This window comes from Rickettsiella endosymbiont of Litargus connexus, from assembly GCF_964277335.1.
GTDB lineage: Bacteria > Pseudomonadota > Gammaproteobacteria > Diplorickettsiales > Diplorickettsiaceae > Aquirickettsiella > Aquirickettsiella isopodorum.
Genome location: NZ_OZ195516.1, coordinates 634,386 through 692,056, shown reverse-complemented (window position 1 = coordinate 692,056; position 57,671 = coordinate 634,386). Strand labels below are relative to the sequence as shown.

Below are 57,671 nucleotides of genomic sequence, written 5' to 3'. Positions count from 1 at the left end.
TCTTTACAGCGTGCAACCGGATGTTGGTAATGAGCATCTTGCCATAAACTCGCACCCGGTAAAAAACTATAATAAATAGTATTACGAACTAATTGTTTTAAGATAAAATAAGAAAAATGATAATTGACTACTGCTAACTTAAATTGCTCGGTCAGATTGGTTCTTAATACACCTTCATCATCTGTCGATAAAGCGATGGGCACGTGATACTGTCGATAAAGTAGGATCGGATGCTGTTGACCACTCACGTTTAATATTGCTGCATTACTACTGAGATTGATTTCGACTAATATCTGCTTTCTAGCCATTTCTTGAAGTAATTGTACCGGATGATCTTCATAGCGAATATCCACACCATGACCAATACGATTAGCGTGAGCTACCTCTAAGGCTTCACGAATATGAAAACGTAACCCACTCATCGGAACCAAACCAGGAACCAACTCACCGGCGTGTAAACTAATTTTTACACGGGGATATAAACGATGCAAAAAACCCACCATTCGCATCTGCAAGCGATAATCGCGCATCGATAGCTTTCCATCTTCAGCTTGTACTAAATTAATGCCTACGACACGGGGATCGCGACTCGCTAATTCAAAGCCCGTTAACAACTGTGCAAAAACCTGTGTAGGCGGCTGCTCGCGTAACACTTGATATAAATAACGCAATTTAAAATTTGGACACAACTGCTTTCCAGGTCCATTGAAAAATGCTTGTAAGTGCTTTTGGTAATAATCGAATTGCTTGGAAATATTTAACCCGATAGGAATAACACTACTTTTTAAAAGTTTTTCACGCAAGTGGTTTAAATTATCGTCCCAAGCGAATTGACTTCCTAATAATCCGGAGTTGTTGTCATCTGGCATAATCATCAATTCCAGATACAATAAATTTTCCCGACACGCTCTTTCTACTGCTTCATGCAGCATTTCAGCTCGATGCTTAACTAAAATAGGTAAATATTTTTCAAACGTTGCAAAAAAATGATCATGCCCCGATTCTTTACCTGGTTGAAAATTCCTCATCGACCATGCATCAATAATTTGATTATATAAAATAAAGGATTTTTGCACTTGTGCAATGCGATAAGGGTGTGAACAACTGAGATCTTTTTTTACAGCAAAACTTGTGGCATTGACACATAGATCATCTCGGCTGGCATAGCGCAACATATTTTCCGCCATACTAACACCGCCAAGATGATTATGCAGATCCCCTCCTTTTGGCATAGCGTGCAAAAAAGCGCTTAATTTTTTCGGTTGGTTTTGTATCGAATTAAAATAGGCAGCAGTTGCTTGCTCAGCATCCGTTTCCGCCTTAGCGAGATTACTGCTAAATAGCAACAGGAAAAGAATACATGCGCGCATCATTAAAAACATCCTCTTGAAAAATTAACGTCTATCGGTTGACGGACTGGCCACGCTGTGCTTGCTTAAATAACGTAAAAAAATTAGTAGTCGTTTGTTCGGCAATTTTATCTAAAGAACAATCCCGCAATTGTGCTAAACATTCGGCAACATAACGCACATAGGCGGGCTGATTCGGTTTACCACGAAATGGATGAGGTGCTAGATAAGGGGAATCCGTTTCAATTAACACACGTTCCAAGGGTACTTTTTGCGCGATAGCTTTTAACTCAGCCGCATTTTTAAACGTTAAAATACCAGAAAAAGAAATATAAAAATTTTCTTTAATGGCACTCTTGGCCATGCTTAAATCTTCTGTAAAACAATGAAGTACACCACCCACCTGTTGTGCACCCTCTTCTCTTAAGATGTTTAATGTCTCTTCACGCGCCTGTCGAGTATGTACAATCAGTGGTTTATTCACCGCAATGGCGGCACGAATATGCTGACGAAAACGTTGTTGTTGACATTCTTTTTGTGTATTTTCGCGATAATAATCCAGACCCGTCTCGCCTATCGCCACAACCAAGGGATGCTGTGCGAGCTTAATTAATTCATCCAACGTGGCTTCTTCCCCGACTTGTTCGGTGGGATGGACACCCACTGATGCAGAAACCTCTTTAAACTGTTCAGCAATCGCTAACACTGCTGGAAAATTAGCTAAGTCAATACACACACACAGAAAATGTAATACGCCTTGTTCTCTAGCAAAATCCAGGCAAGCATTGAGATCTTTTTTAAAATAATCGAGATCCAACCGATCCAGATGGCAATGTGAGTCAACTAACATGATTTACCTTGTAAAGCCCAACGAGAAAACAGATCTTCTAACATTAAGGAGAGATTCAGCGTAATTTTAGTTGTGTGCGCCTGTAATGCCATGACACTATCAAAATATTGCAACAAAAAATTCGTCGACAAACACGCCGCTAAATGCGTTAGCGCGTCTTCTATGGCCGTATATCCACTCAGTAACTGGCATTTTAGCAATTCGCTGACGACATTTAACAACGTAGATAATAATTGCTGTGCATCCGTTTTTACATAACGTGCGGCACATTGGATCGGATCCATGCCTTGATTTAATAACTGTGCTAATGCCGCCACTAAATCAGTATAAAATAAATAATAATTCTGCTGTGCATACGTCATTGCAAGCAACGGTGCGCCCGCGGATAAATGGTAAAGTTTATCGACCGGTGCGGACGCTGGAAGTTGCTGCGCTAACCAAACCATCGCTAGCGATTTTTCTGGAGGGAGAAAACGAATCACCTGGCAACGACTTCGAATAGTCGGTAACAAGCGTTCAACTTTTTCTGTCAGTAAAATAAATAATGAACGCTCACTGGGTTCTTCTAAATTTTTCAATAAGGCTTGACTGGCGGCCAATAGCAAACTATCTGCCGGGTTAATCACAATAATTTTATAAGTGGCTTGGCTGGTATGATTTAGTTTTTCAATGACATCACGTACTTGATCAATGTTAATCCCTCGCTTCGATTTCTCTGTAGCAAGCAAACACAGATCTGGATGTGTACCCGCAGCCACTAGTACGCAATCACGACAATGCTGACAAGCAAACTGTATACTCTTCGCACTTGGATTTTTACATAATAAGGTTTTAGCAAAATTTGCTGCAAATAAAGTTTTACCTAAACCCGTTTGTCCTACCAGTAACAAGGCATGGGGTAAACGGTTCTCTTGATGACAGCGATACAGTTGCTGCCATTGTTTGGTTTGCCATGGCAAAGGCGCTGAGTAATTATTCATCAGACTTTATCCATAACGTTAATAATTGATCCAAAACCTTTTTTATTTGTTTTTGCACATCCTTTAATGAACGACTCGCATCAATGATATGATAACAATCCGGCATTTGTTTGGCCCGTTCTAGGTAGCTGGCACGTGCACGGGTAAAGAAATCTTGCTTCTCCGCTTCGATACGGTCTGCGGTTTTTCGATGATGCGTGCGCCTTAAAGCAATATCGACCGGTGCATCGAGTAACAAAACGGTATCCATTTTTAAATCTTGTTGCACCCATAACTGCAAACTACGAATAAAAGCTAAATCTAACCCTCTGCCACCACCCTGATAGGCGTAGCTGGTTTCGGTGAAGCGATCACAAAGCACACAATCACCGCGCTGCAAGGCCGGTTTAATCACATAATGAATATGCTGTGCGCGCGCCGCAAAAAATAATAATAGCTCGGTTTCAGGAATAATGGTCTCTGGTGAAAAATCAGATTGCAACACTAAAGCCCGTATCGCTTCGGCTACTTCTGTGCCACCCGGTTCACGTGTCACAGTAAGCGAGATACCCGCTTTCCGTAAATACTTGGCGACAAACTTAAGTTGTGTTGATTTTCCTACTCCTTCTATCCCTTCTAAGCTAATAAAGCGTGCTCGAGTGATTTGCATAACCCTTCCACATAAATATTTCAGCAATTATACGCATAATAGTAAAGGTTTCGCGATATGAATCCTTAATTTATTTTTCGATACTTGTTTGGGCTAAATAGGTCATGCTATTTTTTCATGCGAAAATTACTTGAAGAAACTATCAAAAATTTTACTGAAAAAATATTTCGATCGCTTAAACTTACCCCATCGATAGCTAGGTTGCTTTCTAAGTAAAAGTTATTTTAGTAAAGTCGCTAAACTGACTATATAACATTAGACATGTTATTATAAAAAAATAGAAATCCATGGAAGAAATAGGCAATTGCACTATAAAGGAGGTTTATGCAAAGTCAATTAAGCGACACTGTTGCAGAAAAAAAGAATAATCTTTTATACCAGATGTTATCTGATTTAATTATAGAAAAAGAAGGAGCAAAGCTACTCAATAAAAATCTTTTAATGCAATTGTTAATACTAAAAATCTACCAACCCAGTAAATTTAAAGAAATAAAGGGGGGTTACTCCAATAATACTTACTATTACGCAGAGGAAAATCTCGTTTTACGTTTTCCAAAAGCGTATAATCCATTATTTCCTGAGCTATCGATAGAAGTACAAAATCTTATTCAAGCTAAATTGCTAAATTTAACCCCCTTAAAAACGATTGCTTATTATTCAAAATATAGCTTACTGGTCACAGAATTCATTCCTAGCTATCAGTCCTTTTCAGCCGCTGATTTTAAAAATCCCTGTAAATTAATCTCTCTAGCGCATTTAGTTAAAAAATTACACTATTCACAAGTAAAGTTTAAAAAAAATTCTGAAACCGCAATTTCTTTTATCGACGAATCCTCTCAATGTTTTCAAAATATTCAACCTATCTTAAATAAAAAAGATTATCAAATATTGAAAAAATTATTAGGTATTAGAAGCTTTCTTACTCGATTAAAATGTTTAAAGGTGCCTTCACACGGTGATTTACATCATTTTAATGTGATTGAAATGAATGGGCGCTTGCAATTGATTGATTGGGAACTCTCTAGCATGGAAGATCCGGCTTACGATATTTCGAGATTATTCTGCGTGACTGGCCTTAACACAAAGCAAAAAGAGATATTTTTGGAAACCTATAAAAATTCTTATAATATCATCTTATCCGAATTAGACGTCAAAAATTTAATTAAACGTATATTTCTTCATGAGTCCTTAAATTATTTTTCTATCGTTATTTGGGCAAGATACGCGATGCCTTTTTTTTACAAAGATAAACAAATCTTACTAAAAGAAACTATCAAGAACTATAAGGAAAAAGAAACGCTCATCCGTTATTAAACCTACTCACTGCAAAAAAGAGTTTTACTTAGTTTACCGTCAAGTAAAAACATTAAACTTTACCTTATAAATCATTCAATTTACAAAAAAATGAACGCATGGATTTACTTAAATACCAAAAACTTTGACAAGATCTCCTTTTCTTCACATAAGGATAGCGTTGATCGAGCTGATAAAGTTGTACCGCCATATTATGTTCGGCTAAATGTGCAGAAAACTGATGTGACCCATCACCTTTTGCAACAAAATATAAATTCTGGCTGTGATCCGGATGTAAAGCAGCCACTAGCGAAGCATAACTAGGACTCGCAATCGGTGTGGGCGGCAAACCTTTGCGCGTATAGGTATTATAGGGAGTATCTTTACGTAAATTTTCAATGGTTAACTTACCGGTATAATGCACACCTAAACCATAAATAACACTCGCATCGATCTGTAAAGGGATACCCGCTTGCAAACGACGCACAATCACACCCGCAATCATCGGCCGCTCTTTAGCGATTGCCGTTTCTTTTTCCACTAAAGAAGCGACAATCAGCGCTTGATAAGCTGTTTTATAGGGTAAATTAGCAGCACGATCCTTCCAAGCAGCCTGTAGTTTTTTTTCTAGCAATCGATAAGACCATTTTAATAAATCACTATCCTTGGCACCCGCACTAAAATAATAGGTTGCCGGATAAAATAAACCTTCAGGATTCTGCGCCGGTAAACCCAAATTAGCTAAGACTTGTTCTGAAGACACGTGCTTGAGTTGATGTTTAACAGTCGATAAATTATTTAATGCACTGATTAATTGTTGAAATGTCCAGCCTTCTACTATCGTAAAACGATGGAAAATGGCTTTTCCAGCTAACATTTGATCCAATAATTGACCCGGCGTAGTACCGGGATCAAATTGGTACTCACCCGTTTTTAGTTTATTAGTCGCCCCTTTAACATAGGCTAATAACAAGAAAAAACGCGGATGTGACATATAACCTTGATTTTGTAAGTCCGTGAGTAAATGATGTACCGAGGCACCGGGTTTAAATACGATGTGTATTGTTTGCGTAGGATTTAAAGAGGATTCTAAAAACCGGTAATAATGCACAACAAAATAAGTAGATAAAAAAAAGACTAACAGAATGATTAATGCAACCAGCGTCAATCTTTTAGGCATAGGCGTTACAATCGAGCAAAAAGCAATGAAGCATTCGTTCCACCAAATCCAAACGAGTTAGAGAGCGCATAATCCATTTTTAATTCTTGTGGTACATTGGGAACAAAATTTAAATCGATATAATCATCATCGGGAATATTGAGTTCAGGTGGATTCCCGGGATTATCTAAATTAATCGTTGGTGGCACTTTTTGTTCTTTCAGTGCTAGAATAGTAAAAATTGCTTCAACTGCGCCCGCAGCGCCTAGTAAATGGCCGGTCATCGATTTAGTCGAACTAATCGCCATCTTTTTAGCATAATCACCAAATACGCGACGTATCGCTCTTAATTCTAAATAATCACCTTGCAATGTGGAAGTCGCATGCGCATTGATATAAGCCACTTTTTCTTTATCGATATTGGCGTCATGCAAAGTATTTAACATCGCCGTCATGGCTCCCTGCCCGTCTGGTGCTGGGCTGGTCATATGATAAGCATCAGCACTCATACCAAAACCCACTAATTCGGCATAGATAGGTGCATTACGTTGTTTAGCACGTTCATATTCTTCTAAGACTAAAATACCCGCACCGTCACCTAACACAAAGCCATCACGGGCTTTATCCCATGGGCGACTTGCAGCTTGTGGATCTTTATTACGATTAGATAAGGCGCGACAAGCAGAAAATCCACCCAAGCCTAAAGGAGTCGTCGCCATTTCCGAGCCACCTACCACCATGACATCCGCATCCCCATACAGAATAGTTCGTGCACCTAAACCAATATTGTGCGTACCCGTAGTACACGCAGTAACCACGGCAATGTTTGGCCCACGTAATCCATAACGAATCGAAATTTGGCCCGCTAGCATATTGGTAATAGCACCGGGTATAAAAAAGGGAGATATTTTGCGCGGACCTCCTTGTTCTAATTTACTGTTGTTTTCTTCAATGAAAGGTAATCCACCGATACCAGAGCCTACTGCTACACCAATACGATCCGCATTTTTTTCAGTGATTTCTAGTTTTGAGTCCGCCATTGCTTCTATCGCAGCCGCTAAACCATATTGGATAAATAAATCCATTTTTCGGCCATCTTTCGCCGAAATACCATAATTTTCAGCTTGAAAAGATCGCACGCTAGCAGAAATTTGACAAGGGAAAGCGGAAACATCAAATGCGGTAATTGTAGAAACTCCACTTTTACCTGCCAATATTGCTTCCCAAGTAGTTTTGGTATTAAGACCTAACGGTGTCATCATCCCAACACCGGTTACCACTATACGTCGCTTTTTCTTCACGTTACCGCCCCCTTCAAATGAACTGGCTTATATTCTGGTGCTGCTTACTGCTGCTTATTGTTTTATATGGAGTTTATTCTTCAGTTTCTTCTGAGCTTTCTGTTTCGACTTTATGTTGTTTGATGTAATCGACTGCTTGTTGAATGGTACGGATTTTTTCAGCTTCTTCATCTGGGATTTCGGTATCGAACTCTTCTTCCAATGCCATCACTAATTCGACGGTGTCTAAGGAATCAGCACCCAAATCATCCACAAAAGAAGCTTCCATAGTGGCCTCTTCTTCTTTTATTTCAAGTTGATCAACCACTACCTTCTTTACACGCTCTTCAATTGTACTCACTGAGAATCTCCCCTATTTAGTATAAATAAAACCTGTCGCTTAGTTTATTCAATTATTGAGTGAACGCAAGTCACTTTACTTAAATTAAGCAATTAAGTTTAGCCGCTTACAAACTAAACTTATGTTGGAACCCTATTCTGATCAATTCATATACATTCCACCATTAACATGTAAAGTGTTTCCAGTCACATAATCGGCCCAATCAGAAGCTAAAAATACACACGCATGAGCGATATCCTGAACTGCGCCTAATCGTTTGACTGGAATTTTTTCCAGCAATGAGGTGCGTTGATTTTCATTTAATTGACGAGTCATATCCGTTTCTATAAATCCTGGCGCGACAACATTGACAGTAATATGGCGCGTTGCAACTTCTTGAGCCAATGCTTTGGTAAATCCAATTAACCCTGCTTTTGCCGCCGCATAATTAGCTTGACCGGGATTTCCTGTACAACCTACTATAGAAGCAATATTAATAATACGTCCATATTTCGCTTTCAGCATCGGTTTTAAACACGCTTGTGTTAACTTAAAAACAGCACTTAAATTAGTATCTATCACGGCATTCCATTCATCGACTTTCATACGCAGTAACAGATTATCACGGGTAATGCCCGCATTATTCACTAATATATTAGGTAAGCCAAATGCGTGTAATTCGGTCATTAAATTTTTTATCGACACTTCATCGTTTAAATTGAGTACTAAACCTTTTCCTTTTAAGCCTTGCTCATGGAATGCATGGGAAATTTTTTCAGCTCCGGCAGCGGTAGTGGCGGTCCCTGCAACCAGTGCGCCTTGTTGCGCCAACCCTACTGCAATTGCAGCACCAATACCGCGGCTGGCACCCGTCACCAAGGCTATTTTACTCTTTAATAACATAAACCTTCCTTAACCAATTAAGGCTTCTTGTAGTATTTCCGGATCTTGTATCGAGAGTGTCGGTATCGATGTCATACGTTTATTCAAACCCGCTAACACTTTACCTGGACCACATTCAATAAATTCTTCGATCCCGTGTTTTTCAAGCGATTGTATTATTTCTACCCAACGCACAGGGTTATATAATTGTTTGATTAAGGCTTTTTTTATCAGTATCGGATCGTGTTCAATACTTGCATCAACATTATTGACGACAGGGATATGGGGAACAGAAATATGAATGGTTTGCAACGTTTCAGCCAAATGTTCAGCCGCGGGTTTCATTAAAGCACAATGCGAAGGGACGCTGACTGGAATACGTTTCGCAAGTTTAGCACCGGCTTGTTTAGCCTGTTCCAACAATCGATCGATCGCAGCCGCATCCCCTGCTACCACCGTTTGACCGATGGAATTATAATTAGCCGGCGCTAAGACTTGACCTTCAGCTAATGAGTCGCATAAAACCTGCAATTTACCATTATCTAAACCGACAATAGCTGCCATCGCACCCGCACCCGGTGGGATTGCTGCTTGCATTAAACGCCCACGTTCGGCTACCAGACGTACAGCGATCAAAAAATCCAACGCCCCGGCACACACTAACGCTGAATATTCACCTAAACTATGGCCCGCCATAAACGTCGGTTTTACGCCTCGCTGTTGCTGCCAAACCCGCCATAAAGCCACACTGGCTACCAATAAAGCGGGCTGTGTGTTTTCCGTTTGATCAAGTGCCGCTTCCGGACCCTTCTGGCACAACTCCCACAAGTCAAACTTTAGGACTTGTGAAGCCAGCGCAAATGTTTCTTGAATTAAAGGGTACTCTTTCGCAAACTCAGCTAACATTCCTAATGTTTGCGAACCTTGGCCTGGAAAAATAAATGCAACTTTTTTATTCATAATTACTTTATCCATAATTACTCACTCAAATTGAACTTTACAAAATCACATAGTTTATGAGGTTCTAGGGCAAATAGGGTTTCATTCAATAACGTACTAAAGCAGAACCCCACGTTAAGCCTGCGCCAAAACTTTCCATTAACAATAATTGTCCGCGTTGGACGCGACCGTCACGCACGGCGACATCTAAGGCTAACGGAATAGAAGCAGCAGAAGTATTGCCATGTTGATCCAACGTAACAACAACTTGCTGTAGAGTCATTTTAAGTTTATTCGCCATGGCTTGAATAATTCGTAAATTAGCCTGATGCGGTATTAACCAATCAATATCTTTTTTATTTATTTTATTCGCGGTTAAGGTTTCCTCTAAGACTGCACTTAATTTGTTAACCGCAATTTTAAATACTTCACTGCCTTGCATTTTAAGATGCGGAACATCACCTTTTTTTAAGCCTGTACCTAATGATAATAAATCTTTATATGATCCGGCTGCATGCAGATGCGCAGAAATAATTCCTGGTTCTTTAGCGGCTTGAAGTACCACTGCACCGGCACCGTCACCAAATAAAATACAGGTAGATCGATCTTCCCAATTAATAATATTGGACATGCTTTCACTGCCTATCACTAAGGCAGTTTCAACGACGCCATTACGGATAAATTGATCCGCAACACTTAACGCATAATTAAAACCAGCACAGGCCGCTACAATATCAAAGGAAGGACATCCATCTTCACCCAACTCGGCTTGTACTAAACAAGCAGTGCTGGGGAAAAACTTATCGGGAGTACTCGTGGCAACAATAATTAACTGTATATCCTTAGCGACCATTTCAGCGGCTAACAAGGCTTGCTTTGCTGCCGCAGCCGCCATACTCGCCGTGCTATCGTTAGGGCCGATAATACGACGCTCGCGTATGCCAGTACGTTCAACTATCCATTCATTCGTGGTAGCCACCTTCTTCTCGAGCTCGGCATTGGTTAATATCTTTTCTGGTAAATAACTGCCCGTGCCTGCAATACGTGAATATTTCATAAAGACTGTTCAGATTCCTTCAATAAACCGGTTACTTGTTCGCGTATCCGTTCGGGAATATTTTTTTGTACTTCCAAGATCGCTTCATTGATGGCATTTTTAAATGCCAATATATTGGCACTCCCATGACTCTTAATCACTATGCCGCGCAAACCCACCAAACTAGCACCGTTATAATGGGCGGGATCAAATTGTTTACGTAACCCTTTCAATACATGCAAAGCCATTAAGCCAGAAAGACGTGAAAACCAATTACGATTAAAGGCTAGTTTAATATAATGACTCATTAATTTTGCCACACCTTCAGTTACTTTCAATGCCACATTACCGACAAAACCATCACATACGATGACATCCGCCAACCCTTGATAAATCTCATCGCCTTCGATATAGCCGATATAATTGATATGCGCATTCTTTAATAATTCCGCCGCCTTTTTAACCTGTTCATTACCTTTTATTTCTTCAGAACCAATATTCAATAAGGCCACTCGTGGACTGGAAATATTATCAATCTCAGAACTTAATACTGAACCCATAACGGCAAATTGTAGTAGATGTTCAACCTCGGTATCGACATTCGCACCCAAATCTAAGACGCGTACTTTGGTTTGTTCTTTCATCGTAGGAAGCATCGCACTAATAGCTGGTCTATCGATGCCCGATATGGTTTTCAATACAAAACGGGCTGTCGCCATGAGTGCACCGGTATTGCCGGCACTGACACAAGCCTGAGCCTCACCTTCTTTGACTAAATTAATCGCAACACGCATCGAAGAATCTTTTTTATTACGCAACGCTAAAGCCGGAGCTTCATCCATCGATACCACCTGGGTCGCGGAATGTAACGTCAATTGACTGGATGCTGGCTTGATTTTTGCCAATTTCAGCTGATTTTGCAAATTATCCAAGTCACCGACAAGAATAATATGTAGCTCTGGCTCTTCCTGAAGAGCCAGAATCACAGCGGGTACTATGACGGAGGGGCCGTAATCGCCTCCCATAGCATCTATAGCAAGAGTATAACGAGACATTTTAAAGGTGTTATTCCTTAACGTTTAGTACCTTTTTTCCACGATAATAACCATCTTTGGTGATATGGTGACGAATATGCCTTTCTCCACTAGTCGCATCGATAGAGATAGCGGGAGAAGTTAAGGCATCATGCGCACGGCGCATGTTTCTTTTGGATCGAGATTTACGTGATTTTTGGACTGCCATGAGGGCCCTCTTATATATAAGGAATTCTATAAAGAGGCATATTATGGGGGCTGATGGTCGAAAAAACAACCGGTGTTTTTATTTCACTTCAGCAACTTTTACTAAGTCCTGATACTTCAATAGCAATTGTTCACGGGTTTCTTTATGGTCAGGATTAACGACGATACAAGCTACCGGGCAAACCTCAACACACTGCGGGGCATCAAAATGACCCACACACTCTGTACATTGATGGAACTTAATTTCATAAATAAACTCACCCTGAATGATCGCGTCGTTAGGGCACTCGGGCTCACAAACATCACAATTGATACAATCATCGGTTATTAATAAAGCCATCTCACCCCTATTCTTAGCATTTTGTTTGTTTAAATTTGGTTTGTAAAGCCTCTGCGACAACTGCCGGGACAAACTGTGCCACATCGCCTCCGAGACCGGCAATTTCTCTGACTAAGTTAGCAGAGATAAAAGAATGCTGCTCGGCCGGAGTTAAAAATAAGGTTTCCAAATTAGGCATCATTTTCCGATTCATACTTGCTAATTGAAATTCATACTCAAAATCAGAAACTGCACGTAAACCGCGTAAAATGACGTGTGCGTTATATTCTTTCGCGCAATTGATTAACAAACCATCAAAACCATGTACCTGTACATTATTAAGATCGTTTAACACTTGTTTAGCTAAATGGATGCGTTCATCCACAGAAAAAGCCGGTACTTTACTCGGATTCTTCGCCACCGCAACGATAACAGTTTCAAACAAACGTGCAGCACGTTGCACTAAATCAAGATGGCCATTGGTCATCGGATCAAAAGTTCCGGGATAGATTACTTTGATTTTCATGAGTGCATCATATTTTAGGCAGACCGATAGGCAGACCGAAAAAAAATCCTAAAAATATTAAACCACCTATCCAAGCATTATTCAAAAAAGCTTTAAAACACGCTTCAGGTTTTCGATCTTTAATTAAAAAATGTTGATAGATCAATAAAGCCACTACTAACACCAACATCACATAATAAACCCAATACACCTTTAAGTAGAAGCCGATAAGGCTTAATAATAAAACAAAGACTGTCTCTAAAATGGCAATAAAAACCACTTCACGCTGACCCAATGCCAGCGCACTGGATTTAATGCCCACGCGCCTGTCATCGTCTCTATCCACCATGGCGTAGATGGTATCATAAGCAACACACCAACCATAAGCGGCCAAAAATAATAACCAAGCAATAGCCGGTATTTTCCCGGTTTCTGCAGCAAAAGCCATTAAGATAGACCAAGCGCCAAATACGATCCCTAAAAATAATTGTGGCCATTCAATATAACGTTTGGTAAACGGATAGATAGCCATCATGACCACGGCGATTCCGGCCAGCTCTATGGTTAAGTCATTCAATTGGTACACCACAAGAAACGCTAGTAAGCTTAAAACAAGTAATATAAGCACCGCTGCTTTCAAACTCACCGCACCGGTCGCTAACGGTCGATGTTGCGTTCTTGCCACAAAACCATCCAGATTTCTATCCGCAATATCATTCATCACACAACCGAGTGATCGTGTTAGCACCGCACCGATTATAAATAAAGCAAGGATTTTAAAATCTACGGCGCCCGCACTCGCAATCCATAACGCCCATAACGCAGGCCACAATAATAAAAATATTCCTATGGGTTGATGCAATCGAAGCAACGCAATATAAGCTCGCCAACGTGGTAGGTAGTTCATGCTGCTTATCGTATAATAGGATTAGCCACACTGCAAAGCATCGATAATGGGTATACTATATAAAATTTGATGATCTTCATTCACAAGGAGCGTTGTTCATGTTGAAAAAAATCAGGACTACGATTTGCTCACAGGCATTGGATTTTTGGCAAGGCATCGTGAAAATGAAGCGACCGGAGTGTATTAATAACCCTAAAGATTGCGAGTTAAACGACAATACAGACAAAAATTCAATGGTTAAGCGTATACTTTTCATTTTTTCAGGTTGCTTCCCTTTAGTAGCTAGTGCGTCTATTCCTGGATTTTATCTCTTAGGTCAACTCGGCACAGCCGACACACACCAAGAAGCAACCAATGCCGCTGCGCAATCTATTAATAGTAAAATGGCTTTCACCGGCCGCATCGCTGGCGGTTATCAATTTAATCAAAACGTCGCTTTTGAAATGGGTTACACGCGGTTTTCTGATGTTGATTTTTCCGGCGTCGGTGGTGTACCCGGCCAAAACGTTTCTTTAAGGGAGAAAGCTATTGATTTTATGGCTAAACCGATGTTACCTATTTCGAGTAATGTCAATCTTTATGCCAAATTAGGTTTAGCCTATCTTAAAGCAAATGGTTCTGCTCTCGTCAATGGTCGGAATTATCTAGGTTATTCCGATAGCTGGAATCCCAGTTTCGGTCTCGGTCTTAGCTATGATATTACACCGTTTGTACCGCTCGATTTAGCATGGACACGCATCCAAGGTGTCGGTGGTGGTAACAGCCTACCCAGTACCGATTTTTATTCGATAGGTTTAGCGTATTATTTTGGTTAACGCGTTGCATTGAAAATAGAGTTTAGCTTTATCTTTTATCTGTGCTTATAGTTTTTCATAAACTATTTTAACTGTTTAATCATTTATTATTAGGAGGCATTATGCAAAAAAGAAATACAACCGCCTTATTGCTGGTGAGTACAATGACTATTTTCAGCACGCAAAGTGTACATGCTGAAATGCCCGGTTTTTATGCCGGCGCACAAGTCGGTTATGCGAATAGTCATATCAATACGACTAATTTAGTCACGGTAAATAATGGAACGTCTCCGGTGCCATTACCGGATCTGAATAACCTTGCTTTAGCCTATCGCCTCAGTTTTGGTTATCAATTTGATCGACATTGGGCAATGGAATTTGGTTATCGCCATTTTAGTAACGCCGATATTTCACTCGGCACAAATAATTACATCGCCAGTGCATCCAGCAAATCCAGTGCATTCGATTTAACTGCAAAAGGAATACTTCCCGTCACCACTAAATTAAGTCTTTATGGAAAATTAGGCATTGCTTATCTACGCCCTAACTCACAAGGAAGTTTAATTATCATTAATCCTCCTTACAACGGCACAACGAATAGCTATTCTAAAACCTTAGAACCAACGTTTGGTTTAGGAGTGAGTTATGCATTGAAACCGAATGTTCCTGTCGAATTTTCTTGGAATCGTATCCAAAAAATAGGGGGTAGTAATCATGCGCCGAGCAGCGATTTTTACTCACTCGGCGTGTCGTATTATTTTGGATAATCCAACTTACTCATCATGGCGAGTAGGCAGGAATCGATAAAATGTATTCACCACGTGAATTTTCAACAAATTGACATTAGTTGCTATTAACGATTAAATAGTAAATGCTAATAATAATAATTCCGTGGGGAAAATAAAAACAATGTTTAAAAAAATACTCATTACCAGTGTATTAACTGCCAGCGCATGCGCTGTAATGAATGCGAATGCAGCACTGCCTGTGGGTTTATATGTGAGTGGTCAAGCAGGTTACGCTGACACACACATGAAATCTCGTCTTTCATCAAATACTGGAATCGCTTTAGCTAATGACGGACTGGCGGGTCGCATCGCGCTGGGTTATAAAATCACACCAAATTTTGGTTTAGAAGTAGGTTACTTACAATTATCTGAAGGAAAATCTAATAAACCTAAACAAGATATCACTAAATATAATAAACAAAATGCAATTGACGTCGCTGCCAAAGGTATTTTACCCATTACTTCTAATGTAAATATCTACGGGAAATTGGGCGTTGCTTATTTAACTACCGAGTTAAAAAAAGACACGATTGAAAATGGAATCCCTACTTCGACTGATCTCAATTCCGTTCAAGGGATTGCCAAACACAAATGGGCACCTGAAGTAGCTATTGGTATGGGTTATGACATCACACCTAACGTGACGGTCGATACCTCATTAACACACATCCAACCTTTGGGAAGCAATCGTCCTGGTAACATAGACTTCTTGGCTGTCGGTGTCGGTTATCGCTTCGGCTAAGCTTAGCTTGCACAAGTATCTCAAAAAACCCCTAATTAGGGGTTTTTGCTTTTGTGTTCGTTAAAGAATAAAACTCACCTCAACACTGCAGCGATTAGAGTCGAGATTCACGAGTATTACTGAAAAAAACGACTTTCCTCGCATACGTTATGCTTAACCCATTAAATAAAAATAGAAAGTTTACATTTTAAAAAAATTTTTCACAAAAACAAAAAAATAAAATAAAGAAAATTTTTTTATGCCTAGACGTTGACAATAAACCAATCTAATTGTTTAATAGTTGCTCGTTTAACTAGTTAAATCCTTTCAGGAGAATAATAATAATGTTTAAAAAAATTCTAAATACATCTGTATTAGGTGTTTCTGTATTAGGCGCTATGGCAGCGAATGCTGCTGCACCGGGTGTATACGTCACAGGCCAAGTCGGTTATGCCAATACCCAGATGGGTAACAAAACCGATACCGCTAATCTTCTTCATAATAAAGATAAAGCTGAAGCTAATAACCTATCCAATAATGGTTTAGCAGGTCGTTTAGCACTAGGTTATCAATTTAACCAAAATTTTGCGGTAGAAGTAGGTTACCTACAATTAGGTCAAAGGAAAGTTAATGTACTTGTAAGCCCAGAACAATCATCATTAAAATTACGACAAAATGCACTCGATTTAGTGGGCAAAAGCATTATCCCTATCAGTAACAACATTGATGTCTACGGTAAACTCGGTGTTGCTTATCTAACCAGTGATATTAAGGAAACGGTTAAAGAAGGTGGACACTCTACTACCACGTATGATCTTAATGATGTCGCTAGGGTTAACAAACATCAATGGGCGCCAGAAGCCGCTATTGGTGTCACCTATGACATTACACCGAATGTATCTGTAGATACTTCTTGGACACACATCCAACCTTTAGGCAAAAACCGACCCGGTAACATCGACTTTGTTGCTGTCGGTCTCGGCTACAATTTTGGCTAAACCTTCGTTTAAACCCCCAAAAAAAACCATTTTTTAAGGGGGTTTTTTTATTAAGATAACTATTCTTGATTAAAAAATTAAGCTAATTAGTACCTCTATCTAAGTTTTTAGTTATTGGTATTAATTGACAATAAAACTAAATCTAATTGTTTAATAGTTGCTCGTTTGACTAGTTAAACTCTTTCAGGAGAATAATAATAATAATGTTTAAAAAAGTTCTAACCACAACGGTGTTAGGTGTTTCTGTTTTAAGTGCAATGGCAGCGAATGCAACAACGCCTAGTCTCTATGTCACCGGCCAAATTGGTTATGCCAATAACAATATGAAATTAAAATCGAATGATAAACTTCCAAATAATAATTTATCAAACTCGAGCTTGGCTGGCCGAGTAGCGATTGGTTATCAGTTTAATCAAAACTTCGCATTAGAAGCGGGTTATATTCGAACTAATCAAAAGCAAATCACTCTTGTTACGGATAGTCAAAAGGGCCTAGTCGTAGGTGATGTAGCGCTCGATCAAAATGCCATTGACTTAGTAGCTAAAGGTATCCTCCCTGTTAACAGTAACCTTAACGTTTATGGTAAATTAGGTGTCGCCTATGTGACGACTGATTTTAGCCTCAGCTCAGATGATGAAAGATTTGGCCCTACCATTCAAAACATTGCTAAGCGAAAATTGGCTCCAGAAGTGGCAGTTGGCGTGAGCTACGATATTACTCCAAATGTTTCTTTAGATACTTCTTGGACACACATCCAACTTTTAGGAAAAAACCGACCCGGTAACATTGATTTTGTTGCTGTCGGTCTCGGTTACAACTTTGGCTAAACCTTCGTTTAAACCCTTAAAACTAAAAAAAACCCCTTTTTTAAGGGGTTTTTCTTTTCTATCACGTAAAATCATACATCACTTTGATGGCGGCTATAGCGCCTATCAGGTGATATGGAGTAACTTGAAATCCCTATAATATAAGTATAAATTTTCCAGCTAAAAGGCTAGATTGATCCTCCTTGGCTTGAAATTTATCAATATATTTGATAAAAAAGTTGACAGCTATTTATACAAATGATAAATAAGAACCTGTTTAACTAGTTGAATCTTACGAGGAAAATAATAATATGTTAAAAAAAATAATCGCAGTAAGCGTATTAGGTGTTTCGGCGCTTGGTATGGTGGCTGCTAATGCAACTACTCCAGGCGTTTATGTTGAAGGCCAAGTAGGTTATGCCAAAACCGGCAAGCACTTTGTAAAGCCTTTTCCTTCAGGAAAAGTTTCTTCCAAATATCAAGGTGGTTTAGCGGGTCGTTTAGCTATTGGTTATCAATTCAACCCAAACTGGGCGGTTGAAATGGGTTATTTACAATTAGCTCAGCAAAAAGCTAATGTAAAATCTAGTCTCGCCAAGCAATCTGTCACACTGAACCAACATGCTTTTGATGTCGTTGGAAAGGGTATCTTCCCTATCACCAGTAAGTTTGATGTCTATGCTAAAGTAGGTATGGCTTATTTAGTCAATGATCTAAAAGGTAATGTAGTAAATGGGCAATCAATTGTTGCACCACTAGCTAAACATAGCTGGGCACCTGAAGCAGGTGTGGGCGTTACTTATAATATAACTTCTAATGTGTTTATTGATACTGCTTTTACGCATATTCAACCCATTGGTAAAAATCAGCCGAATAACATTAATATGACCACAGTAGGTCTAGGATTTACTTTCGGTTAAAAATCACCAAACACACATTCAGTGATAAAAAAACCCCTGTTCTAGGGGTTTTTTCTTTTATAACCTGTGTCTTTTTCCTATTCTTTATGCAAAATTCAACCATGACGGCTACCATCCTCGCTCGTTAAACTTCGCTTACCTAGCAAAGGTTTCAAATACTGACCGGTATAAGAAGTTAATTGTTTTGCGACCTGCTCGGGCGTACCCACACAGACTATCTCGCCGCCTTTACTGCCTCCTTCTGGACCGAGATCAATAATCCAATCGGCGGTTTTAATCACATCCAAATTATGTTCAATCACCACCACCGTATTACCGCGCTCGCGCAAACGATATAAAACCTTCAGTAATTGTTCTATATCATAAAAATGTAAACCCGTCGTTGGTTCATCCAAAATATAGAGTGTACGACCCGTATCACGTTTACTTAATTCTTTAGCCAGTTTGACGCGCTGTGCTTCGCCTCCTGACAAAGTGGGCGCGCTTTGACCGAGGTGCAAATAGCCTAGACCTACTTCGATCAAGGTCTGTAATTTTCGTGCCAATACCGGCACCGGATTAAAAAACTCATGTGCATCTTCTACGGTCATTTCTAGAATTTGATAAATATTTTTCCCTTTATAATATATTTCTAAGGTTTCACGGTTATAACGCTGACCTTTGCAGATATCACATTGCACATAAACATCCGCTAAAAAATGCATTTCTACCTTAAGTACACCATCGCCTTCACACGCTTCACAGCGACCCCCTTTCACATTAAAACTAAAACGCCCTGCCATATAACCACGCGAACGCGCTTCAGGCGTGGCAGCAAAGAGTTCTCGTATGGGTGTAAACAAACCAATATACGTAGCAGGATTCGAGCGCGGCGTGCGACCTATGGGACTTTGATCAATATCAATGACTTTATCCAATTGTTCTAAACCGGTGATAGCTTGATACGGCGCAGCTTGCGGTAAAATAGCCGCATTCAATTTTTTAGCAGCCAGTGGATATAAAGTATCATTGATTAACGTCGATTTGCCCGAACCCGACACGCCAGTAATACAGGTCATTAAACCCAAAGGAATTTCAACATCCATCTGTTTTAAGTTATTACCGCTTGCACCTGATAGTTTGATGACGTGATTTTTATCGAATTTGTGTCGTTTTTTAGGGCATTCGATACGTCGCTCACCGGATAAATATTGACCCGTTAATGAATTTGGATTTCGCATAATCGCGGCCGGTGATCCTTGCGCAATCACACGACCACCATGCACACCGGCGCCTGGTCCCATATCGACGACATAATCTGCGTGTCGTATCGCTTCTTCATCATGCTCGACAACTATCACCGTATTCCCTAAATCGCGCAATCTAAGTAAAGTACTTAATAAACGGCCATTATCGCGTTGATGTAATCCTATCGATGGCTCATCGAGAATATACATGACACCCACTAAACCTGAGCCGATTTGACTAGCTAAACGTATCCGTTGCGACTCACCACCAGATAAGGTATCTGCACTCCTATCCAGTGACAGATAATTTAAACCAACATCAATTAAAAAATTTAAACGATCGATAATTTCTTTTTGTAAACGTGAAGCAATCTGTGCCCGTTGACCAGACAAATTTAATTTTTCAAATAATTCTTTTAATTTATCGAGGGGTAAAGCAACCCAATCAGTAATCGCTTTATTGGCAATAAAAACATGCCGCGCAGCAACATTAAGACGGGTGCCATCACAACTACTACAGGGTTTAGAAGCTAAATAGCGGGCTAAATCTTCTCGCACCGAATGTGATTCCGTCTCTTGATAACGACGTTGCATCACTGGTATCACCCCTTCAAAGGGCTTTTTCTTATTATAGACATAGCCTTTTTCACTCTCATAGTGAAATTTTATTTCTTCTTTACCACTACCATATAAAATAATTTTTTGAATAGTATCTGGTAATTCATTAAAAGGTGACTCTAAAGAAAATTGATAATGCTTAGCTAAAGTCGATAATAACAAAGAATAATAAGGGTTTTGTGCATCCCATCCCCGAATTGCACCGTGTGTGATACTTAACTCCGGTTGTGGTATGACTTTTTCAGCATCAAAAATCAGCTCATGGCCTAAGCCATCACACTGTGGACAAGCGCCGGCTGGATTATTAAAAGAAAACAAACGTGGCTCTAACTCGCTAATACTATAGCCACACTCAGTGCATGCAAAACGTTCCGAAAAAACCAATTCTTGCTTCGTTTTTCCTGCCGTATCTTGCACGATCACCGTCACTAAACCTTCGCTCAAGGATGCCGCAGTAGCTAAAGACTCACTCAAGCGTAAGCGATTTTCTGGCTTTATTTTTAACCTATCTACCACCACATCGATGCTATGCTTTTGTTTTGCACTTAAACGGGACACTTGATCCAATTCGACCAATTCCCCATCAATTCGTGCCCGTAAGTAACCTTGGCTACGTAATTCATCCAATAAGGGTTTAAATTCACCTTTCCGTCCTTGTACTTTCGGCGCCAAAATAACTAGGCGTGTCTCATTCGGCAAAGCCATCAAAGTGTCAACCATCTGACTGACACTTTGCGCAGCGAGACTGGTGTTATGTACAGGACAACGTGGCTCACCTACTCGGGCAAATAATACACGCAAATAATCATAAATTTCAGTGACCGTACCCACTGTCGATCTCGGATTATGAGAGGTTGATTTTTGATCAATAGCGATCGCGGGAGAAAGCCCTTCAATATGATCAACATCCGGTTTGTCCATCATGGACAAAAATTGCCGGGCATAAGACGACAGAGATTCTACATAACGACGCTGACCTTCAGCATATAAGGTATCAAACGCTAACGAAGATTTACCTGAACCGGATAATCCAGTCACCACAATTAATTGATCACGTGGAATATCCAGATCAATATTCTGAAGATTATGGGTGCGAGCACCACGAATGCGAATTGTATCCATAGATAAACATGAAAGCTCTGGTACAAAAGTTAAAAACTTTATCAACCTTTGTGGAAAGCCCACACTATAACCTTGAAAATAACGAAAAGAAACCTTTAAAAAACTCCTTTTTATTGCTTTCTTTTTTACGCTACAAGATTTAGAATTTATAGTTGTTTTGATTTTGTTAATGTGGGAGTATTCAAACATGGCCAAAGGTATTAATAAGGTTATTTTAATCGGCAACTTAGGTGCTGATCCGGAGATTCGTCATATGCCTAACGGTGCGGCGGTTGCTAATATTAATCTAGCCACCAGCGAAAGCTGGAAAGACAAAAATACCGGTGAACTTCAAGAACGCACCGAATGGCATCGTGTCGTTTTATTCCAACGCCTTGCTGAGATTGTCGCCGAGTATTTAAAAAAAGGCTCTAAAGTTTATATTGAAGGTCGCTTACAAACACGTAAATGGCAAGATAAAACGACCGGTCAAGATCGCTACACCACCGAAATTATTGCCAATGAAATGCAAATGTTAGACAGTCGCAGCGGCAGTGCGACAGGCAGCGAGCCCCCCCTTTCTACCACACAGAATACTTCCGCTACGCGACCCAAACGCGAAACTACCCCATTACCTGAAATGGCCAGCGAAGCATTTGATGACGATATTCCTTTTTAGCTGATCATTTTTCGTTTCAACGCTCTCCGAATACAAACGTTGCAGGCGCTGTATATAAATTGTACAGCACCTAGCGCCATTAAAATGAGTTAACTTGATTTATCTGTCGACTTGGCTAATCTTTTTATAAGGAACATTTATTCTCAAAGAAGAGTGTAAACGAGGAGAGAGGATTATGAAATATTTAATTGCTTGGTTATTAGGCATCCCTATTGCTGTATTGTTACTTATTTGGTTATTCAGTCATCTATTTTAAAATCTAACTCTATATAGAATAAAATTTACACTCAAAAATGCTCCAGGTTTATGATCCAGGTTCTCACTCACAGCAATTGGATTTTTGGCGAGTACCGTGAAGAAGATTGCGAGTTAAGCGGACGCAGACAAAAATTCAAGTGCGAAGAGTATATTTTCAAGTAGGAGTATTCATACTATGAAAGCAAAGTTATTTGTTATCTTAGGCTTAATCGCATTACCTATGGCCGCCACGATAGCCATGAGCAATCATCGTGCTATGCAAAAAGAAACCACGGGTCAATATGTTGACAGTAGTGTCATCACTTTAAAAGTAAAATCTAAACTATTAGCCGACCCTGCGATAAAAGGTCTTGCTATTTCAGTCATGAGTTATAAAGGTCAAGTCAAACTCACCGGTTTTGCGGATAATTGGTCACAAAAACAAAAAGCCGGTATGCTTGCTAAACAAGTCGAAGGTGTCACCAGTGTCACCAATAACATCGTTGTGAAAAAAATGCATCGCTAAGCTTGAACCGTATTTTTTCCAGGTAAAAAATAAAAAAAGTTAATATAAAGAAAAACAAGGTTAAACCTTGTTTTTCTTATTTCTCACCCAACAACTCACTATCAAAAAACGCTGTATGAGAAAAAAATTAGTTTAAATTTGACTATAAATACTACGCGCTAAGCGCACACTTTTTACGTAATCACGTGTTTCTTTCCAAGGTAAAATTTCCACCCAAACATCTTTCGGTAATCGCTGATACAAACCTTGAAAGCGTTTAATCCGATTAGGACCCACGTTATAAGAAGCTGTTGCTAAAGTTGCATTACCATCAAATAATTTTAATAATTGTCTTAAATAAGTACTGCCTAAACGAATATTCTGTTCTGGATCGAGTAAATTGACTCGACGTAAAGCCAAATCACGCGCCAACTGCTTACCCGTACTCGGCATAATTTGCATTAAGCCTAATGCCCCTGCACTGGATTTAGCATTCCACATAAAAGCACTTTCTTGGCGCATAATCGCCCAGACCCAAGCCGAATTTAAATGCGTTTTACGCGCTGCAGCCAGTACTGAACGTCGATACGCAAAAGGGAAACGTAATCTAATATCATTGTGAATATTTGCTTTGCTGGCACCAACGATAGCTAAATCATACCAACCCCATTGTTTAGCCAAATGTGCAGCCGCTTCGCGTTCTGGCACACTTAAGCTATCCAATGCCCATAACCATTCCTGGCGTGCCTCACCAACAAAACCTAAGGCCAGCAATTCTTTAGCACGTTGTATAGCTGAATTATTTTTCAGCGCTTGACGATCACCCACCCTGCTGCGCGTAGTAGGATGATAGTTTAATTTCAAACGTTGACTCGCTAGCACACCATAATAATCAACCTCTTTAGCTAGGCTTGCATAAATGCTATTCGCCGCTGCGGTTTGTTGTGTCTCCGCTAATGCCCTCGCCCGCCAATATCGCCAACACGCTTGGTGTTGTTCTTTTCGTGATAGATGATCCAACCAAAAAAGCACTTTCTCCCATTGACCCGTTAATAAACTATTTCGTACCCGCCATTCACGTAAGGTCGCACCTGCATAAGCCGGTTTAATTTGTTTTAACCAATCACCTGCTGTGCTGTGACCTCGCCTGGCTAAACCGACGGCTAAATCGGCTAATATCCTCTGTTTTTCTGATTCGGTTAAATCATAACTTTTACTCATTTTCGACCAGTTTTCTGCCAATTTTATCGGCTCTATATTCGCTAAGCGTTTCATACCAAACAATACAATTTTTCGGTCGATAGCATTATCAAGATCAAATTGATCACTCTGCTTAACTAATAAAGGATGACGTTGTACTTGATACCAACGCTTAATTTTTTGGCGTTGTGTCGGCGGTAAAAATTGTGCCATATGTTGTACGACATTCCTATTATTTTTGCTCATTGCTCGATCTAATTTTTTCCAAATTAATTCCGAATTCAATCCTCCTGATTGTTCCCAACGACTAAAAACTTTACGACACACGCTAGGAGGTGAATTAACGTGTAACCAAAGTGTTGATATTTTTCTGAAAGCTAATGATTTCTGCTGAGTGGCTAATAACGATTGCAGGTAGTAACACTGTAATGGTGTACCATAAATAGGTTGATAATAATGGATAAAATCTTCCCAATGTTGTTTTTTAGCTAAATAACCCAACCAATCAGCACGTAACCTTACGGCTAATGGTGTATCATTATAGGCTTGCAAAAACTCGTCGATTTCATCACTACTTGTATAAGGCCATTGTTGTTTTAATTTGATAAAAATTAAGTAAGGATATAAAGGATAATCTTTTAGTTTGACTTTTAAAACAGAGAATTGTTGATAATGTTTACTCATTAACAACTGTCTCGCCTGCCAAAATAGTTTTCGTTGTTGATCTCTATTCTCAGCGTGAGCTAAACATGGCCAAGTTAATACTAAACCTATAATAAAAACGGTACTTTTTATCGTCCCCATAGCACATTCTAAGAGTAGGAAAAATTTATGCCCCTCTATTTTATATATATCACTTTAGCTCTGCTTACCAGCTTAATCGGTTTTACGTTGTTGCATTTTTATAAATTAGAACGTCAACATGACAAACTCATTCAAATGGAAAGTCGTTGGACAGATATCAATCGTTTATTAAATCAACTGCATGATGCACGGGTAATTGATCAACGCCATACGGCTGCCAATAAAGAGCAGCTGTTACTTGAGCTCAATACCTATCGACAACAATTTGATCGACACCAACTCAGTAGTTTAAAACTGCTACAAGATAGTTTACAGCAAGGGTTGCAACATATTAGTCAACGTATGGATAAATTAACCGAAAACACGCAAGAAAAATTACTTGCCATTAGTGGTCAAGTTGAAAAACGTTTATTCGATGGGTTTGCCCAAACCACTGCCACCTTTGCAGATGTTGTGAAGCGACTGGCATTGATTGATGAAGCACAAAAACGCATCACCGAACTTTCCAGTAATGTCGTCAATTTGCAACAAATTCTTGCCGACAAACGTTCGCGCGGTGTTTTTGGTGAAGTGCAATTAAATGCCTTAATCGAAAATGTCTTACCCGCTAAAAATTACAGTTTGCAACATACCTTAAGTAACGGTAAACGTGTCGATTGTCTGTTATTGTTACCCGCACCCACTGGTAGCATCGCCATCGATGCTAAATTCCCTCTAGAAGGCTTTCGAAAATTAACCGAAATCGATCAGCCAAAAAGTGAGCAGCGCGCTGCAGCGGCACAATTTCGTCAAGATATTCGCCATCATATCCAAGCCGTCGCAAGTAAATATATTATTCCCGGTGAAACCTCAGAAGGTGCGTTATTATTTATTCCTGCTGAAGCTATTTTTGCTGAAATTCACGCCCATTATTATGATTTAGTCGAAGAAGCGCAGCGCCAGCGTGTCTGGTTAGTCTCGCCGACAACTATGATGGCGGTACTAACCACCACCAGCGCTATCTTAAAAGATGCAGCAACCCGTGAACAAATTCATTTAATCCAAGAACATCTGAGTGTTTTGGCCAAAGATTTTTCACGTTTTAAACAACGAATGGATCATTTATTCCGCCATATTCAGCAAGCTTATACCGATATTCAAGACGCTAAAACCTCTGCAGATAAAATCACCTCGCGTTTTGAAAAAATAGAAAAAGTAGAGTTAAGTGCTGATTTGTTGGAATAACACACTGCCCATTCGGGTAATTTCTTTAATTGGTTATGGGATAAACTAAATCCTAATAGAATCCCCCCGTACGAGACGGGAGGTTTTTTGACAAACCGATTAGAATTTAAGGTACTGAAACATGGTTTTTACAACAACTAATCGCACGGACAAGTACATAAATAGCACTTAAACCAACGATAATATAAATAATTCTCGCTATCGGACTGTAATCTCCAAAGATGCCGGTAATTAAATCAAAGTGAAATAAACCGACTAAACCCCAGTTCAAACCACCGATAAATAAGATAACTAGTGCAATCCAGTCTAAAACGCTCGGACTTTTGAACATAAATACTCCTTTATTTAAGCAAGTGAAACTCACATACCACACTAAAACGTCTTATTTTTGGTTCATTTGTCAGTAATACCCCCTTACTGTAGCTCAAAAATTTAAGATAAACAAATTTTACAACGGAGGTATTTTTTAAAGCCTTCATTTTTAAAAAATTACCTACCTCGCAATGAACGTAGTCATCCAGCTAGAGATTACTATGCGCTCGCAATGATAAGTAAACTTTACTAATAATCTTTCTATAAATTTTTATAGCATCGTAGGAGATCATTAAATTTTAAGGTTTCTTAATAGTTAATTAATAATAAGAATTTAAACTAATACTAAACCTCAATTAAGGAGTGATTAATGAAAGATAATTGTTATGTTTACGTTATCGATCTCAGTCTTCGTAAAGGGAAAATTGGACAATATAGCGAAGCCTTAGTTTTTGAGTGTCAACCTTTTCTTAGCTCCAATTTAGGCGGAAACTCAAAATGGAGTTATAAAAAGGCCTTTTCAAAGGCCTTTCCTCATTCACATATGAAGATAGATGTACAAGGAAATTTAACCCACGTAGTTTCTCATGAACCCTCGCACCGCATATTAATAAAAGATTCTGAACGTGTTTCAACCAATGACTTTGTTAAAATTAGCCAAGGTAACTATTATAAGCACGTTCATACCGGCTCTTTTGAAATCGAAATTGATAAATTAAACAATAAAGTCTTACAACGACTGTATTTACCTGATGAAGTCTCGCCCGAATATCGTATACTTCAGTTAAATACTGCACCTGAAGAATTAATAGCCGATATTTCTATGTACTTTAGTGTTAAAGGGATCTCAAAAATCGTTTTAAAATCAGCTATCAGTCATGAAGGCAAAGGAAATCTCTTTATTGACATCAAAGATAAAGAAGCACTAAAGCAAGGTATCAAGCAAATGCGCAAACTCAATGCGAATACCAAATACTTTCTTGCTGAAGAACAAAAAGAATTTCCGCGCGTGAGTAGAAAAACCGAAGAACAAAAATCTGGTCATTTAACTTATCGCCTGGTTGGCATTGCTAACCCAGAAGGAGATTTAGGTCATTTTATTGCGTCTAAATCGATCTCAGACAGCATAGACTCTCACCAACGGGTAAAAATGAAATGTTATTTTGATCAACCTGGCAAAACACATGATCGCAAAAGTGGATGGTCACTGGAAGCCTGTGGACCCAAAGATAAATATTTTGGCCTAGGTGAAAATAAAGTCGACATCGATCCCGCCTTAATGGATAAACTTAGCAAACGTATGTATCAACTGTATGCGGATATCAAATCGATGAGCGAAGAAGAATTTGCACAACATTTTGATTCTTTAGTTGCGTATAAAAATACGTTACTCTCAAGAGAAGAAAAAATAAACCAATTTACAATTGAAGAAAAAAAAGAAAATGAATTAGTCAACACGCCCAATTTGCGTGCCTATACAATAGCGGCAACTGCCCATCCCCCCTTAGCGAACTCTATCGCCAGTGAAATGATTAAAACTAACACCGTTGAGCTATCAATGTTAGAGAAACTACGCTATTACAATAATAATGACATTGAGCCCTTTTTAAATGCAATGCGCAACCAAAATCAATTTGCTGGATTGAAGACAGCAAGTACTGAGCAATTAAACTATTGTATACAAGAATATGGCTTTGACATGAAAATAACGAGACGTGCTAAACAATTACTTACTAAAAGGGAGAGTATTAATCCAGGCAAACAGGCAGCTCCTATCTCACCACAAGCAGGGCCTTCCGATTACAAATGGCATAAGGTTTTCTTTCCTAATCATCCTGGACAATCAGCAACAGAAATCACAGAAAATTCCTCATCAGGACTTGCTGCATCAAATAACAGCCCTATTACAACCTCACGATTATCTGGATCTACTTTATTTAGTATGATCCAATCAGACACTGCTCAAGCAAAAAAAGATAAAGAAAAACAAAAAAAAAGAGATTATGCAAAATAAATACTAATCCGTAGTTAACGAGTTAATCAACAAGCACTGAGCCTGTTGATTAACTCTACTAAATCTAGACTAATCGGGGTTTTTCTTTTTCCATGCCAGACACGGTTGGCTGATCAAAAATTGAAACTCTCTTATTAGCTTCCTTATAATGTTTTTCAAACGCGATTACTTTAATGGTAAGTAATTTTTTAGTTTGTTCTACTAATAGATTAGTATCTGTAATTAAACGAGGAAATTCACTATCTAATCTTTTTAACGCTTCTTTACAATTTTCGCAAAATGCGCGTCACTGGCTGCATTTTCTCTTGAACAGTTTGGCTTAACGGATTAATTGACTTTTTTAATGCCTCCCTTTGATGAGTGGCATTAAGATCACCGGAAAGGTATCGACTTTTTTTTCCTTTAACCTCATCGGATTGATTCATACTATTCTCCTTATTTATTATTATTGATTGCTCTTATTATAGTATGATGAAAATTGATTAAATAATAATTAAATTTTTAATGGTATAAAAAATACTCGGGAATATTTTTTATACTAAAAAAATTCAAACCGAACTATTAAAAAACTAAAGAGTAGCAAGATAGTTTGTCTCGCTGATTGACGTATACAGTGACTGACTTATCAGGCTAATACTGATATGAACGCTTCAAGCTTTTAGATCAGGTATTTTCACCACTAACGCATCACAAGATAAATGATGGATGACCGCGCTGGCGGTAGAACCAAACAATACACCAATACCATGTCGACCATGACTACCAATGATAATTAAATCTGCTTTTAACTGCTTCATTTTATCAAGTATCACCACCTTAGGCGATCCGACTTCGACAAATTGATGTTTAGCGGGAATATCAAATTTTTTCGACACTTCAGCCAATTGTTTTTGCGCTTCAGAGAGCATTTCGCCTTCTAAATCGATGACGGCAGGATAAGCTTGTGCCACACCGTAGGCATTAATGTGTTCGACCGCATGGATTACGGATAAGCGGCTATGCCCTCCTTTAACTAAAGCATGAGCGCGCTTTAATATGATTTCATCACAGGTCGGATGTAAATCTATCGCTACTAAGATATTTTCATAAATGGCCATAGCTTATCTCCCGATTTTAGGTAACAGCACAAATTCCTTTTAATGAAAATTTACATTCCACCAATTTATCCTACACTAAGCCGACAAAGATAAACAGTAATTATTGGTAAACAGCAAATGATTTTAACGGATTTAAAGCCTTTTTGGTCATTATTCATTCTATTTAATCGGTAAAAACAGGTAAGATGAGTCAATCGATGTTGGTCGGGGCGACTGGATTTGAACCAGCGACCACCTACACCCCATGCAGGTGCGCTACCAGGCTGCGCTACGCCCCGAAGAGCGCACATTGTAATGTCCGTCGTGTAAACTCGCAACTACAAATTAATCACAGTAATAGCATCCTCTCTCTAAAGATGCGTCATTGCGATAAATCCAGCCACACAATAAGTAAAACGAATATTAATTTTTTTGAGTCTTTAATTGTGATTTTAATTTCTGACTCGCTTGAAACAAAACCACATTCCGCGAAGTCACCAAGGTAGTAACGCCGGTTTTTGGATTTCGCCCTGGTCGTTCCTTTTTTCTACGCCGTCGAAAACTGCCTAAACCGGAAATTTTTACTGACTCTCCTCTTTCTAAAGCTAATATAATCTCTTCAAAAAAAGCATCCGCTAGTTTTGTGGCTAAAGGCCGGCTAAGACTTGGATCTTGTTGTCTCAAGCTGTAGATCAAATCCGCTTTGGTTAAAACTTGACTCACAGTACTCTATTCCCGTAATTGAATAGAAAAATTCTGTTTTAGTACACCTATGATAGTTTCCATTAAGCTATCTACTTCGACATCTACCAAAGTACGTGTGGGATGCTGCCAACATAACGCTAAAGCTAAACTATGCTTTTGTGGTTCTTGCTCGTTAAAATATACATCAAACAAAAAGGATCGATACAGCAACTCACCCCCTTTATGATTCACTGCCTGTAAAATAGTTTGGGCAGGATATTTTTTATCGACCCAAAACGAAATATCCCGTCGCACCATAGGAAATTTAGAATAAGGTTTAAAATGAGGTAACGGTCTCTCACTAATCGCAGAAGTTTCAAGTTCAAAACAAAAAACAGGACCGATTAAATCTAATTCTGTGATTAGTTTAGGGTGTAATGCACCCATATAACCAATAATCTTATCAGAAATTTGCAAATTACAGGATAATCCAGGATGTAAAGCCGGATGGGTTCCTGGCATAAATTGAATATCCGTTTTAGTGGTTAGACTAATCAATGCTTCCAGATCAGATTTAATCGTAAAATAATCTAAGGGGGTATTCGCAACACCCCATTGTTCCGGTAAGCTTTGACCGCTAGCAACCGCCGCTAAATACTCTTGCTGTTCCAATTTCCCTTTCTGAAGATGAAAACAAAGGCCCGTTTCAAATAAACGGCCGCTCAACTGCTGTCGTTGTTGATTATAGCGCAAAGCATTCAATAAACCCGGCCACAAACTGGTGCGCATCACAGAAAGCTCACTGGATATCGGATTCAACAAACGTAAAGATTCTCGTTGCGGGATGAGTGCTTGCTGTCGTTTAGACTCAGTAAAACTATAATTGATGGCTTCACGGTAGCCCCGGTCGATAAGTAAATCGTGTACGCGTGTTAACGAAAGTTGCGTTTCCGGTTGTGGAAGAAACTTTACTGGATTATTCGGCATAGTGATCGGAATATGCTGATATCCATGAATCCGCGCGATCTCTTCAATCAAATCCACTTCTAATGAGAGATCAAAACGCCAAGTTGGCGGTGTCGTCTGCCATACGTGTGCGTCAATACGCTTTACATCGATCCCTAAATTGGAAAAAATAGCCCTTATTTTTTCTTCGCTTAAGGAAAAGCCTAAAAATTTTTTTAGATGCGCCGGATGAAATTTTATCGTGGTGATCGGTTTGGCCGCTGATTGCACCTGTGTTATCGGCCCTGCTTGACCACTGACTATTTCCGTGAGTAATTGTGTAGCACGTTCTAAAGCCGACACAGTCATAGCAGGATCAACGCCTCGTTCAAAACGATACGCAGAATCGGTATTCAAACCATAGTGTCGAGCACGTCCGGCTATACAGGCAGGGCTAAAATAAGCACTTTCCAAAAATAGCGCTTGAGTTTGCGAAGTCACAGCTGAATGGGCTGCTCCCATAACACCGGCAATCGCTTGTACTTGGTTATTATCTGCAATCACTAAGGTGGTTTCATCTAAAACAACCTGTTTACCATCTAATAAATGGATGCGCTCTTGTGACTTGGCGTAACGTACACAGACTTCATCTTTTAATTGCTTCAGATCGAAAGCATGCAGTGGTTGACCCAGTTCTAACATCACATAATTGGTCACATCCACCACAGGATGAATACTCCGCACACCACTACGACGCAAACGTTCTTGCATCCATAAAGGTGTTTTAGCCTGAGTGTCGATGTTACGGATTATCCGTCCAACATAATGCGGACAAGCTTCAGCGGCTAGGACATTAAGTTTAATTTTATCCTTTATAACAGCAGGTTGTTTAACGATAGGAAAAGAAGTCATAGGCTGCTGCGTTATGGTGGCTACGTCGCGAGCTAAACCTTTGATACTTAAACAATCACCACGATTCGGTGTCAAATGGATATCCACGCAATGATCATTTAATTGCAAATAGTCATGAATATCTTTACCCAACGGTGCATCGTTAGGTAATTCCAAAATCCCGGTATCTAACGGTACCTCAGAAAGCCCGAGTTCACTACTGGAACATAGCATGCCCTGTGAAACGACGCCGCGTATTTTTGCTTCTTTAATCAACAGATTCTTTGGTAATTGCGCGCCCACTTGTGCGACAGCAACTTTTAAACCCGCTCGACAATTTTTGGCACCACAAACTATCTGCAGAGATTGATCAGCACCGATATTCACATCACAGACCTGTAAACGCGAAGCATCCGGATGAGGCGCCGCGCTTAACACTTCGCCTACGACGACTCGATTAAACGATCCGGCAACCGGATGCACTGCAGCCACTTCTAAACCGGATAAGGTCAGCTGTTCGGCCAATTGGTCAACACTTAACTTAGAATTAACCCAAGTACGTAACCATTGTTCACTCAATTTCATATTAAAATTGCTCTAAAAAACGACTATCATTTTCAAACATCAAACGTAAATCGGGAATTCGATAACGTAATAAAGCTAAGCGATCGATGCCCATACCAAACGCATAGCCTTGATATCTATCGGAAGCTAAACCGACTTTTTCTAGTACGTTAGGGTGCACCATACCGCAACCTAAAATTTCTAACCATCCGGTTTGACTGCATACGCGACAACCCGATCCGGCACACATCACACATTGTATATCCACTTCAGCCGAAGGTTCAGTAAAGGGAAAATAAGCGGCACGAAAACGAATTTCTAGATCGTTTTTTTCAAAAAACTGTTGTAAAAATTGAGTTAATAAACCTTTGAGCTCAGAAAAATTCGCGGATTCATCGATTAACAATCCTTCGACTTGATGAAACATCGGTGTATGCGTGACATCGGAATCACAACGATAGACACGACCGGGTGCTATCATTTTTATGGGTGGTTTAGCGTTTTGCATCGCACGTATTTGCACCGGCGAAGTATGCGTACGCAGCAGTAAACCATTAGGAAAATAAAACGTATCATGTAAAGCGCGCGCCGGGTGATTGCTCGGGATATTGAGTGCCTCAAAATTATAATAATCATCCTCAATTTCAGGACCTTGCTCCACAGTAAAACCTACACTCGTAAAAAAACGCTCAATGCGTTCGCGCGTTCGTGTCACCGGATGTAAACTGCCAATAGATTGACCGCGACCCGCTAAGGTGATATCTACTTTTTCGCGTGCTAATTGTGCATTGATTTCTTGATTGACTAATAATTCATTCTGCGCTTTCAATAAGGCTTCTATCTGTTGCTTCGCTTGGTTAACGGCTTGCCCTACTTTAGGTTTCTCTGCGGCCGGCAACTGAGCTAGTTTTTTAAGGTAATCATTTAAAGCACTTTTTTTACCTAAAAGCGTACTACGCAATTGTTCTAAATCAAAAGAACGCTTTGCTTGAGAAATCGACTGAGCCGCTTGATCAATAATTTGTTGTAAATCATCTGTCATGACGCCTTAACCTTTTTTATCTGTTTAATTTAATCTATTGTTTAGTTTGAAAAGTGAGTACTTCTTCATAAACTCCTGACGACGGATTAACTTAATCGATCATATTCTTCTAAAGATATCCTTCTCGCTTCCGACTCTAACATAATAGGAATTTCATCTCTAATGGGGTAAGCCAAACGATCAAAACGACAAATAAGTTCTTGAGCTGATTTTTCATACACTAGACTCGCTTTGCATAATGGGCAAACTAAAATGCTGAGCAAATATTTATCCATCGGAACCTCGTCGTAAAGCGACTGTTTCTCTTAAATAAGTAGGTAAAGCTTCGACCGCTGTCACTATTTCGCCACGCTGATAAGCATCGACAGCAATCACAGCGGCGTCATAAGCCCTAGGATAGCGTTGTGGCAGCCATTGCTGCAACTGATTCTTGAATCGTTCTTCAAATAACGCATGATATCGATCCCAACCACTGCCAACACCGACAAAATTTGTTAAATCTGCTTCGATTTGTTGGGGTAAGCTTAATTGCTCAGGACTGCTAGCTTGCATGATAGTGGTTTCTACCTGTAGACGATAAGTGGCTGAAAAAACCTCCTCCAAGCGCGCATCGATCGCTACAAACACTTGTTTCGTTTGCAACTCTCGATAAACACCTTGAGCCAAACAGTGTAAACTAGAAACTAACACAACTGGCAAATCGGCGACAAAAGCACTGGCTTGAACAATACTGGCCGCTATGCGTATTCCTGTAAAACTCCCCGGCCCGCGAGTAAAAGCTAATGCATCGAGATCCTTTAGTTTGAGACCTGCTTCATCCAACAAGGACTGCATCATCGGTAAAATCAATTGTGTATGCGCGCGCGGTGCACATTGATAACGTTCCTGAACCTGTCCTTGGTGCATCAAGGCTGCCGAACAGGCTTCAGTACAGGTATCAATTGCTAACAGTGTGATGGGTTTCATTTTAATTATATTTTATAATGCTTAGCCTCAGTTGAAAGCAATTCGCTGGAATCATTTTCAGGGATACTAAAAAACTTTGCTTGAAACTTGGGTTTGATAGTAACATTACCGCACCCGTCTTTGCTAATGTTTGCGTAGACAGGTTGCTGTTTTTCTAAATAATTGAGCAGCGCCCATCTTTTTAGCGCCGTCAGTGGCAAATAAGGATGAAAAAAAATCAGTCCGTGTTCGATCAAGTCCAACAGCTCTTCCGCCCGATCCCCATTACCCGTCATTTCCTGCCAGAACTCTTCACTCGTTCGGCTTGAATTTAACAGTCTTTGCCAATCCAATACACTCACCTGACATCCAGGGAGATCATGAGCAAATAAAACTTCTGGATGAGAGGTTGTATTTTTAGCTAATAGTTTCAATGCGTTAATGATACGTAGGTCTCGATAACTTTTTCCAATAGTAATATGGTTTATTAAAGTTTTATAAATTCTTTTAAATGCTTCTGGCAAATTTGGATTATACAAAGCGCAATGCAATAGAAAATAAATCGCATCGCCTTTTGCTCGGCCTATTGCTTCATATTCATACATTCCGTTGTACAAACAACTCGGGTAAATCGGATTCTTACCCATCGTATGTGCCAAATAGATATCAAAACGTGTGTTGACATCGGCGTAATCCAAGATAGCTGTCAAATCAAAATCGTAAGCTTTTTTATCCGCTTCTTTAAAAAATTCTATACTTGAATCATCCTTATACGCTTCCGCTACGTCTTTTAATCGACGTAATGCAGGAATATACGTCATGAAAATATAATTACGTTGATCTTTTGATAGCATGCTCGCCCAAAAGGTATGACCAATATCATGCAACCACATAGGGAATGGACCACATCGGTAACCATCCGCTTCTTTGGGGTTCGATAAAATTTGTGGGGCATACAATGATACCGGATGATAATCCTGTGTATGCCAGCGGTATAAAGTGGCTAAACCCGGATTACCGAAAACCGGACGCATGCGCATTGGCTGACGAGTCAATGTTGATAAACAATAATTGATTATCGATGAAGAAGGAACTAAATAATGCGTGGTTGGATCTTCATAACACGTTGAAGCTAATTTTTGTACCAATGGTAGATTATTGATTAATACCGATACTAACCGATTAGCATCACGTCTCGCCTCAAGCGATGTCATATGATGGCTAAATTCAGTGTTGATTAACCACTGCTCGATACGTGGCAGCTTTAATATATAATTGGCTAATTGATCGAAATTCAAAGTAACCTGTAATTTTTCTAACTCATCAATCATACCTAATAAGTATTGATAACCCAACTCGGTTATTTTCCCCGCTTTGACTAAAGGCACTATCTTGACTTGATAATTAAATTTAACATCGAGATCTTCAATGCGTAAATCTTGTGTCTGTGTATATTGCATTTTTGCAATCAAATACACATAGGCCGTAATCCCATGCCAAAAAGGAATCATTTTTTCTTGAATAAGATAAGTCAGATATAAATTACAATGGCGATTATTCCAAATCCGTGCCCGAAAATTCCCTTTATGTATGGCTTTTTTTAGGCAGCGCAGTCTGGGATCATTGGGTATCAGAGTATTTAAAAAAGTAGGAATCGTTTTATTTTTTTGCACTAATTCCAATAAATTGTTGTCAACAGGCTGTAAATTAAAATGGGATTTATTACTATTACTTTCATCCATAAATATTATTGATTTTAGGTTTAGGTATTATTTAATCGAGAATAATTAAACGCTATTTTTATTGGTTAGACTCCATTCTTGTGAGTGATATTACTTTTCGAGGTATTGTAATTTATCTTCTTTATCTTTCCATTCATCCGCATCGGGCGGTGGATCTTTACGGTGGGTAATATTTGGCCATTTTTGTGCGAATTCTTTATTTAAGCTTAAAAATTCTTTATATTTTTCAGGGAGATCATCTTCGACATAAATAGCTTTGACCGGACATTCTGGTTCGCACAAACCACAATCAATGCATTCGTCAGGATGTATCACCAGCATATTCGGTCCTTCGTAAAAACAATCAACCGGACACACCTCGACACAATCGGTATATTTACAACGGATACATTTTTCAGTAACTAAAAATGTCATTGGACTTCTTTAAATAATACAATCAGTAATACCTGACGAATGTAATCTATAAACTGAATTAATATGGTGCCCGGGGCCGGACTCGAACCGGCACAGTGTTACCACCGAGGGATTTTAAGTCCCTTGCGTCTACCAATTTCGCCACCCGGGCAATAACTATTATCTTTCTTGCTCTCTACTTGGAGGCTAGGGCCGGAATTGAACCGACGTACGCGGCTTTGCAGGCCGCTGCATGACCACTCTGCCACCCAGCCAATTTAATTTAAGACATCCTGAAGATAGCCTAAAAAAACAGTACCGATTTGATTGGATTGTAAATGATTACTTAAGATTTTAACAATCACTTTTCATCTTATCTCTACATCTTTTGTTTCAAAATAGCTACGCTCCGATGGCTGAAAGTCTATTCACAATAAAAAATCTTGGAGCGGGAAACGAGGCTCGAACTCGCGACCTCAACCTTGGCAAGGTTGCGCTCTACCAACTGAGCTATTCCCGCAAAACGGGTCATATTGTAACTGCATCAAAAATACTGTCAAGAAGATAAATCATGCCAAGCTGCTTTTAAATATAAACACATACTCCACAACGTTAAAAAGACAGCAAGATAAAGTAATACATAACCTGACAAAGCAAATCCTATCCAAGCACCGGGTTTGTAAAGTAGTAACAAAATGATAGCTAACATTTGTAATGTTGTTTTTACTTTTCCTAACATCGTCACTGCCATACGTTTACGTTGACCAATTTCTGCCATCCATTCACGTAATGCCGAGACCATAATTTCTCGACAAATAATAACGATAGCGGGAACCGCTAAATAAGGTAAGGCTCGATCACCGACTAATAATATCAACGCCGTAACAACAATTAATTTATCAGCCACTGGGTCGAGAAAAGTACCTAATTTAGAAACTTGATCCCAACTCCGTGCTAGATATCCATCTAACCAATCCGTCATGGCAGCAAAAATAAAAATGATCGCGGCCAATATATGACTACCGCGAAACGGTAAATAAAATAATAAAATAAAAACTGGAATTAAAAGAATGCGCAGTAAAGTCAATATATTGGGGATACCCATGGGGTGTATACCAGTCGCTAGCCGTTCAAAAGTTTTATAGGCTTGCTCGCAGCACTTGCCAAAAAGCCGATTACTGTGAGTATATGAGTAGTGTAACCTGTTAGTTTAAGCTTTTAAAGCTAAATAAATCTGCTCGGCTAAACGTTTACTAATCCCTGGTACCTTAGCAAGGTCCGCGGCACTGGCATTTTGTAAGGCTTGTAATCCACCAAACTGACGCAACAATTCTCGTCGCCGTTTCGTGCCAATACCTGGAATATCCTCCAATACTGAAGTACGGCGTTTTTTTGCACGCCGCCCACGATGACCGGTGACAGCAAAGCGATGGGCTTCGTCACGTAGGGTTAAAATAGCATGTAAAGCCAATGAATCGGCGGGTAACGTGATAGCTTGCGAACGTGACGAAAGATATAAGCTTTCCAGACCCGATCGTCGCCTCGGCCCTTTCGCCACACCAATAATTAGGATGCCACTAATCTGCAACTCTTCTAAGACTTGTTCGGCTTGTTTTAATTGACCTTTACCGCCATCAATCAGCAAAATATCTGGTAAATTCTCTTCTTCATTTTTCAAATACTTATAACGTCGCATCATTGCCTGGCGCATCGCCGCATAATCATCTCCGGGTATGATGCCTTCAATATTAAAACGTCGATAATCCATTTTTCGTGGACCTTGTTGATCAAAAACAACACACGATGCCACCGTTGCCTCGCCTTGTGTATGACTGATATCAAAACATTCTAATCGTTGTGGTAAATTATCCAGCTGCAAAGTCGTTTGTAAACATTCGAGTTGTTTATAAAAAACCCATTTATCAGAAAGATGCGCCACTAACGCATGTCGCGCATTTTCATTGGCTAAGCTTAACCAATGCTTTTTTTCACCACTCGGTTTATTCAATAGTTTAACTTTATGTTTAGAACGTTCAGTTAAGGTCGCCATTAACCAATCTTGTTCGGGCACTTTTAACGGCAAAATAATTTGTTCCGGAATGGTATGAGATACTTCAGTTTGACAATAAAATTGACTAATAAACGCAGATAATACTTCAGCAGCTGACTGTTTAAGAGGAACATCAGGGAAGTAGGCTTTACCGCCGAGTAATCTTCCATGACGTACATTCATGACATACAACACATAATGCGAGGTTTGTTGGGCTAAACCGATAATATCCAGATTCCCCTGCCCGGTAGTAATAACTTGCTTTTGTTGAATTTCACGCAAGGCTGCAATTTGATCCCGCAAACGAGCAGCCGTCTCATAATCTAAGTCCTGTGCAGACAATTCCATTTGTTCAGCAATATCATCAATAACGGTTTGGTTTTTTCCTTGTAAAAATAAGACGGTATTTGTAACATCACGCTGATAATTCTCTGGTGTAATCAAACCGACACAAGGGCCCGTACAGCGTTTAATTTGATACTGCAAACATGGCCTCGTGCGATTACGAAAAAAACTATCTTTACACGAACGAACTCTAAATAATTTCTGTAATAAATTTAAAGTTTCTCTGACAGCTAAGATACTCGGAAACGGTCCAAAATAGCGATAATCTTTGGCTCGGGCACCACGATAAAAAGCTAAGCGTGGATAACTTTGATGTTTACTTAAGATAATATACGGGTAACTTTTATCATCACGTAATAAAATATTGTAACGCGGTTTCAGCTGCTTAATGAGGTTACTTTCTAGTAATAAGGCTTGATTTTCAGTTTCTGTGCTGGTGGTTTCAATGGTCGTCACCTGTCTCATCAACAACGCAACGCGACTACTTTGCTGACCACGAAAATAGCTAGTGATACGTTTTTTTAAATGGCGCGCTTTTCCCACATACAGCACTTGTTGTTCGGCATTTAAAAATAAATAAACGCCGGCACTTTGACTGATAAAAGCAAGTTGCTGTTTTAATTTTGCCGTATGAACACGCTCAACAGTCACCACCATCACCCATTAAAAGCAAACAAAGCACCATATTAGCGAATAGTTCTTGATCAATTCAAGATACATAGGCGGTACGTTTGCAATACCAACCAGTTGAAATAGGGGCTATCCCACAAAGAAAATGTGGGATAACTTGACTCTATAGCATTTTAACTTAATTGATGCCTATTGAATTAACCAAAACATCTTATTTATTTAAGTTATCAAAGATTTGTTTAACCGTTTTTAATGCGGGTAAATTAGGAAACTGCGTAACCAAGGCATCCACCAAAACACCCACACCTTTAAAGCCAGTTTTGGTCGTCACCTGTTGTTGATTCAATTCCTTAGAGGCATTAATTTGTTGATTTTGTTGACTTTTCAATTGATCTTTAATCATTTGCACTTCATGGCGCAACTCAACACAACAATCCGTATCCTGCGCCCAAACGGGACTGAGCGAAAAAATCAATAGCAAGAATAATATAAATGATTTTAATAGTGACATCCGAAAAAACCTCCTTATATCGTAATATAAAAATGAATCCGCTGCCCACAGACTTTAAACTCGCCTAGTAACGCGCTTCAGGGCCTAGGCACACCCTTCATTTCAATACCAAGCAAACGAAGCATAGTCTAAAGCCTAGCGTTATGCTAAATAGAATATTTTTCATCTAGATTTTAGGTAATTTATTGCACTACTGTGAAAATTTTGACTCATTATTTGATGAAAAATTTTTATTTTTAATTTAAAAATAAATTCACAGAATTTTTATTTTTCTTGTCACTCTACTAAAAAAAAAGTAAGATAAAAAATTAGGACTTTAGTAAAAAAATAGGATTTTTTATGCCTCGCACTATTCTCAAACCAAAAAAAGTTTTAATCGTCCCTTTATCCTTATTTATAATATTTAATAAAGACGTGGCTGGAGAAAAATTTGCCAATTTACATGGAAAATTTCTTGACGATCTATTTAGTTGTGAGGAAATAATAAAAGAACACGAGGAATTTAGTAAAAAATTGCTTCAAAAAATTCTTCAATCCCAAGTTGTAAGTGATTTTAATTTAGGAAAGAAAACTAAAGACGAATTTATTTCGGAATTGCTGAATCTTTTAGGATTATCACGTGATAAATCAACGGATTTAGTAGCGGCCTGGAACTCTTTGATTGAGCTTGACCAAAAATCGAGTGAAGCATTCAATGCTTTAATCAAACTCACTCATCAAGGAAAATCGATTTATTTTATTGGTGATACTAATGCGCTACATGCTGAAAAAATATTGACTATTTTTAGAAATTTTCGATTTAATCACGTCTATTTAGAATTTTTAGAAAATTTACCTGATGAACTACCTGCTTTGCCGCTAGCCGTGAGTCGGATTTCCGACTCAGCAGCAGATAATGTTTTAACTCAGCAACATGGAACAGTCTATTTTTGTTTGTCCTATGCTTATAAAATCCTGCTAAAACAATCTCAGAGTTTTTTGACCCAATTATTTAAACCTACTTCCAGCTTACTCACGCATCTGAAAATCTATTTAAATGAGATTAAGACTCAAGACGATATCCTATTCGTTAATCGTTATCCAAAAGAACAGTCAATAGCCAGAAAACTAGCACTAGAAACTATCGACAAAGAAAATTTTTATACTGCTTTACTCAATAGTTCTGCAGACAGCACGCCTACAACCCCATGTGATCCTCAGCTCGTCGAAATACACGTATACAAAGCGGCTATCTAAGCACTTTGATCACATGCATTTTTAACCCCTTAAATAATTTAGGAAACAAACTATGCAAAATAACCTCGATGATCCCATTTATATCATTAATTTATCGGCTATCCCTCGGCTTGCTTCCATTTCCCACGTCATAGATAATTTTTCAAGCTTGCATTACCAATATGCCGAATCCAGGTTACATTTCGAATGGTACAGCAAACTATGGGTTAGCTTAAAATACTTAACAATAACTTCCTCAATTAATGGTTATAAACTGGGGAAAATAGCTACTAATGCCTTTATCAGCAAGTTACAAGCTATTTTTTATTTCTTGCCTGCCCAAGAAAGCACTGAATTATTAGAAAGAACTTGGAATTCATTGATAATATGGGATATTGAATCAACTAAGCGCTTAGGAAACTTAATAGATAAAAATAATAAACCTATCTATTTCATATCGAATACAAATCCATTAAATATCGAAAGAATCATTGGTTTTTTCAATCAATATTCAAATATAGCTTGGGAATTACCTAAAGAACAAACGGAAGCGAAACCTTTAAAAATTGCCAACAATTTTTTTCTATGCCCTTCTTATCTATTTAAAGAAGGAACTCCCAGTTTAATAAGCACTTTAAAAAATTCCTTACTGGCTCAAGGAAAAAATTTAGAAAACCTGCTGTTAGTGAGTCAATTTCAAAGAGATTTAGGCAAAGCAAAAGAGTTGGGGATTAAATGGCAATCAGCAGATAGTTTTTTTAATAATTTTGTACCCAACCAACAATTATCATTCCAACCCTTAAACGGGCAAACGATGACAACTTCTACAATTCCAGTCCCTCTTCTTCTGAACAATTTAGCGATGAATAGCCGCCAAAATTTTTTCGGTGTAGAAAATGAGAGAGAAAGTATTCAAAATCACTCAGAAAAAACTCCCTTGCTCCGTCAATAAAAATTTAGAAAAATAATCCAGAAGAATATTATTCCTCTGAATTTTCTGGAGATTTATCGGTATAACTCTCTTCTTCTTCCAATAACCCATAACGCAAAGCAAGATGGGTTAACTCGACATCGTTATGCACACCCAATTTTTCATAGAGCCGATAGCGATAAGTGTTTACTGTTTTAGGGCTTAAACAAAGTTTTTTTGCTATACCGTTCACTTTAGTTCCATGCGTAACCATATACATAACTTGTAATTCGCGTTCGGAAAGTTGTGCAAAAGGTGATTTGGACGCATCAGAAACCTGACGTAAGGCCATTTTTTGCGCAATTTCTAAAGTAATATAAATTTGACCCGCAACAACTTTTCGAATAGCTGTAATCAATTCTTCAGCGTTGGTATTTTTGGTAATATATCCCGCCGCACCAGCACGCACGAGGCGATCCGGAAAAGGGCCTTCACTAAACACCGTGACAACAATAATTTTAAGTTTAGGATTAACACGTATCAAACGGCGCGTTGCATCTAATCCACCTATTCCAGGCATTTTTAGATCCATTAACACCACATCTGGTTTAGTTTCCTTCACTAAGTTAATAGCCGCTTCGCCACTTTCAGCTTCACCGATAACATTAATATCACGAACATCCTCTAACAAGCGCTTCATACCTAAACGCACTAAGGCATGATCGTCAACGATAACGACGTTAATCATAGAACGCCAACTCCTCTTGTCAATTTCATTTTTTTGGCGGAGGGACAGGGATTCGAACCCTGGAAGGAGTTGCCCCCTTGACGGTTTTCAAGACCGTTGCTTTTAACCGCTCAGCCATCCCTCCTACTTTTAATCAGTAGCTACCGCTTAACAAAGCGGATATATACTTTTAGCATTTGAATTTTTTCTGTGATGCCGGTCAATTCGCAATCCTCGTGTATTTTTGAATACCGATGTTTATTCTCGCGCCTTGCCAAAAAATCCAATTGCTGTGAGTATAGGTCGTTTGCACATGCAAATTATCGCTTTCGAGTTTGACCTGGAAGATATCTGTGGTCAACTTGAAGCGCCATGGCTATATTAGCATAAAGTATATAGGATGTAGACTATAAAGAAATACGTCAAACACTGAGCTGAAATTACGCGATTAACTTTTCATTCGCTTCGTGCAGATTAAGCGAATTGACGTTTGTGTTTAAAAAATTGCTGTAATTTCTCTGCGCAGACTTCGGTTAATACCCCATCCGTCACTGTAAATGTATGATTTAGAGCTTTAAAAAGATGCCATTGGTTCGTTAGCGCACCAAAACGCGTATCGTACGCACCAAACACGAGTCGCTTAATTCTAGCTTGGATCATAGCACCTACGCACATTAAACAAGGTTCTAACGTAACATACAATGTCGTCTCTAATAAACGATGATTTTTTAGTTGTTTAGCCGCTTGTTGCAGCAATAGAACTTCAGCATGTGCGGTAGGATCGCAATGAGTAAGCGTTTGATTATAAGCTGTACAGATAATCTGTTTATTTAACACCAATACTGCCCCAACTGGAACTTCACCAGACATTTCTGCAAGCTCCGCCGCCTTTAAGGCCTGTTTCATGTAGATTTTATCATTCTGCAAAAAATTCATCACACCGAACTATTTAAATTAATTTTTTTCGATTTCCCGCGGGAAAGGGCCGCGGGAAATTAAGATTGAGTTAAAAGATGAGCGATAGTACTCTCTATCCCTCAGGAAAGGCTAAAAATAATCCATTTATTTTTTAGTATTACACATCTTACAGTGATCGCAACCACAGTGGCAGCCTTTGTACGAGCGAGGGCAGCATAAATATTTGATCAAGGCGCCCACCGCTAAAATTGGCAGCATAATATCAAAGAAACGCGAAACCATGACTATGGTATCTACAGAATCTGGTTTAGCAAGACTTGCAGCAATAGCCATCAGAACAGCAATAATAATCACCACTGCTGGGAAGAATTTACGACACATATCAAGGTCTCCTTGCAAATTTAAATAAAGGTTTCTTTATCAACACACTATTGTATTTTATTTCACCATGACACTGGGCAGTAAATACTATCATAGTTGGATTTTATTGTCTTTGCCTAACCGCCTCGAATAAACATATCCCGGCAGCGACCGAAACATTTAAGCTACTAACACTGCCAGCCATTGGAATAGCCATTAAACCATCGCAGCGCTCTTTGGTTAAACGACGCAAACCTTTACCTTCAGCACCTAATACCAACGCCAATGCTCCCGTCAGTTCCTTATCGTAAATAAGTTGTGTAGCGGATTGATCTAAACCATAACACCACACTCCTAGCCTTTTTAATTTCTCTAGCGTACTGGCCAAATTAGTGACTGTAAAGAGCGGTGTTATTTCAGCCGCACCCGCCGCAATTTTTCGTACGATCGGCGTCATACTTACTGAACGATCCTGTGGAATAACGACGGCATCCACACCGGCTGCATTAGCAGAACGTAAACACGCCCCTAAATTATGTGGATCCTGAACTTCATCCAACACTAATATAAACAGCGGCCTAGTTTCGTTTTGTATTCGTGGCGCCAACAAAGTCAGTAGGTCACGTTCGTTTAATTGCGTAGAAATTTTTATCTCCGCTAAGACACCTTGATGCGCCGCACCATTCGCCCACCGATCACATTTAATTTTCGGCAAAGTTTGAATGGGAATATGATGATAGGCAGCCAACTCCAAAATCTCTTGGATGCGTTTATCTACTCGACCTTCTTGTCGGTAGAGTTGATAGATTGTTTGTGGTTGTGAGTTTAACAACGCCGTAATAGCATGAAACCCAAAAATAAATTCTTTTTTAACACTATGACTCATGATAAAATACTCAAAAAAAAATTTTATATTTAAAGGATGAAATACCTATGTCTGATACACTGTCTATACGCATAAACCCTGAATGTTTACCTTTTTTAAATCAAGCTCAAGCTAAAAAAAACATTTCCGCTCGTCAAAATACCTTTATCGATAGTGTTAACGAATTACATGCCACCGTAAATCAATTAAAAAAGCAAACTGATTTTCAATTGGACAAAAAACAAGAGAAAGAAATCAGCCGCGGTGTTTTTTATGCCTTAACCCCGTCCTTAGAAAAAAAGAGCGCCACTAAGCAACAAGCTATCACTTTAACCGATTTACAAAACGTTCTGAATAAGGAATTTTATATTAAAGATAAATCTGCCACGATTTTTATCATTATGTCACTGTTAGAGCCTAACTCGCTGCCTTTTGCATTAGCTACGCTGGCCTACTCTGTCTTAACTGACGACAGTATTTGGTCTAATGAGTGCACAGCACTCGATTCAAGGTTTAAATATACGCTGAAAGCAAAGTCAGATCCCAGTAAAGCCAATATCATTTTTAATATGAGGATGCATTTAAAAAATGCTCAGTTTCCGGAAAATTCATCCCTAGGCTCTTTATCTATACAATTTACAATTAATCAAGAAAAACAAATTAAATTGCTGCCACTGAATATGGAATTTAATTTTGTTGATAAAAAAGCATTTAAACAATTTAAAAAAGAATTGTGTCGCGACTTTCGGGATTGGATTTTTCTACATAAACCTCAGTGGAAAATTCCAGACTTATGGATCATACCGATGTTGATCGGTTACTTATTGGGCTTAATCGTTATGATTAGTCTACTTAGTTTAAGCTTAACGCCTATTTCACCGTTGCTACTACCGCCCTTGGGCTTGATGCTGGGCTTAGGTTTAGCGAGCTGTTTGCACGTCTTTGTGCATAGGAATCTACAAAAAGATCAAGAAATACGTAAACGACCCATCCATTTATTTAATGGAAAACTCTTTGTTAATCCTCATAGGTCAACAACCTCATTTTTTGTTCGTCCTACCTGGCTTAACCACTCTGTAGTATCCGAAGTATCCGAAACTCATTTTAGATATCATTGATAAAGTGTATTATTTTCTTTTCTTAGCTTTTTTTGTAGATTTTTTATCTTCTGGCTCGAGCAATTCAAAATCAATTTTGCGCTGATCGAGATCGACACGCCCTACTCTCACTTGTAATCGATCACCTAAACGATACACAATACCGGTACGTTCACCTTGCAAGCAATGTCGATTCGCATCAAATTGATAATAGTCATTATGCAGTGCGCTCACATGCACTAAACCTTCGACATAAATATTTTGCAATTCAACAAAAAAACCGAAACCCGTTACATTGGTAATAATACCATCAAAAACTTCACCCACACGATCGCGCATATATTCGCATTTTAACCAATCTAATACTTCTCGCGTCGCTTCGTCGGCACGTCTTTCAGTGGTAGAACAATGTTCACCTAAACGCGCAATGGTAACTTTATCATAGAAAAAATCCTTAGGTTTGCGTTTGGCTAACACATGACGAATGGCACGATGTACGAGTAAATCCGGATAGCGCCGTATCGGTGAGGTAAAATGAGCGTAAGCATCGAATGCCAATCCAAAATGACCAATATTTTCCGGACTATAAATCGCTTGACTCAATGAACGCAACATGACCGTTTGAATCAAATGCGCGTCGGGGCGATCAGCAATTAATTTTAATAATGTCGAATAATCGCTGGGAGTGATGACTTTTTTATTAGGAAAACGAATACCTAGCTCGGCTAGAAACGCTTTTAAATCGGATAATTTTTCCATAGCAGGAGCAGCATGATCGCGAAATAAGGTGGGTATTTTTGCTTTTAATAAAAAATGTGCGGCTGAAACATTAGCAAGTAACATACATTCTTCAATAATACGATGTGCCACTGTACGAACACTAGGAATGATCTGTTTAATTTTTCGATTTGGCCCAAAAATGACTTGCGTTTCAGTTGTTTCAAAATCAATCGCGCCGCGTGCTTCGCGTGTTTGACGTAACAATTGATAAAGACTATAGAGATTTTGTAAATGCGGTAACAAATTTTTATACGCAGGAGGACACTTATTGGCTTCTAACCAAGCAGCGACTTCATTATAAATTAATCGTGCGTTAGAATGAATCACGGCTGGATAAAACTGAAAACGTTTTAATTCTCCTTTGTTGGAAATCAACATATCGCAAACCATACACAGCCGATTGACTTTAGGTTTTAACGAACAAAGCTCATTTGAAAGAACTTCTGGAAGCATCGGTAACACACTATTCGGAAAATAAACTGAATTGCCACGTGCTTCGGCTTCTTTATCTAACTCACTTTGCGGATTGATGTAATAACTCACATCCGCGATCGCCACGACTAAACGCCATTGTTTTTTTTGTCGTTCACAATAAACCGCATCGTCAAAATCTTTTGCATCGGCTCCATCGATGGTAACGAAAGGCAGTTGTTGTAAATCAACTCGGTCATCCGATTCCTCATTGGGTAACACGCCCGCTTGTAATGCAGCAATTTCTTCTTGTACCGAATCTGGCCAAACATGGGGTAGATTATAATTACGTATCGCTATCTCAATTTCTAAACCAGGCGCCATATGTTCGCCCAGTATCTCGGTAATCCGGCCGATGGCTTGTTGACGAAAACTAGGAAAACGTGTTATTTCCACGACGACAATCTGGCCAGACGTCGCAGCACTTTCATCATCTACACCAATTAAAATATCTTGCGTAATCCGATTATTCGACGGTACAACAAAAGCAACCCCTTTTTCTTTAAAAAACCGTCCCACTAACGAGGGTGTATTACGCTCTAAGACTTCAGCAATCACGCCTTCACGTCGATTACGTCGATCGGTTCCAATGATGCGTGCTAAAACTCTATCGCCATGAAATACCAACTGCATTTGCCGTGCACTTAAATACAGATCATCGCTACCATCATCGGGAACCAAAAAGCCAAACCCGTCGCGATGACCAATAATTCGGCCGCGCACCAAATTCATTTTGTCTGGCAATCCATATCCTTCACGACGTGTTAACACAATTTGTCCATCTCGTTCCATCGCCCGCAAACGTCGTCGCAAAGCTTCTTGGCGTTCGGGATCCGTTAACCCTAAACGTTGATTAAGCTCTTCGCGTTTAACCAGATGACCACATTTTTTTAAATAATCTAAAATGTATTCGCGGCTAGGAATGGGATTATCGTATTTACCGGCTTCACGCACTGCATAGGGATCAACGATAGGTTTCGATTTTTTTGCCATAATTATCACTTGTTAATGAGTTATACCGATCGCACTGAAGATACAAAATTTTTAACGAGCGAGCGGTATATCCGGGTTATCTGGCTAGCACTAGCCAAACTTGGGCTTCAAGCCATTCAAGAGGAGGATCGCGGTTCTCCTCTTGAAAATTCCATTTAGATGAGATCAGTATGTTGTATTTCTTAATCGCTTCATCCTAAACTATATTTAGTATGATGTCGCCCATGTTTCAAAAACAAGCTTGCGTATTGAGAAATACCTACTCATTAACGAATAGTCTATTCATATATCACCATATAAACTTTGTAATATACTAACCGCTGCCAAACCGGCAGTTTCTGATCTCAACACCCGTGGCCCGACCTGCATAGCATGATAAGCGGCAACACGGGCACATTTCTGTTCGTTTTCTGACCATCCCCCTTCGGGACCTACCAATAACGCAACACTCTGACAAGGTGGTAAAGAATTGATATTTTGTTTGGCTTCAGGCTGCAAAATTATTCGCTGCTCGACTTTTATTGCCGTCGTAGCCACGTCAAAGGTCATAGGATTCTCTAACTTCGGCAAACGGGTTCTTCCGGATTGTTCGCAAGCCGCCAGCATCACCCCTTGCCAATGTAAACAGCGTTTTTGCCAGCGTTCGGGGGCTAACTTGAGCGTACTATATGCCGTTAATAACGGGATAAAACGCGTCACACCTAATTCCACCGCTTTTTGTAACATATAATCCATTTTATCGGATCGCAATACCGCTTGCGCTAAAGTAATTTTCAAAGGCGACTCACGATTCACAGCAGAAAATTCACCGAGCTTAACACTAACCGTACTTTTATTTAACTCAATAATCGTGGCACGAAATTCTCCCGCTTGACCATTAAATACGATAAACTCATCACCGACCTGCAAACGAAGCACGCGAATTAAATGTCCGGCCGCTTCTTTAGATAGGTTTATAATTTGTTCCGTGTTTAAAGCTTGCGGTTGATAGATACGAGTTAGACGCATAGAATGTTAACGACCTCAATAATTTACTGATAAATTTTTTATGCAAAAGATTAGTGTAATTATTTTAGCGGTTTTTTTGAGCAGCTGCGCAAGCTTTACTCAAACACCCCCATCACTCCCCCGACCAAAAATAGTCAACCACTATCTTTCCTGGACGCAACGTAAGGCACAACTCAACGCCATTCAAAATTTTCGTGTCAATGGCAACCTTGCGGCACACGAAACATCTGGACATGGCGCCAATGCCTCATTCAGTTGGGAACAAACCTATCCTAACTATCAGCTGAGCTTTTTTGGACCTTTAGGCACACAAAGTGCGGTACTTAACGGAAATCCTCAGCAAGTCAGTTTAACCATGCATCAACAAACTTACCACGCACAAAGTCCAGAACAACTCTTATACGATCAATTAGGTTTAAATTTACCGGTATCACAATTTTATTATTGGTTACGCGGTCTGCCCGCTCCACAATCCCGTTATACCACGAACTTAGATGCTTATAATCGTGTCATGCAATTACGTCAATCCGGCTGGCGAGTCGTTTATCAACATTTTACTAACCTAGGTAAAATTGATTTACCGGATCGGATTGACCTATCCAATTGTCAGTGGCAAGTCCGCATTATACTCAATCATTGGGATATTAAGTAACACCATGTACTATTGGCCGGCCCCTGCTAAATTAAATCTGTTTTTACATCTTACCGGTCGTAGGCCCAACCACTATCATGAACTCCAAACTGTTTTTCAACTGATTGATTACTGTGATGAATTAAGTTTCACACAGCGTACCGATCCACAAATTAATTGTACCTGTTTATCCTTACTCAATCCCGTCACCGCAGCCGTTATACCCGACGAGGATAATTTAGCGATTAAAGCCGCACAATTATTACAAGATAGAAATAAAAACTCACCCGGCGTTGATATACTGATCAAAAAACGTATTCCGATAGGCGGTGGTTTAGGTGGCGGTAGTTCCAATGCCGCCACCACGTTAGTCGTATTAAATCATTTATGGAATATGCATCTTCCCTTAGACGAACTTTTAAAGTTAGGCGCAACACTCGGCGCTGATGTCCCTGTATTTATCCAAGGAGAAACGAGTTGGGCTGAAGGTATCGGTGAAAAACTCCTAGCGATACAGTTACCGGAAACATGGTTTGTGATTATGATTCCACCACTCGCTATTTCGACTATAAAACTTTTTTCACATCCCCGATTGACATACAACACGACACCCATCAAAATACAAACCTTTTTAAGCGGATCATTAACAACACAGAATGATTTTGAATCGATCGTCAAGCAAGATTATCCCATGATGGCAGAAGCTTTAGACTTCTTAAATCATTATGCTCCTGCTCGCTTATCAGGGACCGGCGCTAGTATTTTTGCAACACTCAGTTCAAAAATAGCTGCCGAAACATTGTTAGAAAAAATCAAAGCACCTTATCGGGGCTTTTTGTGTAAAGGGTTAACCACTTCACCTTTACAACAAATAATGAAAAATTGGGGTGTCGCCAAGTGGTAAGGCACCGGGTTTTGATCTCGGCATTCCTAGGTTCGAATCCTAGCACCCCAGCCACAATTCATCCGTCTTTCTCTATTCTTTATTTAACACAATGAGGTTCCTCTGTGTCTGAAATGATGCTCTTTACGGGTAACGCTAACCGACCTTTAGCAGAAAAAGTCGCTAAACATTTAGGTAAGGAATTAGGTAAAGCCACCGTCGGTCATTTCAGTGACGGCGAAATCATGGTAGAAATTTTAGAGAATGTCAGAGGACAAGACATCTTTATTATGCAACCGACGTGTCCACCGGTTAATAGCAATTTAATGGAACTTATCATCATGGCCGATGCCTTACGTCGAGCATCCGCTAAACGTATTACCGCCGTTGTTCCTTATTTTGGCTATGGTCGACAAGACCGCCGAATTCGTTCTTCACGTGTTCCGATTACCGCACGCGTGGTTGCAGATATGATGACTGCTGTCGGCATTAGTCGTTTACTGACTGTCGATTTGCATGCCGATCAAATTCAAGGATTTTTTGATATTCCAGTAGATAATGTCTATGCCACACCCGAAATCTTAAAAGATATGGAAGGACAGAAAATCTATAAAGGAAAAGAGCAATTAATTGTTGTCTCGCCAGATATAGGGGGTGTCGTTCGGGCACGTGCTATTGCTAAACGTTTTAATGATGCGGATATCGCCATCATCGATAAGCGCCGTATTGGTCCGAATCGAACTGAAGTCATGCATGTTATCGGTGATGTCAAGGATCGGAATTGCTTAATGGTCGATGATATCGTCGACACTGGTGGTACACTTTGTTTGGCCGCGCAATCTTTAAAAGAAAATGGTGCGAATTTAGTCATGGCCTATTGTACGCACGCCGTTCTATCAGGGAATGCTATAACCACTATTCAAAACTCAAATATTCATGAACTCGTCGTTACGGATACTGTGCCACTGACGGATGAAGCTCGGCATTGCAAAAAAATTCGCCAACTGAGCTTGAGTGATATGTTGGCAAAAACTATCTGCCGCATTAATTCTGAAGAATCGGTCAGTTCAATGTTTGTTGACTAATAGCCACTCTAAAACACTTATTAAATCACTCAATTAACATTACGCCATTCTAATATGAAAGTAATTGGCAGGCGTTCCTTCTGTTTCGATGCAGAATCTCATTTTACTTCATTATTTCTAAAAAATGCCTGGAATTTCGTTACAAATCCCCGTAAACTACAGCCCACTTAATCCTGGTCGCGGGATGAGTATTTTTTTGAATTTGAGGAATAAACTGATGTCGACTAACCATTCATTTGAACTAACTGCGCAAGCTCGAGAGGCGTTTGGGTCGGGTGCGAGCCGCCGTCTCCGCCGTCTTGAGAATCGCATTCCTGCTATTTTATATGGTGCTTCAGAGCCACCCTTGCCGATTTCCTTGGAACATAATCAGGTATTACGGGCATTGGACAATGAAGCCTTTTACTCGCATATTCTAACTATCAAAATTGATGGCATCGAGCAAAAAGCCGTACTAAAAGATCTACAACGGCATGCTTATAAGCCACGCATTCTACATGTGGATTTACAGCGGGTTTCAGCGAAAGAAAAGATTACCATGTCGGTGCCTTTACACTTTAAAGGCGAGACTGATGCCCCCGGTGTCAAAGACACAGGGGGTGTGCTAACCAAACTATTGAATAGTGTCGAAGTTCGTTGTTTACCTGCCGCCCTTCCGGAATATCTAGAAGTGGATGTATCTAAATTAGGACTGGATGAATCCATCTTATTGTCCGAGCTCAGCTTACCAGAAGGGGTTGAGTTAACGGCAGCAATCAGTCATGAAGAAGACAGACCGGTGGTCAACATTCACATACCGCGTGCGGTTGTCGAAGAAGATCTAACCGCAGCGCCTGAATCAGCCGAAGTACCGGCTATCAATGTCAAAGATGATACCGAACAGGAAGCGAGTGAAAGCAAAGAAAAGGCCGAAAAGGGTAAAGACTAAACTTTCGGCATGACATCTCACTCAATACAGCTGATTGCCGGCTTAGCAAATCCTGGTAAGGACTATGCAAAAAGCCGGCATAATGCCGGATCGTGGCTGATAAGCGCACTACTCCATTCATTGTCCTTATCCCCTTTAAAGATGGAAAATAAATTCCATGCCTCCGTGACTGCCTGGTCTCTTCCCACTGGGAAATGTTGGTTGCTGGTTCCTAACACCTATATGAACGATTCAGGACGTGCGATTAAAGCCATAACTCATTTTTATCATATCCCACCTGAAGCGACATTAATTGTCCACGATGATTTGGATTTATTACCAGGTGTGGCACGCTATAAAGAAGGGGGTGGTGATGGCGGACATAATGGTTTAAAAGATATTATTAGACATTTACAGTGCAAAGATTTTTGGCGGTTACGACTCGGCATCGGCCACCCTGGCCAGCGCGACCGCGTACATGATTATGTTTTAAGTTCACCTTCTGTTTCCGATAAACAAAGAATAGAGCTTGCTATCGATCAGGCGCTGACGACAATCACGCTATTTGCTGAAGGCAATCAAGCACAAGCCATGCAAATGCTACACACGCAACAAGAATAACTGGAAAACATTATGGGATTTAAATGTGGCATCGTTGGGCTTCCCAATGTGGGAAAATCCACCTTATTTAATGCGTTAACTAAAGCCGGTATTGCAGCCGCCAACTACGCTTTTTGCACCATCGAACCAAATATAGGCGTTGTACCTGTTCCCGATCGACGTCTCAACGAACTAGCCAAGATTGTTAAACCACAAAAAATATTACCCACAACCATGGAATTTGTTGATATCGCCGGTTTAGTGCAAGGAGCTGCACAAGGTGAAGGGTTAGGAAATAAATTTCTAGCGCATATACGTGAAGTCGATGCGATTGTGCACGTTGTACGCTGTTTTGAAGATCCCGATGTAGTCCATGTCACAGGCCAAGTTAATCCAGTCGCTGATGTACAGACTATTCATACCGAGTTAGCCTTAGCCGATCTAGAAAGCGCTGAAAAAGCGGTACTACGTCTTAACAAAGCCAGTAAATCTAATGACAAATTGGCTCAACAAAGCAAAAGCTTACTTGAGCATATCATTCCAGAATTAAATCAAGGTCGTTTATTACGCCAACTCGATTTGAGTCCTGAAGATTTAAAGTTATTGCGTCCTTATTCTTTTTTAACACTCAAATCAACCTTATACATTGCCAATGTCGATGAACAAGGTTTTGTTAATAACCCATTACTTGATCAATTAGAAACTTATGCCATTACAGACAAAGCCAAAGTCGTCGCAATTTGTGCAAAATTAGAAGAGGATTGTATCGAGTTAAGTGATGAGGAAAAACAAGAATTTTTACAAGAATGTGGTTTAACCGAAACCGGTTTGGATCGCTTGATATGTACCGGTTATGAGTTACTGGATCTACAAACCTATTTTACTGCAGGTGTCAAAGAGGTCCGTGCTTGGACCGTACACAAAGGTGCCACTGCACCCCAAGCGGCAGCGTGTATCCATACTGATTTCGAAAAAGGATTTATTCGTGCTGAAGTCATTAGTTATGATGACTTCATACATTATCAAGGTGAACAAGGTGCCAAAGAAGCCGGTAAATGGCGCTTAGAAGGCAAGACTTATCTCGTCAAAGATGGTGATGTCATGCATTTTTTATTTAATGTCTAGCTTAAAATTCCTTCTTAAAAAAACAATTTTTTTCTCATTTTTATGAATATATTTTTTTGTGTCGAATCTAATTAATAATTAATTCTTTATTTTAATTAAAAATTAATTAAAGTCTTATTAGATATAAAGATAACGGCATCATACGTTTTTTACAAAATGAATAAATTATTAAATTTTTTTATGTTGTTTTTTTATTATCTAAATTAAATAATTTTTGTTATAATTTAATAAAATAATATAGACTATATTATTATTAAACTCCAGAATAAGGAGGGCTTATGAATTTAGATTATTTAGATAACAAAATACCTCAACGTTGGCTATTGTTACTGTGTTATTACCTACCCTTTTGTAATTTATTATCTTTTTATATAAGGCCTAGCAATTTTTATTTTAAATGTCGCACATTTATCAATGAACTTAAGCACAGCGGTCAGAAAGATTTTCCTTTAGCACAGCTGCCTAATTTTTTATATCTTTTGGAAAAATATTCGTTTAAAGAAACTGAGAAAAAACTAGCCAACGAAATAATTTCCGAAATTTTGATTAAAGATCATAATAAATTCAAAAAAGATCATTTAATTGCGTTCTTGGCACGATTTGATCCTGATGATAAAAGTAGCCGTACACCTATCCTCAACAACGCCCTGGAACATATCCCCTCTAAATTTTATGCTGAATACTTGAGCAGCTTAAACCCCAGTCAATGTACTTTACGAGACTTAAAATGGTGTGTACGCTTAAAAATTAAACTGAAACTAGAAGATAGGTTAGCACTCACCTTATCATTGCCTAATGACAAATTAATTACCTACCAATCAATTATTTTTCCATTAGTAGGCCAAGAATGTAATGAGCTCCTAAATCCTCAATTCGGTTTGAATAAATTTTTAAGTGCTCATATCATTAGCCAATTGCTAGAATTTATCTTTATTCGTAATCCTCGTTTAATTTTTTCTGCTACTTTCATTCAAACATTACTAAGCCAATTGTTGGAAATGCAAGACCCATTATTAACTTCACGTATTTTAAAACTGGATATATCAGAACGATTTACTTTTTTTGAAAACTTTTTAGTCAATAGCGAAAATTTCCAGCAAACCAGTCACCATTTCCTTAGTTTTTGCCAGGAAGATCAATGCTCTGCTATGATCGATCACTTGATCAATTGCGTATTTAATACTCAAGAAGCTGCGCAGGATGAAACCTTACAGGAAGAAAAAAAATTGACTCTGGATAGCTGGAAGAATTTTTTATTAACAAAACTCTTGGAAGGAAGCTATCGATTGAGTTTATTTCAATTTCTTGCTATCCAAACATTAACCAAAAAACAACTGGATTTAGAAAAACTAAAACAACTTTTTAACACGTGCAATTCACCTGAACAGGAGAAAAATTTTTCACTTGCCTGCCAATCCTCTGTTGTTGAATATAGTATTCTCGCAATAAAAACCTATATTAAAGATAATTTCATGATACACGTACACAAAGAAAACACTCGTCACGATATTCACCGTGCTTTTTATCGATTTTTTAACAACGAGTATACGGGTAAACCTCTCAATGTTTCGAAACTTATTTTAAAAAAATTACCTGAGCATTTACAAGCTACCTACGAAATAGATTTAAACTTTTTACAACAATTATTATCGCAACTCTATTTAATAGAAAACAACCCTAGCTTAGTGGAATTTAAAAATAAACGTTGGATGGCATGGAATAAAGCTCAAAGAGAATATGAAGAAATCAGCGAGGCGCGTAGAGAACTTCTACAACGCATCCACGATGGACTACAAAGTAGTGTTTCTTATCAACGCATGAATGAGATTTTTGGCAGCAAAGCACAAATCGTGCAGGAAAAATGGAAACAGACTTTAGGTGTTCATTTTTTTGATGCCAATGATAAAGAGGAGCGTAAACTCGCATTACAAGATGCGGCTAAAATTATCCAATTTAAACGTGAATATAATGATACTTCTTCCTTGGGCACTTCACCCATGGCTGGCAGTTATTTTAGCTAACACTCCATCATACCCATTAAGAAAATCCGATCTTCATTTTAGGCCGCTTCAGACTAGTTTAATATCCTCCGAGCGATTAAACAGCTTATAAAGCATTTGAAAGATTTACTCCTCCGAGTAAACTAATTTATGATCATTTAAATAATTTAATAATGACAAGGAGATTTATGGATATTATTAAAGATATAAAAGTAGTTCCCTGGGATCACCAAAGTGGTACGGGACCTTTTCATGTTATTTTTTCGAGTCAAATTTGGAAAAACGATTGGTGGGTAGAACGCGAACATTGCCCGGGAAAATGGCAAGAAGACCCAAATCATAATCCATGGCGTATATTTCGCGCGGCGACGAGTGAAGAAATAGCCCTAGGCAATCCAACAAGTTGTGATAGTGCCGAAGATTGCAACAAATTATTATGCAAGGATCCAAAAACTGAAGCTACCTATCAGAAAGTGGGTTATAAAGCCGATGGATCGGGTACTAATCTTTCGTACACTTCAGCGCGTGTCGCAAAATCTGTTTACAATATTTACGAAAAATCTGAGACCAAACCTAAGTTATCTGCTTATATAACTGATTGG

General features: G+C 39.2%; 58 protein-coding genes and 6 tRNA genes (2 of these 64 cut by a window edge). 23 read left to right on the top strand and 41 right to left on the bottom strand.

Annotated features, from left to right (window positions below; all coding sequences use genetic code 11):
• The 4 genes in view from ACICP9_RS03085 to tmk are tightly spaced (at most 28 nt apart) and all read right to left on the bottom strand, a layout consistent with a single transcriptional unit that may run on beyond the window.
• Positions 1-1,373, bottom strand: partial view of an adenosine deaminase gene (locus tag ACICP9_RS03085; protein ID WP_395498754.1) — the 5' portion only. 136 nt of this gene lie to the left of the window's left edge; only the first 1,373 of its 1,509 coding nucleotides appear in the window; its start codon is at positions 1,371-1,373; the stop codon falls past the left edge of the window.
• A gap of 28 nt (positions 1,374-1,401) precedes the next feature.
• The gene (locus ACICP9_RS03080) at positions 1,402-2,199 is read right to left on the bottom strand and encodes a TatD family hydrolase (protein ID WP_395498752.1); all 798 of its coding nucleotides are present in this window, start codon (positions 2,197-2,199) and stop codon (positions 1,402-1,404) included.
• Positions 2,193-3,179 (bottom strand): DNA polymerase III subunit delta', encoded by a 987-nt coding sequence (gene holB, locus ACICP9_RS03075; RefSeq protein WP_395498750.1) that lies wholly within the window; start codon positions 3,177-3,179, stop codon positions 2,193-2,195. Before holB ends, ACICP9_RS03080 begins: the two co-directional genes overlap by 7 nt.
• On the bottom strand, positions 3,172-3,828 hold the full coding sequence (gene tmk / locus ACICP9_RS03070; RefSeq protein WP_395498748.1) for a dTMP kinase: 657 nt from the start codon (positions 3,826-3,828) through the stop codon (positions 3,172-3,174). Before tmk ends, holB begins: the two co-directional genes overlap by 8 nt.
• A 324-nt stretch (positions 3,829-4,152) precedes the next feature.
• On the opposite strand from tmk, the gene ACICP9_RS03065 reads away from it, so the two are divergent.
• The gene (locus tag ACICP9_RS03065) at positions 4,153-5,142 is read left to right on the top strand and encodes a phosphotransferase (RefSeq protein ID WP_395498746.1); all 990 of its coding nucleotides are present in this window, start codon (positions 4,153-4,155) and stop codon (positions 5,140-5,142) included.
• 64 nt (positions 5,143-5,206) lie between these two features.
• On the opposite strand, the gene mltG is transcribed toward ACICP9_RS03065, so the two are convergent.
• The 11 genes from mltG to ubiA form a co-directional block, all read right to left on the bottom strand.
• A complete protein-coding gene (gene mltG, locus ACICP9_RS03060; RefSeq protein ID WP_395498744.1) occupies positions 5,207-6,301 on the bottom strand; it encodes an endolytic transglycosylase MltG in 1,095 nt (364 codons plus the stop codon).
• A 5-nt stretch (positions 6,302-6,306) separates the two neighbouring features.
• Positions 6,307-7,542 (bottom strand): beta-ketoacyl-ACP synthase II, encoded by a 1,236-nt coding sequence (fabF, locus tag ACICP9_RS03055; protein ID WP_395498910.1) that lies wholly within the window; start codon positions 7,540-7,542, stop codon positions 6,307-6,309.
• A 112-nt stretch (positions 7,543-7,654) separates the two neighbouring features.
• Entirely contained in the window at positions 7,655-7,921 is a 267-nt protein-coding gene (acpP, locus tag ACICP9_RS03050; RefSeq protein WP_071662272.1) for an acyl carrier protein, read from the bottom strand.
• Between the two features lie 141 nt (positions 7,922-8,062).
• The gene (fabG, locus tag ACICP9_RS03045; protein ID WP_395498742.1) at positions 8,063-8,803 is read right to left on the bottom strand and encodes a 3-oxoacyl-ACP reductase FabG; all 741 of its coding nucleotides are present in this window, start codon (positions 8,801-8,803) and stop codon (positions 8,063-8,065) included.
• 9 nt (positions 8,804-8,812) lie between these two features.
• On the bottom strand, positions 8,813-9,742 hold the full coding sequence (gene fabD, locus ACICP9_RS03040) for an ACP S-malonyltransferase (RefSeq protein WP_071662274.1): 930 nt from the start codon (positions 9,740-9,742) through the stop codon (positions 8,813-8,815).
• Between the two features lie 85 nt (positions 9,743-9,827).
• Positions 9,828-10,778: a beta-ketoacyl-ACP synthase III gene (locus ACICP9_RS03035; protein WP_071662275.1), complete on the bottom strand. Its 951-nt coding sequence runs from the start codon at positions 10,776-10,778 to the stop codon at positions 9,828-9,830.
• A complete protein-coding gene (plsX, locus tag ACICP9_RS03030) occupies positions 10,775-11,812 on the bottom strand; it encodes a phosphate acyltransferase PlsX (protein ID WP_395498739.1) in 1,038 nt (345 codons plus the stop codon). The genes ACICP9_RS03035 and plsX overlap by 4 nt, the downstream gene beginning before the upstream one ends.
• A 10-nt stretch (positions 11,813-11,822) precedes the next feature.
• Positions 11,823-11,999 carry a 50S ribosomal protein L32 gene (rpmF, locus tag ACICP9_RS03025; RefSeq protein WP_071662277.1) on the bottom strand — a complete coding sequence of 59 codons (177 nt, stop codon included), beginning with the start codon at positions 11,997-11,999 and terminating at the stop codon, positions 11,823-11,825.
• Positions 12,000-12,077: 78 nt separating this feature from the next.
• Positions 12,078-12,338, bottom strand: coding sequence for a YfhL family 4Fe-4S dicluster ferredoxin (locus ACICP9_RS03020; protein WP_071662278.1), 261 nt, complete (start codon positions 12,336-12,338; stop codon positions 12,078-12,080).
• 13 nt (positions 12,339-12,351) lie between these two features.
• A complete protein-coding gene (coaD, locus tag ACICP9_RS03015) occupies positions 12,352-12,843 on the bottom strand; it encodes a pantetheine-phosphate adenylyltransferase (protein WP_395498737.1) in 492 nt (163 codons plus the stop codon).
• Positions 12,844-12,850: 7 nt separating this feature from the next.
• Complete coding sequence (gene ubiA / locus ACICP9_RS03010; protein WP_395498735.1) at positions 12,851-13,729, bottom strand: 4-hydroxybenzoate octaprenyltransferase; 879 nt, start codon at positions 13,727-13,729, stop codon at positions 12,851-12,853.
• Positions 13,730-13,827: 98 nt separating this feature from the next.
• On the opposite strand from ubiA, the gene ACICP9_RS03005 reads away from it, so the two are divergent.
• From ACICP9_RS03005 to ACICP9_RS02980, 6 genes are all read left to right on the top strand, one after another.
• Positions 13,828-14,544 (top strand): outer membrane beta-barrel protein, encoded by a 717-nt coding sequence (locus ACICP9_RS03005; protein WP_071662281.1) that lies wholly within the window; start codon positions 13,828-13,830, stop codon positions 14,542-14,544.
• A gap of 101 nt (positions 14,545-14,645) precedes the next feature.
• The gene (locus ACICP9_RS03000; protein WP_395498733.1) at positions 14,646-15,290 is read left to right on the top strand and encodes an outer membrane beta-barrel protein; all 645 of its coding nucleotides are present in this window, start codon (positions 14,646-14,648) and stop codon (positions 15,288-15,290) included.
• A 142-nt stretch (positions 15,291-15,432) separates the two neighbouring features.
• Positions 15,433-16,053, top strand: coding sequence for a porin family protein (locus tag ACICP9_RS02995; RefSeq protein WP_395498731.1), 621 nt, complete (start codon positions 15,433-15,435; stop codon positions 16,051-16,053).
• Positions 16,054-16,376: 323 nt separating this feature from the next.
• The gene (locus ACICP9_RS02990; protein WP_395498729.1) at positions 16,377-17,030 is read left to right on the top strand and encodes an outer membrane beta-barrel protein; all 654 of its coding nucleotides are present in this window, start codon (positions 16,377-16,379) and stop codon (positions 17,028-17,030) included.
• A 203-nt stretch (positions 17,031-17,233) separates the two neighbouring features.
• Positions 17,234-17,857, top strand: coding sequence for an outer membrane beta-barrel protein (locus ACICP9_RS02985; protein WP_395498727.1), 624 nt, complete (start codon positions 17,234-17,236; stop codon positions 17,855-17,857).
• A 290-nt stretch (positions 17,858-18,147) separates the two neighbouring features.
• Positions 18,148-18,756 (top strand): outer membrane beta-barrel protein, encoded by a 609-nt coding sequence (locus ACICP9_RS02980; RefSeq protein WP_395498725.1) that lies wholly within the window; start codon positions 18,148-18,150, stop codon positions 18,754-18,756.
• 95 nt (positions 18,757-18,851) lie between these two features.
• Here ACICP9_RS02980 and uvrA read toward each other — a convergent pair whose 3' ends face one another.
• Complete coding sequence (uvrA, locus tag ACICP9_RS02975) at positions 18,852-21,722, bottom strand: excinuclease ABC subunit UvrA (RefSeq protein WP_395498723.1); 2,871 nt, start codon at positions 21,720-21,722, stop codon at positions 18,852-18,854.
• A gap of 187 nt (positions 21,723-21,909) precedes the next feature.
• On the opposite strand from uvrA, the gene ssb reads away from it, so the two are divergent.
• Entirely contained in the window at positions 21,910-22,380 is a 471-nt protein-coding gene (ssb, locus tag ACICP9_RS02970; protein WP_395498721.1) for a single-stranded DNA-binding protein, read from the top strand.
• 433 nt (positions 22,381-22,813) lie between these two features.
• Positions 22,814-23,143, top strand: coding sequence for a BON domain-containing protein (locus ACICP9_RS02965; RefSeq protein ID WP_395498719.1), 330 nt, complete (start codon positions 22,814-22,816; stop codon positions 23,141-23,143).
• A 132-nt stretch (positions 23,144-23,275) separates the two neighbouring features.
• Here ACICP9_RS02965 and ACICP9_RS02960 read toward each other — a convergent pair whose 3' ends face one another.
• Positions 23,276-25,126, bottom strand: a complete 1,851-nt coding sequence (locus ACICP9_RS02960; protein WP_395498717.1) for a transglycosylase SLT domain-containing protein — start codon at positions 25,124-25,126, stop codon at positions 23,276-23,278.
• Between the two features lie 27 nt (positions 25,127-25,153).
• Here ACICP9_RS02960 and ACICP9_RS02955 point away from each other — a divergent pair, with 27 nt between their 5' ends.
• Complete coding sequence (locus ACICP9_RS02955; protein WP_071662290.1) at positions 25,154-26,350, top strand: DNA recombination protein RmuC; 1,197 nt, start codon at positions 25,154-25,156, stop codon at positions 26,348-26,350.
• Positions 26,351-26,456: 106 nt separating this feature from the next.
• Here ACICP9_RS02955 and ACICP9_RS02950 read toward each other — a convergent pair whose 3' ends face one another.
• On the bottom strand, positions 26,457-26,681 hold the full coding sequence (locus ACICP9_RS02950; protein WP_071662291.1) for a DUF378 domain-containing protein: 225 nt from the start codon (positions 26,679-26,681) through the stop codon (positions 26,457-26,459).
• A gap of 351 nt (positions 26,682-27,032) precedes the next feature.
• On the opposite strand from ACICP9_RS02950, the gene ACICP9_RS02945 reads away from it, so the two are divergent.
• Positions 27,033-28,676 (top strand): hypothetical protein, encoded by a 1,644-nt coding sequence (locus ACICP9_RS02945; protein WP_395498715.1) that lies wholly within the window; start codon positions 27,033-27,035, stop codon positions 28,674-28,676.
• Positions 28,677-28,939: 263 nt separating this feature from the next.
• On the opposite strand, the gene ACICP9_RS02940 is transcribed toward ACICP9_RS02945, so the two are convergent.
• From ACICP9_RS02940 to ACICP9_RS02865, 16 genes are all read right to left on the bottom strand, one after another.
• The gene (locus ACICP9_RS02940; RefSeq protein WP_395498713.1) at positions 28,940-29,101 is read right to left on the bottom strand and encodes a hypothetical protein; all 162 of its coding nucleotides are present in this window, start codon (positions 29,099-29,101) and stop codon (positions 28,940-28,942) included.
• Between the two features lie 225 nt (positions 29,102-29,326).
• Positions 29,327-29,773: a universal stress protein gene (locus tag ACICP9_RS02935; protein WP_395498711.1), complete on the bottom strand. Its 447-nt coding sequence runs from the start codon at positions 29,771-29,773 to the stop codon at positions 29,327-29,329.
• 201 nt (positions 29,774-29,974) lie between these two features.
• Positions 29,975-30,051: transfer RNA gene (locus tag ACICP9_RS02930), tRNA-Pro, on the bottom strand.
• A gap of 124 nt (positions 30,052-30,175) precedes the next feature.
• The gene (locus ACICP9_RS02925) at positions 30,176-30,475 is read right to left on the bottom strand and encodes an integration host factor subunit alpha (RefSeq protein ID WP_395498709.1); all 300 of its coding nucleotides are present in this window, start codon (positions 30,473-30,475) and stop codon (positions 30,176-30,178) included.
• A 6-nt stretch (positions 30,476-30,481) separates the two neighbouring features.
• A complete protein-coding gene (gene pheT / locus ACICP9_RS02920; protein ID WP_395498707.1) occupies positions 30,482-32,857 on the bottom strand; it encodes a phenylalanine--tRNA ligase subunit beta in 2,376 nt (791 codons plus the stop codon).
• Position 32,858: 1 nt separating this feature from the next.
• Complete coding sequence (pheS, locus tag ACICP9_RS02915; RefSeq protein ID WP_395498705.1) at positions 32,859-33,878, bottom strand: phenylalanine--tRNA ligase subunit alpha; 1,020 nt, start codon at positions 33,876-33,878, stop codon at positions 32,859-32,861.
• An 86-nt stretch (positions 33,879-33,964) separates the two neighbouring features.
• Positions 33,965-34,153 (bottom strand): Trm112 family protein, encoded by a 189-nt coding sequence (locus tag ACICP9_RS02910; RefSeq protein ID WP_071662297.1) that lies wholly within the window; start codon positions 34,151-34,153, stop codon positions 33,965-33,967.
• Positions 34,146-34,844: a tRNA (adenosine(37)-N6)-threonylcarbamoyltransferase complex dimerization subunit type 1 TsaB gene (gene tsaB / locus ACICP9_RS02905; RefSeq protein ID WP_395498703.1), complete on the bottom strand. Its 699-nt coding sequence runs from the start codon at positions 34,842-34,844 to the stop codon at positions 34,146-34,148. Before tsaB ends, ACICP9_RS02910 begins: the two co-directional genes overlap by 8 nt.
• 5 nt (positions 34,845-34,849) lie before the next feature.
• Positions 34,850-36,565, bottom strand: a complete 1,716-nt coding sequence (locus tag ACICP9_RS02900; RefSeq protein ID WP_395498701.1) for a hypothetical protein — start codon at positions 36,563-36,565, stop codon at positions 34,850-34,852.
• Between the two features lie 90 nt (positions 36,566-36,655).
• Positions 36,656-36,979 carry a ferredoxin FdxA gene (fdxA, locus tag ACICP9_RS02895; RefSeq protein ID WP_395498699.1) on the bottom strand — a complete coding sequence of 108 codons (324 nt, stop codon included), beginning with the start codon at positions 36,977-36,979 and terminating at the stop codon, positions 36,656-36,658.
• A 64-nt stretch (positions 36,980-37,043) separates the two neighbouring features.
• Positions 37,044-37,130: transfer RNA gene (locus ACICP9_RS02890), tRNA-Leu, on the bottom strand.
• 29 nt (positions 37,131-37,159) lie between these two features.
• Positions 37,160-37,233 (bottom strand) — tRNA-Cys (locus ACICP9_RS02885).
• Between the two features lie 169 nt (positions 37,234-37,402).
• Positions 37,403-37,478 (bottom strand) — tRNA-Gly (locus ACICP9_RS02880).
• A gap of 36 nt (positions 37,479-37,514) precedes the next feature.
• A complete protein-coding gene (gene pgsA / locus ACICP9_RS02875) occupies positions 37,515-38,063 on the bottom strand; it encodes a CDP-diacylglycerol--glycerol-3-phosphate 3-phosphatidyltransferase (protein WP_395498698.1) in 549 nt (182 codons plus the stop codon).
• Positions 38,064-38,168: 105 nt separating this feature from the next.
• Entirely contained in the window at positions 38,169-40,010 is a 1,842-nt protein-coding gene (gene uvrC, locus ACICP9_RS02870) for an excinuclease ABC subunit UvrC (RefSeq protein ID WP_395498697.1), read from the bottom strand.
• A gap of 184 nt (positions 40,011-40,194) precedes the next feature.
• Entirely contained in the window at positions 40,195-40,494 is a 300-nt protein-coding gene (locus tag ACICP9_RS02865) for a hypothetical protein (RefSeq protein ID WP_395498695.1), read from the bottom strand.
• Between the two features lie 339 nt (positions 40,495-40,833).
• Between ACICP9_RS02865 and ACICP9_RS02860 the strand changes: the two genes are divergently transcribed.
• Positions 40,834-41,730 carry a hypothetical protein gene (locus ACICP9_RS02860; RefSeq protein ID WP_395498693.1) on the top strand — a complete coding sequence of 299 codons (897 nt, stop codon included), beginning with the start codon at positions 40,834-40,836 and terminating at the stop codon, positions 41,728-41,730.
• Between the two features lie 52 nt (positions 41,731-41,782).
• Positions 41,783-42,661, top strand: coding sequence for a hypothetical protein (locus tag ACICP9_RS02855; protein WP_395498691.1), 879 nt, complete (start codon positions 41,783-41,785; stop codon positions 42,659-42,661).
• Between the two features lie 28 nt (positions 42,662-42,689).
• Here the strand turns inward: ACICP9_RS02855 and uvrY are convergent, their stop codons facing one another.
• The 5 genes from uvrY to rlmB all read right to left on the bottom strand — a co-directional run bounded on the left by uvrY (position 42,690) and on the right by rlmB (position 45,510).
• Positions 42,690-43,367, bottom strand: a complete 678-nt coding sequence (uvrY, locus tag ACICP9_RS02850; RefSeq protein WP_071662306.1) for a UvrY/SirA/GacA family response regulator transcription factor — start codon at positions 43,365-43,367, stop codon at positions 42,690-42,692.
• Positions 43,368-43,401: 34 nt separating this feature from the next.
• A tRNA-Ser gene (locus ACICP9_RS02845) sits at positions 43,402-43,491 on the bottom strand.
• A gap of 329 nt (positions 43,492-43,820) precedes the next feature.
• The gene (gene tadA / locus ACICP9_RS02840; protein WP_395498689.1) at positions 43,821-44,252 is read right to left on the bottom strand and encodes a tRNA adenosine(34) deaminase TadA; all 432 of its coding nucleotides are present in this window, start codon (positions 44,250-44,252) and stop codon (positions 43,821-43,823) included.
• 156 nt (positions 44,253-44,408) lie between these two features.
• Positions 44,409-44,645, bottom strand: a complete 237-nt coding sequence (locus tag ACICP9_RS02835; protein WP_395498687.1) for a hypothetical protein — start codon at positions 44,643-44,645, stop codon at positions 44,409-44,411.
• Between the two features lie 103 nt (positions 44,646-44,748).
• The gene (gene rlmB / locus ACICP9_RS02830; RefSeq protein WP_395498685.1) at positions 44,749-45,510 is read right to left on the bottom strand and encodes a 23S rRNA (guanosine(2251)-2'-O)-methyltransferase RlmB; all 762 of its coding nucleotides are present in this window, start codon (positions 45,508-45,510) and stop codon (positions 44,749-44,751) included.
• A gap of 47 nt (positions 45,511-45,557) precedes the next feature.
• Here rlmB and ACICP9_RS02825 point away from each other — a divergent pair, with 47 nt between their 5' ends.
• Positions 45,558-46,607 carry a hypothetical protein gene (locus ACICP9_RS02825; protein ID WP_395498683.1) on the top strand — a complete coding sequence of 350 codons (1,050 nt, stop codon included), beginning with the start codon at positions 45,558-45,560 and terminating at the stop codon, positions 46,605-46,607.
• Positions 46,608-46,616: 9 nt separating this feature from the next.
• Here the strand turns inward: ACICP9_RS02825 and rnr are convergent, their stop codons facing one another.
• Together rnr and ACICP9_RS02815 are read right to left on the bottom strand one after the other, a co-directional pair.
• Entirely contained in the window at positions 46,617-48,830 is a 2,214-nt protein-coding gene (rnr, locus tag ACICP9_RS02820; protein WP_395498681.1) for a ribonuclease R, read from the bottom strand.
• A 282-nt stretch (positions 48,831-49,112) separates the two neighbouring features.
• The gene (locus tag ACICP9_RS02815; protein WP_395498679.1) at positions 49,113-49,838 is read right to left on the bottom strand and encodes a 16S rRNA (uracil(1498)-N(3))-methyltransferase; all 726 of its coding nucleotides are present in this window, start codon (positions 49,836-49,838) and stop codon (positions 49,113-49,115) included.
• 40 nt (positions 49,839-49,878) lie between these two features.
• Between ACICP9_RS02815 and lolB the strand changes: the two genes are divergently transcribed.
• The 9 genes from lolB to ACICP9_RS02770 form a co-directional block, all read left to right on the top strand.
• On the top strand, positions 49,879-50,490 hold the full coding sequence (gene lolB, locus ACICP9_RS02810; protein ID WP_395498677.1) for a lipoprotein insertase outer membrane protein LolB: 612 nt from the start codon (positions 49,879-49,881) through the stop codon (positions 50,488-50,490).
• 4 nt (positions 50,491-50,494) lie between these two features.
• The gene (gene ispE, locus ACICP9_RS02805; protein ID WP_071662313.1) at positions 50,495-51,373 is read left to right on the top strand and encodes a 4-(cytidine 5'-diphospho)-2-C-methyl-D-erythritol kinase; all 879 of its coding nucleotides are present in this window, start codon (positions 50,495-50,497) and stop codon (positions 51,371-51,373) included.
• A tRNA-Gln gene (locus ACICP9_RS02800) sits at positions 51,353-51,427 on the top strand. Before ispE ends, ACICP9_RS02800 begins: the two co-directional genes overlap by 21 nt.
• A gap of 59 nt (positions 51,428-51,486) precedes the next feature.
• Positions 51,487-52,437: a ribose-phosphate pyrophosphokinase gene (locus ACICP9_RS02795; protein WP_245756776.1), complete on the top strand. Its 951-nt coding sequence runs from the start codon at positions 51,487-51,489 to the stop codon at positions 52,435-52,437.
• Between the two features lie 217 nt (positions 52,438-52,654).
• On the top strand, positions 52,655-53,365 hold the full coding sequence (locus ACICP9_RS02790; protein WP_071662315.1) for a 50S ribosomal protein L25/general stress protein Ctc: 711 nt from the start codon (positions 52,655-52,657) through the stop codon (positions 53,363-53,365).
• A gap of 9 nt (positions 53,366-53,374) precedes the next feature.
• Complete coding sequence (pth, locus tag ACICP9_RS02785) at positions 53,375-53,965, top strand: aminoacyl-tRNA hydrolase (RefSeq protein WP_071662316.1); 591 nt, start codon at positions 53,375-53,377, stop codon at positions 53,963-53,965.
• A gap of 12 nt (positions 53,966-53,977) precedes the next feature.
• Positions 53,978-55,069 carry a redox-regulated ATPase YchF gene (gene ychF / locus ACICP9_RS02780; protein WP_395498674.1) on the top strand — a complete coding sequence of 364 codons (1,092 nt, stop codon included), beginning with the start codon at positions 53,978-53,980 and terminating at the stop codon, positions 55,067-55,069.
• Positions 55,070-55,347: 278 nt separating this feature from the next.
• Positions 55,348-57,090: a hypothetical protein gene (locus tag ACICP9_RS02775; protein ID WP_395498672.1), complete on the top strand. Its 1,743-nt coding sequence runs from the start codon at positions 55,348-55,350 to the stop codon at positions 57,088-57,090.
• Positions 57,091-57,257: 167 nt separating this feature from the next.
• Positions 57,258-57,671, top strand: the beginning of a protein-coding gene (locus ACICP9_RS02770) for a glycosyl hydrolase family 18 protein (RefSeq protein ID WP_395498670.1). The gene runs 1,353 nt beyond the window's last position; 414 of the gene's 1,767 nt are visible here — the first part of the coding sequence; the start codon lies at positions 57,258-57,260; its stop codon lies off the right edge, out of view.

Bases quoted from the DNA above. Each gene is read 5' to 3' on its own strand.
- ACICP9_RS03080 (WP_395498752.1), bottom strand. From the start codon at position 2,199: ATGTTAGTTGACTCACATTGCCATCTGGATCGGTTGGATCTCGATTAT.
- holB (WP_395498750.1), bottom strand. From the start codon at position 3,179: ATGAATAATTACTCAGCGCCTTTGCCATGGCAAACCAAACAATGGCAG.
- tmk (WP_395498748.1), bottom strand. From the start codon at position 3,828: ATGCAAATCACTCGAGCACGCTTTATTAGCTTAGAAGGGATAGAAGGA.
- ACICP9_RS03065 (WP_395498746.1), top strand. From the start codon at position 4,153: ATGCAAAGTCAATTAAGCGACACTGTTGCAGAAAAAAAGAATAATCTT.
- mltG (WP_395498744.1), bottom strand. From the start codon at position 6,301: ATGCCTAAAAGATTGACGCTGGTTGCATTAATCATTCTGTTAGTCTTT.
- fabF (WP_395498910.1), bottom strand. From the start codon at position 7,542: ATGATGACACCGTTAGGTCTTAATACCAAAACTACTTGGGAAGCAATA.
- fabG (WP_395498742.1), bottom strand. From the start codon at position 8,803: ATGTTATTAAAGAGTAAAATAGCCTTGGTGACGGGTGCCAGCCGCGGT.
- fabD (WP_071662274.1), bottom strand. From the start codon at position 9,742: ATGAATAAAAAAGTTGCATTTATTTTTCCAGGCCAAGGTTCGCAAACA.
- ACICP9_RS03035 (WP_071662275.1), bottom strand. From the start codon at position 10,778: ATGAAATATTCACGTATTGCAGGCACGGGCAGTTATTTACCAGAAAAG.
- plsX (WP_395498739.1), bottom strand. From the start codon at position 11,812: ATGTCTCGTTATACTCTTGCTATAGATGCTATGGGAGGCGATTACGGC.
- rpmF (WP_071662277.1), bottom strand. From the start codon at position 11,999: ATGGCAGTCCAAAAATCACGTAAATCTCGATCCAAAAGAAACATGCGC.
- ACICP9_RS03020 (WP_071662278.1), bottom strand. From the start codon at position 12,338: ATGGCTTTATTAATAACCGATGATTGTATCAATTGTGATGTTTGTGAG.
- coaD (WP_395498737.1), bottom strand. From the start codon at position 12,843: ATGAAAATCAAAGTAATCTATCCCGGAACTTTTGATCCGATGACCAAT.
- ubiA (WP_395498735.1), bottom strand. From the start codon at position 13,729: ATGAACTACCTACCACGTTGGCGAGCTTATATTGCGTTGCTTCGATTG.
- ACICP9_RS03005 (WP_071662281.1), top strand. From the start codon at position 13,828: ATGTTGAAAAAAATCAGGACTACGATTTGCTCACAGGCATTGGATTTT.
- ACICP9_RS03000 (WP_395498733.1), top strand. From the start codon at position 14,646: ATGCAAAAAAGAAATACAACCGCCTTATTGCTGGTGAGTACAATGACT.
- ACICP9_RS02995 (WP_395498731.1), top strand. From the start codon at position 15,433: ATGTTTAAAAAAATACTCATTACCAGTGTATTAACTGCCAGCGCATGC.
- ACICP9_RS02990 (WP_395498729.1), top strand. From the start codon at position 16,377: ATGTTTAAAAAAATTCTAAATACATCTGTATTAGGTGTTTCTGTATTA.
- ACICP9_RS02985 (WP_395498727.1), top strand. From the start codon at position 17,234: ATGTTTAAAAAAGTTCTAACCACAACGGTGTTAGGTGTTTCTGTTTTA.
- ACICP9_RS02980 (WP_395498725.1), top strand. From the start codon at position 18,148: ATGTTAAAAAAAATAATCGCAGTAAGCGTATTAGGTGTTTCGGCGCTT.
- uvrA (WP_395498723.1), bottom strand. From the start codon at position 21,722: ATGGATACAATTCGCATTCGTGGTGCTCGCACCCATAATCTTCAGAAT.
- ssb (WP_395498721.1), top strand. From the start codon at position 21,910: ATGGCCAAAGGTATTAATAAGGTTATTTTAATCGGCAACTTAGGTGCT.
- ACICP9_RS02965 (WP_395498719.1), top strand. From the start codon at position 22,814: ATGAAAGCAAAGTTATTTGTTATCTTAGGCTTAATCGCATTACCTATG.
- ACICP9_RS02960 (WP_395498717.1), bottom strand. From the start codon at position 25,126: ATGGGGACGATAAAAAGTACCGTTTTTATTATAGGTTTAGTATTAACT.
- ACICP9_RS02955 (WP_071662290.1), top strand. From the start codon at position 25,154: ATGCCCCTCTATTTTATATATATCACTTTAGCTCTGCTTACCAGCTTA.
- ACICP9_RS02950 (WP_071662291.1), bottom strand. From the start codon at position 26,681: ATGTTCAAAAGTCCGAGCGTTTTAGACTGGATTGCACTAGTTATCTTA.
- ACICP9_RS02945 (WP_395498715.1), top strand. From the start codon at position 27,033: ATGAAAGATAATTGTTATGTTTACGTTATCGATCTCAGTCTTCGTAAA.
- ACICP9_RS02940 (WP_395498713.1), bottom strand. From the start codon at position 29,101: ATGAATCAATCCGATGAGGTTAAAGGAAAAAAAAGTCGATACCTTTCC.
- ACICP9_RS02935 (WP_395498711.1), bottom strand. From the start codon at position 29,773: ATGGCCATTTATGAAAATATCTTAGTAGCGATAGATTTACATCCGACC.
- pheT (WP_395498707.1), bottom strand. From the start codon at position 32,857: ATGAAATTGAGTGAACAATGGTTACGTACTTGGGTTAATTCTAAGTTA.
- pheS (WP_395498705.1), bottom strand. From the start codon at position 33,878: ATGACAGATGATTTACAACAAATTATTGATCAAGCGGCTCAGTCGATT.
- ACICP9_RS02910 (WP_071662297.1), bottom strand. From the start codon at position 34,153: ATGGATAAATATTTGCTCAGCATTTTAGTTTGCCCATTATGCAAAGCG.
- tsaB (WP_395498703.1), bottom strand. From the start codon at position 34,844: ATGAAACCCATCACACTGTTAGCAATTGATACCTGTACTGAAGCCTGT.
- ACICP9_RS02900 (WP_395498701.1), bottom strand. From the start codon at position 36,565: ATGGATGAAAGTAATAGTAATAAATCCCATTTTAATTTACAGCCTGTT.
- fdxA (WP_395498699.1), bottom strand. From the start codon at position 36,979: ATGACATTTTTAGTTACTGAAAAATGTATCCGTTGTAAATATACCGAT.
- pgsA (WP_395498698.1), bottom strand. From the start codon at position 38,063: ATGGGTATCCCCAATATATTGACTTTACTGCGCATTCTTTTAATTCCA.
- uvrC (WP_395498697.1), bottom strand. From the start codon at position 40,010: ATGGTGGTGACTGTTGAGCGTGTTCATACGGCAAAATTAAAACAGCAA.
- ACICP9_RS02865 (WP_395498695.1), bottom strand. From the start codon at position 40,494: ATGTCACTATTAAAATCATTTATATTATTCTTGCTATTGATTTTTTCG.
- ACICP9_RS02860 (WP_395498693.1), top strand. From the start codon at position 40,834: ATGCCTCGCACTATTCTCAAACCAAAAAAAGTTTTAATCGTCCCTTTA.
- ACICP9_RS02855 (WP_395498691.1), top strand. From the start codon at position 41,783: ATGCAAAATAACCTCGATGATCCCATTTATATCATTAATTTATCGGCT.
- uvrY (WP_071662306.1), bottom strand. From the start codon at position 43,367: ATGATTAACGTCGTTATCGTTGACGATCATGCCTTAGTGCGTTTAGGT.
- tadA (WP_395498689.1), bottom strand. From the start codon at position 44,252: ATGAAACAGGCCTTAAAGGCGGCGGAGCTTGCAGAAATGTCTGGTGAA.
- ACICP9_RS02835 (WP_395498687.1), bottom strand. From the start codon at position 44,645: ATGTGTCGTAAATTCTTCCCAGCAGTGGTGATTATTATTGCTGTTCTG.
- rlmB (WP_395498685.1), bottom strand. From the start codon at position 45,510: ATGAGTCATAGTGTTAAAAAAGAATTTATTTTTGGGTTTCATGCTATT.
- ACICP9_RS02825 (WP_395498683.1), top strand. From the start codon at position 45,558: ATGTCTGATACACTGTCTATACGCATAAACCCTGAATGTTTACCTTTT.
- rnr (WP_395498681.1), bottom strand. From the start codon at position 48,830: ATGGCAAAAAAATCGAAACCTATCGTTGATCCCTATGCAGTGCGTGAA.
- ACICP9_RS02815 (WP_395498679.1), bottom strand. From the start codon at position 49,838: ATGCGTCTAACTCGTATCTATCAACCGCAAGCTTTAAACACGGAACAA.
- lolB (WP_395498677.1), top strand. From the start codon at position 49,879: ATGCAAAAGATTAGTGTAATTATTTTAGCGGTTTTTTTGAGCAGCTGC.
- ispE (WP_071662313.1), top strand. From the start codon at position 50,495: ATGTACTATTGGCCGGCCCCTGCTAAATTAAATCTGTTTTTACATCTT.
- ACICP9_RS02795 (WP_245756776.1), top strand. From the start codon at position 51,487: ATGATGCTCTTTACGGGTAACGCTAACCGACCTTTAGCAGAAAAAGTC.
- ACICP9_RS02790 (WP_071662315.1), top strand. From the start codon at position 52,655: ATGTCGACTAACCATTCATTTGAACTAACTGCGCAAGCTCGAGAGGCG.
- pth (WP_071662316.1), top strand. From the start codon at position 53,375: ATGACATCTCACTCAATACAGCTGATTGCCGGCTTAGCAAATCCTGGT.
- ychF (WP_395498674.1), top strand. From the start codon at position 53,978: ATGGGATTTAAATGTGGCATCGTTGGGCTTCCCAATGTGGGAAAATCC.
- ACICP9_RS02775 (WP_395498672.1), top strand. From the start codon at position 55,348: ATGAATTTAGATTATTTAGATAACAAAATACCTCAACGTTGGCTATTG.